Consider the following 57,671-nt stretch of genomic DNA (forward strand, 5'->3'; position numbering starts at 1 on the left):
CTTGTGCGGCCCGATCTCGCGGCGAACAATGCGGCGCTGCTCGATTACGTATCGCGCGGCGGGACGCTCATGGTGAATTACCAAAAGACCGAGGAATGGAAGCCCTATTTTGCGCCGTATCCAATCACGCTGTCGCGGAACCGCGTGACGCGCGAAGATGCGCCGGTCGCACTGCTCGTCCCCGATCACCCGGTATTCACGACGCCAAACCCGATTCAACCCGAGGACTGGGACGGTTGGATTCAGGAGCGCGGGTTGTACTTCCCAAGCGAATGGGACGAGGCATATACGCCGCTCATTGAGTGCAACGATCCTGGTGAATCGAACCCGCCGGGTTCGCTTCTCGTCGCCAAAAACGGCGAGGGGAATTATGTGTACACCGCGCTGGTGCTCTACCGCCAGATTCGCGAACTTCATCCGGGTGCGCTGCGGCTCTTTTCAAACCTGCTCGCGCTCGGAACATCGCGCTAGGCGTACGCGGGCGCGTTGCCGCGTTTCCACTTGATGTTGCAGCCGATGCTTGGGCGTTGTGGGCCGGGCATGGTGTTGCCGAGGAGCAGGGCATCGAGGGCCGTGCGCAGGTCTTTGCCGGTCACCGGTATGTTGTTGCCGGGGCGGCTGTCGTCGAGCTGGCCGCGGTAGACCAGCTTCATGTGGTCATCGAATAAGAAGAGATCCGGCGTGCACGCGGCCGAGTACGCCTTCGCAACTTCCTGCGACTCGTCGTAGAGATAGGGAAACTCGTATCCGCGCGACATCGCTTCCTGCTTCATTTTTTCCGGACTGTCGTCGGGGTGCGTGGTGATGTCGTTTGCGCTGATTGCCACGATCCCGATTCCCTTGTCCTGATAGTATCGTCCGATTTTTGCGAGTTCGGGCGCGATGTGCTTGACGTATGGGCAGTGATTGCAGATGAACATCACCAGCAACCCGTGCTTTTCTTTGAAGTCCGACAACGACACGACCTTGCCGGAGACGGTATCGGGCAACGAAAACGCCGGCGCCTTCGTGCCCAGCGGAATCATTTGGGATGGTGTGAGTGCCATGGCTGCGTAAACCTCATTGTGTCGTCGAATGTTTGCACCGTTGAACGTGAGACAATCCTAGACTGCGCCACGCGGGGACACAAAATGCAACCACGCCCGGGCGGAGGGGACGCCGCCGCGGGCGTGGCGCCGCGGAAAGGAGCCGGGAGGCCCGCTACTCTGAGCGGGTCCGGTCGCGTTGGGTGTGTGCTTTGGCTTCGCCGGATTTCGCGTAGTAGAGGTATTCGTTCACGCGTTCCAGCCACGTGGTAGTCAACCGGAGTTCGATCGAATCGCGCAGGCTTTGATCGGGAACGAAATCGAGCAAGTACGCCGCTTCCTCGTCGAACGGGCGGAACCAGTCGAGGCTCGTGGTGGTACCCTTTTCCGCGTTGCGAATCGAGGGGGCTGCGCGGCCAGAGCGCATCATGGCCTTTGCGGCGGCGCGTTTCAGCGATGCCGGGTCCGTGCCGTACTCGTACAACTCGACTGGGCCATAGATGCCCGTGCCGACGTCGACTTCGTGGAAATACAGATCGGTGCCGGATTCGTAATCGAGGAGCGCGTCGAGCCAATCGAAATTGAGACCCTGTTCGTAGTCGTTCGCGCCGAACACACGGCCTTCCGAATAGCCGTCGTGATAGCCGTCGGACCAACCGCCATTCAGGAATTCGAGGTGCTCGTCAAAATCGAGGAAGTCGAGGTAATCGCTCCAGAACGCGTTGTCGTATCCTTCGCTGAACCCTACGATGAACGCATAGTGGTAGTCGGCGAAGTAGCCGTCGTTGTACGCGTACCACACGCCGTCCCAGTAGCCGGCATCGTACGAGAGTTCATCGATATATGGGATATCGCTTGTATCGTAATAGAACGGAGTGACATCGATGGTGTCCCATCCGTCGAAATAGCCGTCCCAGTAAAAGTCATCGCGCAGGAACCCTGCGGCATACCCGATATCGTAGTCTGTGTCGCCCGTCGGTCCGCCGGGCGGACAACCGGTAGCCAGCAGGATCAGCAGCGCCAGCGCGGCGGCGAGTGCCAGTTTGTATGCGCGCATGATGAGGTTCCTCCAGAGGCGGGACTGCGTTTGCCTCTACGAAATAGACGACGCGGAAGGGCGCGTATTCGATTTGTCGTAGTGGTTCATACCATTTGTGCGTGATAGCGCATCCCGTGCCGTTGGGGAAATCTCAAATCTCAGATTTGAAATCTCAAATGGAAGAGGACAGCAGGAATGAGGAGTCGGGAGTCGGGGAGGCAATCGAGCCAGACGAGATGGATCGGGAGGAAAAGTTCCGCTGCGTCTCGAGCAGGGTACGGCGCTTATCGATACTCCGCTGTACGTCGGCCACGCGCAATTTCAAATGGAATGAACCAGTAGTGCGTTACGGGAAGAATCTGGGGCGCGAATGTTTACGTTCGCGCCCCAGGTAAGTTTTTCTTTAGAGCGGTTCAAGGTCGGCTACACCGCGTGCTCGTGCTCGTGCTCGTCATCGTACTCGATCTTTTCGCGTATCGAGTGCGAGTACGATGACGACTCACGAGCAGGAGCACGAAATAGACAGTGTGCTCAAGCTTGAATTGCACTAACGGCTGCGACCGCGTCCGCCGCCATCCCCGCCGCCGCCGGAGCGGCTTTCGAACCGCGATCCGCCGCCGTCGCCTATGGACGGGCGTTCGATCTGGCGTGGCGCTTCGAATCGCGGTTGCGGAGGCGCTTCAAAGCGTTGCTGCGGCGCCTCGAATCGCTGTTGGGGCGCCTCGAAGCGTTGCGGGATATTGACCTGTGGCGCCTCGAATCGCTGTTGGGGCGCCTCGAAGCGTTGCGGGATATTGACCTGTGGCGCCTCGAATCGCTGTTGCGGCGCTTCGAACCGCTGCGGAGTATTCACCTGCGGCGCTTCGTACCGCGCGCGCGCATTGTCGTTCACGATGCGTGGCGACTGCATCTGTACGGGCGCCTGCGTTTGCGGCGTGTACGTCTGCACGTTCTCGCGTATGCGATTCGCGCGCGACGTATCCTGAATGATGCGGCTCTGCGGCACGTGCGTCGACGGTTCGGGCGTGTACGTCTGCACCGGCGCGTTGTACGCCGCGCGTGAACGCTGCGGCAATTGCGGAATCGTGCCTAGCGACTGCGAACGCTCGTTGCGCCCGTCTCCACCGGAGATACGCGGCAGCTTCGGTTCAGGCAGCCGCGCCGTGCTCGGGACTTGCGTCCGGCCCGCGCCGTCCGGCGCGTTTACGCGAACGCGCGTGTTGTCCAAGGTCCGGCTCGTTGCCGACTCGGAACGCCCGCGGCCGGTTATGTCCGTGAGCGCGCTGTTGCCGGATGCCGCTCCTTCCGTACGGCGGGCTTCGCGATCCATGATCCGCTCGGTAGGCCGCTGGCGCGGCGTGTCCGTGATCGACGGCGCAGCATCGTCGCCTTTGCGGTCCGCGATGCGATCTATTGGGCGCTGGCGCGGGATGTCAGTCGTCGCCGTCGAAGTGTCGCCTTTGCGGTTCAGGCCGCCGGGAACGCGCACTCCTTCACGCGCCGCCGCGTCAAGAGGCGTATCCGTGCTCAGACTGCGCGCGACCGCGGCACGGTCGCCCTGTCCGCGAATCGTCTCGACAGGGCCGTCTGTTCGAACGCTGCGCGCGGACGACATGCGCGACGTCGATCCCGGCAGTTTGCTGTGCTGCGCCTCGGACGCGCTGCGCTCGAGCGACGCCACGCGGGAACGGCGCGCTTCGATAACCTGCGGCTTGCTGTCGTCGGTTCCTCGCAGCGATTCGAGCCTGCTCTGTGCGCGGCGGATGGTGGAGCCGGTGTCCAGCGCCGACGCGTCACGGTTCAGCGACGCGCTGCGCACTTGCGCGGAACGCGCGGTGCTGACTTGCGATGTGCGAATGGAACGCAGACCGCCGACGCTGCGCGACGCGAATTCCGCGCGGCCCAATTCGGAGTTCAGCGCGCGCGCGCGCTGCGATGCCGCTACCGTGAAGGCGCCGCCGCTCTCGATGCCGCGGATCACGCGGCGCGGGCTATAGTCGCGGAACAGCGCGGTCGAACCGTAGCTCGGGTACTTGAAGTTCGGATACGAGCGCACGAAGTTGTCGGAATAGATATTCCAGATATAGATGTCGTTCGCATTCACGTTCACGAACAGGTTGCTGTACGCCGGGTAGACCGAGCACGGACCGTAGTACAGGTCGGGAGCGCGGCAGTACGAACTGTAGGAGATGCTGAACGGAATCCCGCCAACGACAAAGGTCGCGCCGTAGCTGCACGGTTGGTTGTAGTAGTTGATCGGGCACCACACGAAGTTGCCGCCGTAATAGGCGGTTGCGCACCATGCCGGCGACCAGACCGGATCATACCCCCACAGCCAGCCATACGCGGGGTAGTAGTTCCAGCGGCCGTAGTGCGAGGTGACATAGCAGAAGGGGTACGAACCCGTCCACGAATAGCCGTATGCCGGGCCGTAGCTCCAATACCCGTCACGGTACGGAATGTAGTCTTGGACGATTGTCGGCCGCCAGTACTGGCGGTTGTCGACGTACACCCATTCGCCATAGGATGCGAGGTCGCTGTATCCGATCGGCGCATCGTCAACGCGGACGCTTGTGGGCAGCGCGGTGTCACCGAGCGCAAGCAAACGCGCGCGCTCGCGGTTCCACGCGTCGAAGGAGTCTTCAACGGTCTTGTCGAATGGAACAGGATTCGACGGGAGCAAACCCGGATCGATGTAGACGCGCTGGCCGTTTGTCGCTTCGATGGGTGCGCCACCCTCGGTCACAATCGTCGCCCGGCCCCAACGGACAGAAACCGTGGTCGACCCTTCGCCGACGACATCGACACGCGCCTGTGTATCGCGATCGATGTTGATCGTCGCGGCCGGCGTCCGCAATTTCACGTCGCCGGTGCTGCGGCTGACGCGTTGAACATAGAAGGACCCGGTCCACGCGTTAATGGATGCGCTGGGCGGCAGAGTCTGAAGTTCGGCCTTCGACCGGTCCGCCATGCGCAGGAACGATCCGCCGGACATTTCGACCTCGAGCGTGCCTTCCTGGTCGATCCATAGCGTATCGCCGGGGAGGATAATGGTGTTGATGGTGGCGTAGCTCCAGTCGGCGTCGTCCGTGCCGCGCACGAGAGCGCCGCCGGATTCGTGGCTGATGCGGGCGTGGAGCAGGTTTTCCGCCTGCGCCGTCATGCCCAGCGTTGCCGCCAAGGCGGCCAGCCACGCCACGGGCGCCGTGAAGAAAGTACGAGTGATGGGTGACATGGTTACGCACCTCCATTGGCGCGGAGCGCCGGATCGCATAACCCGGCTGCTACGCTCATCGAAACGGACGAAGATGCCTGCGCGGCATTCATTTTAGATTGACAGTCCTTGAATTGTAACCGGGCAGTTGTTAGGCTCGATTCCCGAGGGGAGTTTTAGCAGATTCGGCACAATGCGCCGGTTCTGGCCCTGTCACCAACAGTTAGCACGCAAACCCGGCAGCTATGGCAGAAGATTTCGAGCCTGGATACCTCCTCGGGGGGCGGTTCCACCTGGTGCGTAACTTGGGCCGGGGGGCCGTGGGCAACGTCTGGTTGGCAGCCGACATCCAACTCCACGACGAACCCATTGCCTGCAAGGTCCTTCACAAGGTGTTTGCGGACGACCGCCGCGCCATTTCCGACCTGAAGCGCGAGGTCCTTCTCACCCGCAAACTGCGGCACCCCAACATCGTCGCGGTACACTCGTTTTGGGACATGGACGGGTACCGCTTCATCACCATGGAGTACGTCGGCGGAAACAACATGTCGACGCTGCTGTCCGAACGGGACACGCCGTACACGGTGCCGGAGGTGCTGCCGTGGATCGAGCAGTTGTGCGGCGCGCTCGATCATGCGCACAAGCAGGGTATTCTTCACCGCGACGTGAAGCCCGCGAACATTCTCATGGCGACGGACGGCGAGGTGCGGCTCGCAGACTTCGGAATCGCGCGCACGGCGCGGGAGGCGAGCGCGCGTATGTCCGGGCATCTGACCAGCGGCACCCTGCTGTTTATGAGTCCGGAACAACTGGTTGGCGAACCCCTCGACCATCGAAGCGATCTGTACAGTCTTGCCGCGACTATCTACGAGTGGCTGAGCGGCGCGCCCCCGTTCAACAAGGGCGCAATCGCCATGCAAATACAGAAGCGTTTGCCGTCGCCTATTCCGTATTGTCACGAGGCCGTCAACCGTGTGCTGCTCAAGGCGCTCAGCAAACAGCGTGAAGACCGTCACAACTCCTGCGGCGCGTTTTGCAGGGAATTGTTGGAAGTCGAGCGCGCCATCGAAGGCGTGCGCCAGCCCGTTACGTTTCCCGCGGAGGCCAGCCCGAAACTGCGCGCGAGCGTGGACCATGACAGCGAAACCGAGGCGCTGATGCTGCCGCCGGACGCGGGGGACACCAAGCAACTTGGCGTGCTGCTCGTCGAGGCGGGCGTTATCACCAAACCGCAATTGGATTCGGCGCTCACGCACCACGCAACGACGCGGGAATTGCTCGGGGCCACCTTGATGCGGCTGGGCTACGCCGAGGAAGGCGACATCGTCGAGGCGCTGGAGAAGCAGCTTCGCATGCAGTCTATTTCGCTCGACGACAGCAACATCGACCGCGACGTTGCCGAGGCGCTCCCACGCGAATTTGCGGAGGCGCACAAATGCCTGGCCGTCAAGAAGGACGCCGGGCGTATCCTGCTCGCGATGGCCAATCCGCTGGACTTTACGGCCATCAACGAGGTCGAGAAGGCGATGGGGGTCCCGATTGAGCCGCGCGTCGCGCTCGAGTCGTCGCTGAACTACGCGATTGCCCGGGTTTACGGCAATTGACCGTGCTGTTGGCGGGAACGCCCCCGCGTCGGTTGGGCCCTTTTCTCGCGCGCCTCGCCCAACATTGTTTACCGATTACGATTACGATTACGATTACGCGCACGAGCACGAGGAAAACTGCGGGGTGCGCGCCGGTGCTTGAAGGCGGAATGGAGTAGGGGAAGCCGCGCGGACTGCGCGCGTGAGGGAGATCGACCAGCATGAACGCGACCGTACGTGTGCAACTGTCCGTAATGATGTTCATCGAATTCTTCGTGTGGGGCGTCTGGTTCGTCACGATGGGCACCTACCTCGGCGAACTGAAGTTCAGCGGTCAGGCCATCGGCAGCGCATACAGCACAACGAACTGGGGGGCAATTGTCGCGCCGTTTATTGTGGGCATGATTGCGGATAAGTTCTTCTCCGCGGAGCGCGTCCTCGGAGTCCTCCATCTCGCCGGCGCGGGTATCATGTGGTACCTCTCCACGGTGAAAGACCCAACGGTGTTTTTCTTTGTCGCGCTTGCTTATGCTTTGTGTTACATGCCTACAATCTCGCTGGTCAATGCGATCTCGTTCGAGCAGATGAAAGACCCGTCGAAAGAGTTTCCGTCGGTGCGTGTGTTGGGTACGCTCGGTTGGATTGTGGCGGGACTTCTCGTTGGCTGGATGGGAGTCGAGAACACGGCGATTCCGCTCCAGATGGCCGCAGGCTCTTCGCTGCTCATGGGACTGTACAGCTTTTCGCTGCCCCATACGCCGCCCAAGTCACGCGGTAAGAAGGTAACCGTGAGCGACGTGCTCGGACTCGAAGCGCTGGGACTGATGAAAGAGCGCTCCTTTGCAGTGTTCGTCGTCTGTTCGCTGCTCATTTGCATTCCCCTCGCGTTCTACTACAACTTCACGAACATGTTTCTCAACGCGCATGAAGTCTCGAACGCAGCCGGCAAACAGACCATGGGGCAGATGTCCGAAGTCTTCTTCATGCTGGTAATGCCCTTCTTCTTCATTCGATTGGGCGTGAAGAAGATGCTGCTGATCGGCATGGTGGCGTGGGCAATACGCTACTTCTTTTTCGCCTACGGCAACCCGACCTCGGGAATGTGGATGTGGTACGTCGGCATTATCCTCCACGGCATTTGCTACGACTTCTTTTTCGTCACCGGCCAGCTCTACGTCGACAAGAAGGCGCCGGACACCGTGCGCGCAAGCGCGCAGGGTTTCATCGGTGTTGTCACGTACGGCGCGGGCATGGTCATTGGTTCGAACATCAGCGGCCGCATAGTGGACATCTATAAGCTGACGGAGCCGGTGGGCAAAGTCGAGCACAACTGGGAAGGCATCTGGCTAGTTCCCGGCATCATGGCTGTCGTAATTACGATTCTGTTTGCATTGGTGTTTCGCGACAACGGTCCGCAGAAAGCCGAAGACGCCGCGGCGTGACCTGCGTACACCCGCCGCATTATGTCGTTCGATGCACGATCATGTGACCGATTTTCCGTGTCGTGATGTCCGGATTGGGACAGGTCAATTGAGTCCGATTGGCCGCTGAGCCTTTGCCGGAAAGACGCGCGTCATGCAACTCACCCATTCTATCCATGGCGGCCAACGCGCACCGCTCGTCGTGTTTCTCCACGGGTTCCTTGGTTCGCGCGCTGACTGGCGCGAGGCGACGGAAACTCTTCGAGGGGCGTATCGATGTCTCGCGGTCGACTTGCCGGGGCATGGCGGGTCCGTCGGCGGTGGCGACGATGACTACACAATGCAGGCCGCCGCGACTGCGGTGATCGATTTGATCGATACATGCGATGCCGCATCGTTTTCCCTCGTTGGTTATTCGATGGGCGGGCGTTTGGCGCTGTATCTTGCGTCGATCTATGCGATGCGAATCGATGCGATGGTTATCGAGTCGGCCTCGCCGGGACTGCGTTCGCAGGCCGAGCGCGGCGAGCGGCGCGCCGCGGACGAGCGTTGGGCGGCTATGCTCGAAGACCGGGGAATGGCCGCCTTTCTCGATGCGTGGTACGAGCAACCGTTATTTGCATCGTTGGCGGCGAGGCCGGAGTTGCTGGCGCACATTAAGGCCGGCCGCATGCGTAACGACCCGCGCGAATTGGCGCGCGCGCTGCACGGCATGAGCGTTGGCAATCAACCGCCGATGTGGGACGAGTGGCAAGGCAACCATATCCCTTCGCTTGTCGTGGCGGGCGAGTCGGACTCCAAGTACTGCGCCGTTGCGCGGGAGATGGTAGGGGCGTGCGGTGCAGCGAAAATCGCGATTGTCTCCGGAGCGGGACACAACGTGCACGAAGAAGCGCCGGACGAATATAATGACCTTATCTACGCGTTTCTGAAGGCCGCTCTGAAGTAGGACCAAGGTCTGGGGTCCAGGGGTCAGGGCTCAGCGGAATAGACAAACCGATGCACTGTTGAATCCTGACCCCTAGACCCTGAACACATCTGCAAGAAGGAATGAAATGTCTCAGAAAATCGACTGGCGCGAGGCCGGCACCTACACGGATATCAAATATCACAAGGCCGAGGGCATCGCGAAAATCACTATCAACCGGCCGCGGGTGCGCAATGCGTTTCGTCCGCTGACAGTCGACGAGATGATGCACGCGCTGCACGACGCGCGCTTCGACGAGGAGATCGGGGTCGTCATCCTGACCGGCGAAGGCGAGAAGGCGTTTTGCAGCGGCGGCGACCAGAAGATTCGCGGCGACGCGGGGTACAAAGACGACGAGAAGAACACGATGCGACTGAACGTGCTGGATTTCCAGCGGCAGATTCGCACGTGTCCGAAACCGGTGATCGCGATGGTCGCGGGCTACGCGATTGGCGGCGGACATATTCTGCATCTTGTGTGCGATTTGACGATTGCGGCGGACAATGCCGTGTTTGGGCAGACCGGACCGAAGGTGGGGTCGTTTGACGGCGGGTTCGGCGCAAGTTATATGGCGCGCATCGTGGGCCAGAAGAAGGCGCGCGAGATTTGGTACCTGTGCCGGCAATACAACGCGCAACAGGCGCTCGATATGGGACTCGTGAACACTGTCGTGCCGTACGCGCGGCTCGAAGAAGAAACGGTGCAGTGGTGCCGGGAGATATTGGCGAATTCGCCGATCGCGATTCGTTGCTTGAAGGCCGCGCTCAATGCGGACTGCGATGGGCAAACCGGATTGCAGGAACTCGCGGGCAACGCGACGATGCTTTTTTACATGACCGAAGAAGGGCAGGAAGGCCGCAACGCATACAACGAAAAGCGCAAACCGGACTTCAAGAAGTTCAAGCGGTTTCCCTAGCCGCGAAAGAACGCAACGAGTACAAGGAATTGATGACCACGGGGACACGGGGAGCACGGGGAATCCAAATCTTGAACCGACATAAGCCGCCTCGCCGATGAGTTCAATGCTAAATACTTGGCTAATGGCCGCGCGGCCGAAGACCTTGCCGGCGGCGGTGGCGCCGGTGGTCATTGGAACGGCGATCGCGTACCACGATCTCGGGCGTGTGCATTGGCCGTCGTTTGCGTGCGCTTTGATCGGCGCGATACTCATTCAGATCGGGACCAACTTCGCCAACGACTACTTCGATTTCGTCAAGGGCACCGACACCGCCGAACGCATCGGCCCGACGCGCGCGACGCAGGCGGGCCTGGTCACGCCCGGTACCATGCGCGTCGCCTATATGGCGGCGTTCGCGTTCGCGTTGATCCCTGGCGCATACATCATCTATCGCGGCGGGTGGCCATATCTCGCGGTAGGAGTTGTGTCGATTCTATGCGGAATTCTCTATACGGGTGGACCATTTCCGCTCGGCTATTTGGGACTCGGTGATGTCTTCGTCTTGATCTTCTTTGGTCCGGTGGCCGTATGCGGCACGTATTACCTTCACGCACTGGAACTATCGATGCCGGTTTTTGTAGCGAGCGTAGCGCCGGGACTCATCTCCACGGCACTGTTGACCGTCAATAACCTGCGGGACATCGAACAAGACCGTTTGGGGGGCAAGAGGACACTGGCGGTGAGGTTTGGCAGGAGGTTTGCCCGGTGGGAGTACTCGGCCTGCGTTGCGGTCGCCTGCTTTTTCATCCCGGCATACTTTGCGCTTATCACGCGTGACTATTGGTTCCTGCTGGTCTGCGTTGCGTGCGCGGTCGTCGCGCGCGGTCCGCTGGCAGCCGTGCAGGCCTCGACCGACGGGCCCACGCTCAACAACGCGCTCGCAGCGACGGGCAAATTGCTCCTTGTTTTCAGCGCCGCATTCTCGCTCTGTTGGGTGCTATGAAGCTAGCGGGCGCAAACTTTTATCGGTACTCGCTGCCATGCGCGCACCCGCTCGAGCTGCGCGGAGCGACAATTGACCGCAGAACCGGAATCGTCGTCGCGATTCATGGCGATGGAGCGGCCGTGGGCTACGGCGAAATCGCGCCACTGCCGCAGTTTAGCGTCGAAACACTTGACGAAGCGCTGGCGTCGGCGCGCCGCTGCATCCAGTTTCTGGAGCGACGGGCTGGTGCTTCGCCAGCGACGCGCGCGGCGCTGCGGGACCGCGAGCCGTTTCCGCCGTCTGTTCGATTTGGGATTGAATGCGCGCTATGGAATCTTGCCGCGCAGTCGAATGCGAAGTCGCCCGCGGATCTGTTAGCGGAGTCTCCAGCAACGCGGGTGCCAGTCAACGCGTTGATCACGACGTCCGGGGCTGCCGCCGCGGACGCCGCCGAGTCCGCGGCGCACAACGGTTATACAGCAATCAAATTAAAGGTCGGCCGCGTGGCGATAGAATCGGACCTCGAATCGGTTCGCGGGATACGCCGCGCGATTGGTGAAGGCGTCGAAATTCGGCTCGATGCCAACCGTAGCTGGAGTTTCGATGACGCGCTGGAGTTTGCGCGGCGAGTTGCAGACTGCGAAATCGCGTACATCGAGGAGCCGATCGACGAGCCGCACCGGTTGGACGAATTTGCGGCGCGGTCGCCGATACCCATTGCGGTCGACGAGACCTTGCAGGACGCGGGTTGGGCCCGCTTGCACGAATGGCGGCAGGCCGAGTTTCTCGATCCGTTCGCGCACGTCCCCGCGGACGCAGACCCGCTCTTGCGCGCAATCCTCGCGGCGCGCGCGTGGGTGGTAAAGCCGACGCTCGTGGGCATGCCGCTCACCTATCTAGCGCACCTGCTCACGAAGCAGCGCCGGATTGACGCCGATCTGGTCATCAGTTCATCATTTGAGTCCGGTCTAGGTCTGGTTGCGCTCGCGAACCTTGCCGCGTGCGCGGGCGACGGGGCGTTGCCCGCGGGCTTGGACACGGCGGCGTGGTTCGGCGGCGATGTGCTGGACGCGCCGTTGCCGATTGTGAGCGGCGCGATTGACCTTGCCGGGGCCAATGCGATCGCGGCCCGGTTTTCGCCGGACGGTTTGGAGGAAGTAGCGAATGATTGAATCGTCGTGGCCGTTGACGAAGGCGGCCCTGCGCTACGGCGATCTCCCCGCGATCATCGGCGATCAAAAATCCTATTCGTACCGCCAATACGACGAACTCGCGCGCCATCTCTCGGCTGCCCTGGGTACGGCGGGCATCGGCCGCGGCGATCGCATCGGCATCCTTGCGCTCCCGAGCACGCGCATTCCGGCGTTGCTCATGGGCTGTTTTCAGCGTGGCGTCATTGCGTGCCTCTTGAACACCCGCATCCCGCGCCACGGTCTCGCGGAACAACTGCACCGCATCAGCGGCATGGCGCTGTTGGTGGACGAGTTTTTCTCGATGGTGCGGCTCGGCCACATGCCGACGCTGCGCATTGAAGACCTGAAGAAAGTCGATCTCGCGGGCGAGGGCGTTCCGAGCGCGTTCCGGTTGGACCAGGCGGCGACGATTCTTTTTACGTCCGGCAGTTCGGACGAACCGAAGGCTGCACTGCACACGCTCGCAAACCATTGTTACAACGCCGTCGCGTCGAACCTAAACATCGCGGTGTCGCCCGGCGACCGCTGGCTGTTATCGCTTCCGCTGTACCACGTCTCGGGATTGAGCATCCTTTTTCGTTGCATCTTCGGCGGGGCGGCGGTGGTTGTGCCCGAGAGCGGCGAATCGCTCGAATACAACATCAACCACTTCAAGGTTACGCACGTCTCGCTCGTGGCGACGCAACTGTTCCGCCTGCTGCAAAGCAAGAACGGACTCGCCGCGTTGTTGCGATTGAAGGCAATCCTCCTCGGTGGAAGCGCAATCTCCGCGTCGCTGCTTCGACAGGCGCACGAATTGGGTTTGCCCGTCCACACAACCTATGGGCTTACGGAAATGGCGTCACAGGTGACGACGACGCCGCCGGGGGCGTCGCTCGAAACGCTGCTTACGTCGGGCGCGCCGCTACGGCCCGATTCGGTCATGATTGGCGAAGACGGCGAGATTCTCGTGCGCGGCAGCACGTTGTTCCGCGGATACATCGATCCGGGCGGCATCTCGCTGCCCGTGAACGCCAAGGGCTGGTTCGCTACCGGCGACCTCGGCCGATTCGACGAACACGGAAACCTCAACGTAATCGGCCGCAAAGACAACATGATCATTTCCGGCGGCGAGAACGTTCAACCGGAAGAGATCGAGAAATGCCTGTGCAAGTTGCCCGGCGTTTTGCAGTGCGTCGTCGTTCCGGTTGAAGATGCGGAGTTCGGCGCGCGGCTTGTGGCATTTGTGAAGAAGGACGAGAAGTACCACGTGCTGCAGTCCGCCATGCAGATGCATCTCGCGCGGCAACTGCCAAAGTACAAAATCCCGTTCACGTTCCTGAACTGGCCGGACGAAGCGGACACGAACATGAAGGTGAACCGCAGTCTGCTGTCCGGCATTGCGAAGAAGACGACGGGAACGAATCCGTAGCGGCGCTCGCGCACGCATTTACCCTGGGGAGCTTGCATGAGAACCTATCTGCTGGTGGCGTTCGCCGTTTGCGCGATGGCGGATCCGCTCCCCGCGCCGTTCGAGTCGCTCGGTAAACCCGTGTTGAAAGCGGGCGTCATGGGCGTACTCGTTGGCCCGGGCCCGACGGACGGATCGGAGCGCATTTACGTCAATTTTCGCCAGGACGGCGGCAAGCTGTTTCTCGTCGCGATCGATCCCGATACCGGCGCGTCCGAACAGTTCAAATCCCCGGTGGGCACGGGCGCCTGGGGGTTCATCGTCGGGCCGGACAACAAGATTTACCTCGGCACGCACGAAGGTCCCGATGCGTCGGATAACGGACAGTTGCTTGTATTCGACCCGAGACAACCTGACAAGCAGATCGAGATTGTAGGCAGGCCCTCGGAAACGGAAACCTACCTTTGGCAGTTCTGTATCGGTCCCGACGAGAAGCTATACGGCTGCACGTATCCGAACGCCAAGCTCGTATCGTACGACCCGAAGTCCGGCGCGATGGAAGACCTCGGCCGCATGGACGACGAGATGATGTACTCGCGCAGCGTCGCCGCGGGTCCGGACGGAAAGATTTACGTCGCCATCGGCTACGGCAAGGCAAACCTGGTTGTCTACGATCCGAAGACGCGCGGGCACAAGTCAATTCTGCCTGACGCGTACCGTGGCGACCCGGCGCAAATTCAGACGTCCGTCTCGAAAGGCGCTGACGGAAACGTGTACGTTTCCGCGACGAAAATGGAAGTGGTTAACGGCGATCCCGAAAACGGCGAGATTAAGCGCGCCGTTTCCGTAACACTCAAGGTGCAGCCGGATGGAACGCTGACCGAAGAGCCGAACGTCCCGGCGATGGCGGCCAATCTGACGCTGAAGGATGGCCGCGTCGTTTCCAACGTCACGCTGAACGGCGCCTACGACCTGACATTGCCCGACGGCAGCGTCGCGCATAAGACGTTTAAGTACGCAGGCGACGGCGCGGGGTTGTTCCAAGTTGCGAATGGCCCGCCCGGACGAATCTACGGCGGAACATTCATGCCACTCGAGATGTTTTGGTACGAACCTGCGACGGGCGCGCTCGAAAACCCCGGCAACCCAACGGACGTCGGCGGCGAGATTTATTCGTTCCTCGACCACCACGGCGTTCTGTACTTGTGCGCGTATCCCGGCTCGTTCTTGTCGAAGTACGATCCAACGAAACCGTGGAACTACGGACCGGAAGCGGCGAACAATCCGCGGGCGTTTGGCAGACTCGGGCCCGGGCATCTGCGCCCGCGCGCGATGGTGCACGGCCCGAACGACTGGATTTACATCGGAAGCTTTCCGGAATACGGCCGGCTCGGTGGCGCGCTCGGCGTGTGGGACCCGGTGCAAGATAAGTTGGTCGAGAATTACCATCCGCTCATCGCGGACCAGTCCATCGCGGCGCTTGCCTACGATGCAACGAGCGGGATGCTCTTCGGCGGCACGAGTATTCACGGCGGCGGCGGAACGACGCCCACGCAAACTGAAGCGAAATTCTTCGTCTTCGATCCACAGCAGAAGAAGCTCGTTGGGGAAATGGTCCCCTATGAAAAATCCGAGTACATTCGCGCAATCGCGATTGTCGGTCGTCGCGTCTACGGAATCGCAAACGGCGACGATCTCTTCGCATACGACATCGACAAAAATGAGATCGTGCACAAGTCGAGCCTTGGTGTTGGGTCAGTGCTCGACGTGTCGCTTGGGCTTTGGAAAGATGGACTGCTCTACGGCGTCGCGAACAGGGAAATCTTCCGCCTCGATCCCGAAACGTTCGCCACAACTGTCCTGGCCGAATATCCCAATTCCATCCGCTGCGGATTCGCCATCGACGATCGTGGAATCTACTTCGGCGACAAGGCGGAGTTGATTCGCTATAACTGGAAGTAAGTCGGCGGGGTGCGGCAAGCCCATTCCGCACCCCGCGCAACTGCTATTTGGTCCGGAACTCCGCCGCGGAGAGAGTCTGATTGCCCGTCTCCTCAATCGCCAACACTTCATATGCGTAGGGTTTGCCGCTTTCGAAGAACGCGGCAGGCACACTGACACTGGTCGCCGTTCCAGGCATGAAGATGTTGAACTCCGGCTGAGCAAAGGCATTGGGAAACCGCGGCTTCTTGTCCAACTCCACGATCACCTGGTATCCGGCGATCGTGATCGCTTGGCCGCCTTTGATGGCAGATGTGACCGGTTCCCATTCGATAACCACGGCGTCGGGATTCACATTCTCGTCCCCGTCTTCGGGGCTGACGAGCACTGGCCCCGCGGGAATCGTGTGCGAAAAGTCCGCCGTCAGCAAGCTCTTCGCGCCGTTCACGTGGCCGGCCTCGAATGTGTACGTGCCCTCCGGAAGCCGCGCCAGCACGTCTTCGATCGGGACATCCGCGTTCGGCGGCTCGTTCGTCTCGAAGAACAGTTCCGTAAGCCCGAAATTGAAGAGACTGCCTTTCGGCGTGACGGTAACAATCGTCTGATTATCGGGCCCCGTAATCGTCAGCCGGTTCCAGGGTTCGCCATCGCCGAAACCTTGGAAACCTGTGTCCTCGTCGGTCGCGTTGTGCTCAATTAAGAGCTTCGCCGCCGTTAACGCGGGCGGCCCATTGCCTTTCACAGCCTTTGCGGCGCAGCCTTGTCCGGTCTCGAACTCACCGGAGGAAAGTGTCTGGTTTCCCGACTCCTCAATCGCCAGCACCTCGAACTTATAGCAGGCATCGTCCTCCAAGAACTCCGATGGGACGTTGACCTCGGTGACTGACGCAGGCACGTGGATGCTCATCCACGGCCGGTAAAACCCTTGCGGAAACTCGGGCTCCGCGTCCTCTTCCACAATCACTTGATAACCGACAATGGTAGCCGCTCCGCCATGAATATCCTCGGAGACAGCCTCCCAGGAAATGAAGACATTGGCCGGATCGAGTCCTTTTTCGACTTTGCCAGGCGTCAGGATTTCCGGCCCCATCGGGATTGCGTGCGTCAACAAAGCCGTTCCCATGCTCGCGGGAGCACCCACGGTGTGCGCGGCGAATCGGTAGTCTCCTTCGGGCATCCGCGCAAGGACGTCATCGATCGGCACATCGGCATTCGCCGGTTCGTTGGTTTCGAAAAACAGCTCCGTCAGCCCGAAATCGCGCAATCCGCCGCCGGCACACACCCGTAGAATCTGGCGAAAATGCGGACCGCAAATCGAGAGGTTATTCCACGGCTCTCCGTCCGCGAAGGCCTGGAATCCGGTGTCTTCATCCGTCGCATTATGTTCAATCAGCAGTTTGGCCTCTTTCAGTACCCCGCGCGGCGGGTGGGGACAACCTGCCAGCGCGGCGATCACGCAGAACGCTGCGGTCACCAAGAAGGGCCGAAACAGTTTCCTTCGCTTCGCGATGTTCATGTCTGCTTCCTTTCAGGTCAACCCGGGAGAAACGGTCAGGATTGACCCCGTTACACGTCAGGCGCGGAGCATCGTCTTGGGAACCGTAATGTTTATTCCGAAAACGCCGTCCTCGCCCAGTTCCACCTCGGCTGTGCCTCCGAGGGTGATCGCGATCTTTTGGACCAGCGACAGGCCGAGTCCGTAGTGCGCGCCCGTCATGCTGCGCGAAGTATCTCCCTGCCAGAACCGGCCGAATACATTCTTGGCCTGCTCCCGCGAAATACCGCACCCGGAATTGCGCACGCGCAACACCGCGCGCGCGCCGTTACTCCGTGCCGCTATGTCCACCCAGCCGCCATCGTTGGTGTACGAGAGCGCATTGTCGAACACGTTTCGCGCGACAATGCGCAACAGGGCCGTGTCGGACTCGAGTTGGAGGTCTTTCTCAACGTGCCAATGCACATTGATGGACCGCGCGGCAAAATCGGATCGCATCGGCGCGAACGTGGACTCGAGGAGCGTGTCGAGCGTCGTCTCTTCCGGGACGACCTCGAACTCGCCCGAATCGAGCCGCGCCAACGTAAGCAGGTTCTCCACCATTGCCTGCATGTCGTCCGCAACGTCGAGGCAGTCTCTCAGCGTGGACTCGTACTCTGGCGCGGTGCGTTCGCGCGATAGCGCGACTTCGAGCGTCGATCGAATGCCGGCCAATGGCGTGCGCAATTCGTGCGCAACGTCCGCACTGAAGCCGCGCTCGCGATCGAACGCCTGCTTCAGGCATGCGAGCATCTCATTCAGCCGGTCCACGACAGGCCTTAATTCGGCAGGACATCCCCGAATAGCGATGACAGTTGATAGGTCGTCGGGCTTGACCGTGCCTATCGCCGACGCGAGCGCATCGAGCGGCGTTATCGCGCGGTTGATTACGGCGTGGAGGAGCGCCGCGGCTATGGCGATTGTGCCGGCGCCGAACGCCAGCAGAATCAACTCCAGGCGCCCGAGCGTGGCCATGACCGGTGCAATATCGCGGGCCAGAATCAGCTCGATCCGGTCGCGCCGCGCGGTGGCCATTGCGATTTCCGATTCGGAGTTGTCTTCCTCGTCAATGGCGGGCGCGAAGTAGAGGTATGCGGCGCGTCCGTTCCGCCCGCCGGGCAGGTCGATCCAGCCGATCACCGGCCCCTCGTTTTCATCCGGCCCGTACGTAAGACTGGTTTCTTTGAGGGAAGGAGACCGATATACGACTACGTCTCCGTCCGTGAATATTTGCAGGTACGCGCCGCCGTCGTCTCGCTGAAACTCGTCCATGTCGAAGTCCTCGTTGTCGAAGACAACAAGTCCCGATTTGATTTCAACGCCGGACGACAACACTTCCGCTTGCTCGACGAGCGCATCGTCAAACTGATCGAGCAGGCTCTTGCGCACCATAATAAACAGGAATGTGCCCGACGCGACCAGAAGGGCGACCATCGCGCCGATCGCGCCGATAAGGAGTTGCTTGCGGATCGACTGCATCCCTACGGCTCCCGAAGCACGTAACCGAGACCGCGGCGCGTATGAATGAGCCGCGGCAACCCATCGCGTTCGAGTTTCTTTCGCAAATTGCCGATGAACACTTCGATTACGTTGCTGTTCGGCTCGGCATCGAAGGTATAGATGCGGTCCCAAATCATGGAACGCGTGACGACGCTTTCGGCCTTCAGCGCGAGGATTTCGAGGATGGAGTATTCGTGCGCGGTCAGATCGATTGGGTGTCCCGCGCGCGATACGGTCTTCGCGGTCCGATCGATCTGCAAGTCGCCGATGCGTATTGTTGACGATTTGGCGTTGTACTTCCGCCGCACGAGCGCGTGAATGCGCGCGAGCAACTCTTCGAACGCAAACGGCTTCACGAGATAGTCGTCCGCGCCCAGGTTCAGTCCCGTTACGCGATCCTCGAGAGTGTCTTTCGCCGTCAGAACAAGGATGTGAACTGCGTTGCCGCTCTCTCGGAGCCGTTTGAGCAAGGTCAAACCATCCATTTTAGGCAGCATAAGGTCGAGGAGGATCGCGTCATAGTCGCCCGCTTCGGCATACGCGAGGCCCTCGTCGCCGTCCTTGGTGGCATCGACGGCGAACCCGGCCTCGCGTAGTCCTTGGGTCACGGACTTGCGCAGCGGTCCGTAGTCCTCGATCAGTAAGACTCTCATGCCGCGGTTGACTCCCGGTAGGGGGTGCGAGCAAATACTACAGGGTTATCGTTCCGAATTTCGTGAGCAGGAGGTCTTCGTCCTGAATCAACCCGATTCCCGGCGCATACAGCTTGAACTCTTCCTCGTCCCCTTCCAGCGGATTCGATTCCTGCACTTTTAGACAGTGCTCAAACGTGCCTGCGGGCGTTTCCAGCGTTTCGTCCAACGCGACAATCTCTGCGCGGTCCATCGCCGCTTTCGGGTCCCACTCCTGGTAGTAGCGCGATCCAACGAGTACGAGGCCCGGCATGGCAAGGCCCGGCTTGCAGTCCGCGCTGTCCGCGCGCCACGAGTCATTCGCGATTCCGGGTTGGCCGTTCTTGTATTTCGTCGTTTGTTCGCCGAAATAGAAAATGCCGCGATTCTCGTTGCAGAACGCGAAATAGTTGCGCGAGACTTCTTTCAGTTCGCCGTTCTCCGATTCGCGTTCTTCGACAACGCGTGTCTCGATACCACCGACCTTTTCCGTTTCGTTCAGCACCGTAATGACGAGCTGTTCTGTCTCATCGCCGTCTTTGTGTTCCAAGGTGAGTTGGTATCCCGGTTCGAGGATGAAATACGCGTTTCGCCCGGTGGTTGCGAACGTGCACTTCTCCAGGCCAAACGTGTTCGTAAACTCAACCCGGTGTTGCCGCGCTTTCGCGGCCAATTTGCCGCGTGCGGCGCCCTCGTCCTTCTTGCCGAGGAGCTTTCCGTCGGTACCGATGTGAATTTCGGTTTCCCTCCCATCGGCCACTACATCGAATTCATAGAAGGTCTGGCCATTCCGCGACATCTCGGCGATGTCCTCGATTTTCCCGTTTCCTGCCTCTTTCAGGATGGCCTGGCGCACGACCTCCGGCAGCGAGTCCAGCGAAACTTTCTTTTCGCCGGGCTCCGCTTCGTCCCCGCGTTTGTCGTCCGCCGCGAACACCGCAAGTACCGATGCGCAAACCAGGACCAACCCCGCAACACAGGCGGTCCAAAACGACGATGTACGAATCATGGTGAGACTCCTTTCAAGTGCCCGGCGCGCCCGTCGTGCCCGGCCGACGAAAGAAACGATAGCAATCCTAGATGAAGGGAAGATGAACGGGGGTGGAGAGCGCGCCCTCAAGACCCCACGGCTCGATGAGTACACCGCACAAACACGCTTTCTCGTGATTCGCACAAACGCCGGCGTATGTCAACCAAACAGGGGTCGTTTCGCAGCATGGGGACATCACGCGGCGTGTGCAACACGATGGGCAAATAGGTAGAAGTACATAATGCCGTCATGCCCGGCCTCCACGGGCATTCAGTGAATTGTGTACGGTGGTCTGTATGTCCGACCCAGTAGTCTGTTCGCATCGTCGTCCGTGAAGCGTTCGGTCTTGGGATCGAAGCGCAGCGTCTTGCCCGTGCGATACGCGATATTCGCAAGGTGGAACATCGCAGCGCCAAGATGGCCCTCTTCGATGTCGGCGTTCAGGTCCTCGTGCTTGCGGCTGCGGACTGCGTTGATGAAGTTCTCGAAGTGGGGGAGGTCGCCCATTGGATTCTTGGGATCGGAGTTCGACGGGCCCGGCGTGCGTTTCGCGCCCATGAACGTGTGGTAACTGCTGTAGTCGGGAATGATCATGAAGCCATCGCTGCCGAAAAAAGTCACGCCGACGACGCTTTCGCCGTCGACGAAAGGATACTCGTCGCCCATGCCGGCCTCGGTCGTTGTGTACCACTGCCGGACCTCGAACTGGGCGAAAGTCTTGCGCCCGTCAAACGTCCACGATGCGCTCTGCATGTTTGGCGTCTCGCGGTATTCGTCGTGGACCAGTGCGCCGCCCATCGACTGCACCATCGACGCGTGTGAATCGAGCTTGAGGCCCCAGCGCATCACGTCAATCTGATGTACGCCCTGGTTCCCGATCTGTCCGTCGCCGAAATCCCAAAAGTTGTTCCATTGGTAGTACCAGATGTCGGCGTAGGGGCGGTCTGCGGCCGGACCGAGCCACAGGTCCCAGTCAAGACTTTCCGGGACCGGTATATCCTTCGGGTGCCCCATGGTGTCGCGCAGCTTGAAGGCGATGCCCCGCGCCATGTACACCTCGCCGATGACGCCCTCGTGGAGTTTACGGATTCCCTCGGCAATGTTCGCGCTGCTGCGGCATTGTGTGCCGACTTGAACAATGCGTTTGTGTTTACGCGCGGTCTCGACCATTCTGCGGCCTTCTTCGATGGTATGGGCCGCGGGTTTCTCGATGTAGACGTCCTTGCCCGCTTCGCATGCCCAGATGGTCGCGAGAGCGTGCCAGTGGTTCGGTATGGCGAACGTGACGACGTCGATGTCCTTATCGGCGAAGATGTCCCGCATGTCGATGCACGTCCGCAACTTCTTGCCGAACTGTTTTTCGAATTGCCCGGCGCGTTCGTTCACCGTATTCTCGTAACAGTCGCAGATAGCCACCAACTCTACGTTGGCCTTGCCCAGCCGGTTGAGACTGGACATGTGGTCCACGCCGCGCCCCCTGACACCCACGACTGCTGCGCGAATCCGGTCGTTTGCGCTCGCGCGCGACGCCGCGATAAACGGTCCCGCCAGCGCGGCGGCGGCCGTACACGTCGAATACTTCAAGAATGCCCTGCGGTCACTGTGTCCCATGATACCCCCCAAACGGGGCACGGAATCTTCTCGAGGGAAGCGTTGACGCACTCGTCGTGCCCCATTGCATTATTTCATAGGAGCGTTTGCGAGTTCGATGCCGGCCGCGCCGGATCGCGATTGGGCCGGCTCCTGTCATGCATGTCCCGGGCGGGTACGAGTCGGCGCATACTCAGCGCTATTTGTTGCGCTCGTGGGGGACGGGTTGGACTTGGCCCTTGACGTGGTCGCGCGTGTCACGCTCATGACGGTATTTGCCGCGCGCTTGCTGGATGCAGCCGATGACGTACAGCGACGTGATGAATAACGCCGCGGCTGCGAGACACAGATTTGCGGTAAGCCAGACCCGGCTCGGCTTGCGTTTCTTAGTAGTCATTGAGCAGTGAATTGACAGGCGATCGGGCGCCTCCGCCGGGAAAGCGAGTTCAGCGATTCGCGGCGGTCGAGACACGTAACCAAAACTGGTGCCGGGGAAGGGACTTGAACCCCCACTCCCTTGCGGGAACCGGATTTTGAGTCCGGCGCGTCTGCCAATTTCGCCACCCCGGCACGGATTGCATGATTATAAGATTCGACGGGCGAACTTTGCAAAGGCTTCGCGGGACTCGGAGTAGTGACGCCGTCTGATATCGCGTCGCAGCGAGATCCGGCTGAATGTGCCCGCGCCGCGATTCGCCTATTTCACTTCGATTTGGAACGGCGCGCAGGGAAGCCCGGCGGCGTTGCGGAGATTGCAGTCCGGGTTGTCCGCCCAAGCGTAGCGCACGTAGCGCGGTTCGGCCACGTGCGCGCACGTTAGAACGACGAGGTTGTTTTCGATCCGCGCGTCGGCCCAGTGGAAGATGTTGTCGATTCCCGCCACTGCAAAACCGCGCGGGGGCGCGCCATCCGATGTGCTTAGGCCGCCGTCGGTGTGATCGAACCGGACGTGCACAACGCTTCCGGTTACGGACGCATCCCGAATCGACGGGCCGTTCGCCGCGACGTTTTGCGCGTAGACCTGTTTCAGCGCAAGCAGCGCGAGGCGTTTCCCAACGTCCTGTTTGTTGCGCGGATGAATGTTTTCGGCGTCGCCGATGTCGATGGTCACGGCCATGCCGGTGTTCGGCGCATGCGACGCATGGGCCTGCGCGTCGCGCAGTTCGGCGAACGGCGACTGCGCATTCGCATCGGAAGTTTGCGCCCCGTAACTCGCGAGTTGCACGAACAGAAACGGCAGATCGCCCTGGCGAAACGCCGCGCGCCAATCGTTGATCAGCGCCGGAAACAACGTGCGGTATTGACGTGCGCGGCTCGCGTTGCTTTCGCCCTGGTACCACAGGACGCCGCGCAGGCCGTACGGCACGAGCGGCGCGATCATACCGTTGAACAATACGCTTGGAAGGCGGTGGTTCGTCTCGACGTAGACGGGCGGCACGGGCTTCGCCGGAGCGGTGGCGAGGTCCATGCCCGGTTTGAATCTCCAGTCTCCCGCAAGGGAGACGGAATCGGACGCAGGCGCCCCTTCGAGGTCGAGGTGCAGATCGGTTGCAGCGCCGACGAACCCTCCAACATTGCCCATGTCGTACACGCGGACCGCGATCACGTTCCGGCCCGCGCGCACGAGATGGGCCGGCACCGCATACTCGTGGCGATTACCGGCGCCTTCGCCTTGTCCGATTACTTCGCCGTTGAACCACGTCCGGTCGGAATCGTTGAGGCCTGTGAGGTGCAAACGGAGCGGGTGCTTCGCCCAAGATTCGGGTAGCTCGATCTCCTTGCGGTACCACGCGAAGCCGTCGAGGTTCGGAAATCCTTGGTCCTCCCAGACGCCCGGAGTAGTAAGGGTGGACCAGTCGCGCGCATCGAATTCCGGATCGGCCCAAATTGCCTTGCCGTCGGCGTACCCGAGATCGAGCGAATCCAAATCGGCAAACCACTGCCCGGACTTCTGCTCGAATTCCTGTCCACTGGCTGCCGACGCCGCAATGAGCTTGGGCATGAGATCGATCACCGGCCCCCAATCGGCCAGCGCGCGAAGCGCGGATTTGCTCGTCCACGCCTCGGCGGGCGAAGCGCCGCGCGACGCATTGATGAGACCAATTGGTACATTAAGTTCGCGCTGCGTGTCGCGTCCAAAGAAATAGCCGACGGCCGAAAACGCTTTCACAGTCTCCGGCGTGCATACCTGCCACGCTGCGCCGGGGCAATCGTCCTGCGGTGCGAATTTCGTTGTGCGCGGCACGTCGAACAACCGAATCGTGGGATAGTTGGCCGCGGCGAGTTCCTGTTCCACGTTGAGCACCGCGCGCGGCCCCGGCTGCATGGACATCGCCATATTCGATTGGCCGGAGCATAGCCACACTTCGCCCACGAGTACGTCCCGAATGACTTTGCGCGTGCGGCCCGCGCGTACCTCGAGTGCGTAGGGGCCGCCCGCGTCGAGCGACTCGAGGTAGAGCTGCCAGCGGCCCGCCTCGTTCGCCATTGCTTTTGAGCGTCTGCCTTCCATGCTGACGCGCACGCGCGTGCCCGGCGCGGCCTTGCCCCAGATCGCCACGGGCTTGCCCTGCTGCAAGACCATGCCATCGGAGAACAGGGCGGGAAGCGCAAGTGTTGAATCGGGCCGTTGGCCAAGCGTGTGGCAGCCGGAAATCGCGACAGCAATCACTGAAAGGACGAATCGTCGCATGGCGCACCTCGTAGGGAATCGTTGGGTACGACGCCGTTCTACTCGGAAACCGTTTGGGGATCAAGCGAATCGCTTGGGCCGGAATGTGGGGTAGTCAGTATCCGTAATCGGAGGATTCGTAGGATCGGTATGCAAGAAGCACCGCTGCCGCCGCGAGTACACTAGACGCCAGAGCGCACACGAAGAACCGTTGCCACGCCGCGCGTTGACGCAGCCATTGCATCCGTTGTGCCACCGACGCCGAACTGGCAGCCAGCACAAGGCACAATGGAACCAGCGGCGCTTCGGAGTAGATGTGGCCAAGCAGCCAGATGAACGTGGAGGCGGGCCATGCCACGGCTATGGCGCCGGCGACAGGGAAGCGTCGTGGATTGAGCCACGTTAGAGCAGCGATTCCGCCAAAGGCCGACACCACTGCGCCCGCAAGTTGCGCGAGTTTCGCGCTGCCTCCCAACACCATCACGATGCTGCCGCCGGTGAGCGCTATCAGCAGGATAGCTGCCGGCAACGCAGAATTGTCGCGGCGGGCCGAACTGTCGTGCAATTCCCACATAACAACGATGAGCGCGGCGATGGCGGCGACCCAAGCGACGCTTGAATACCACGGCCACGAATTACGGATGGGCGGGAGTAACAAGAAGGCCACAAACGCCACTGTGACTGCCCCGCGCAATACGATGCGGGAGGAGCGTTGGCCGAACAGCATTGTTTCAATACACGCAATCACGGGAAGTAAAACTGCGATATAACCAATCCAATCGGTGGTCTGTCGCGGTTGCAGCGTGGCCGCACCGAGAATCAACACGACGCCCACAGCCACACCGATACCCGTCGCCAATGCTATGACACCATGCGCCAATCCGGGCCGCGTTCCACACTTGGCGCCCGCGGTCAGCGCAAAGGCGCATAGCGCGGCGGCCACCGCGGGCGCAACGGCGCCGAGAATGGGCGTTAATGGGCCCATGCTGCCCTACGTCCGGGTTTCACATTCGCCGAGTTCGGTCCGATCGCGTACAATGCCCTCTCCACAATAGGGGCCGCGAACTATGCCAAGCATGTTTGACGCAGACACCCGTAACAATCTTCTTCGGCGCATTCGGAATCTAACGCCGGACGCGCCGCGCGCGTGGGGCCGCATGACCGCGCCGGAAATGATCGCGCATCTGACTGACCAGATGCACCACACGCTCGGCGATGCGACCGCCGCGCCCATTCGCGATTTCCGGCGTTGGCCGGGGATTAAGTATCTGGCGATTCACGTTGTCCCTTGGCCGAAAGGCCGCGTCATCGGTCCGCCGGAAGCGTTTGTGACGAAACCGGCGGACTGGCACAACGACGTCGAGATGCTCATTGCTTTGGTCGAGCGATTTGGGGCGCTCGACCCCAACGGCAAGTGGGCCGACCATGCGATTTTCGGCGCGATGACCGGGCGCGACTGGGGCGTGTTCTGCCACAAGCATTTCGATCACCACCTGCGCCAGTTCGGACAGTAGGGGCGCGCTACTTCTTTATGCCTTCGATCGCGATGGTCAGGGTGACTTCCGTGCCGATGCCGTCCGGCATGTAGTTCATACCGAAATCCGCGCGGTTGATCACGAGCGTTGCGTCCCAGCCCGCGCGTTGTTCACCCTTCATGCCCTTGCCGGAGCCGACGAACTCGGCGCTCGCAGTAACCGATTTCGTTACGCCGTGGATCGTGAGATCGCCGGTAACGTCGTATTTGCCGTCGTCCTTTTTCTTGAACGACGTGCTCTTGAACGTCATTGTCGGAAACTCGACAGTATTGAAAAAGTCCGGCCCTTTGAGGTGCTTGTCGCGGCCTGCATTTGCGGTGTCGATACTGTCGGTCTTCACTTCGATCTCGATGGAATTCTTTGAAGAGTCGGCAGAATCGATCGTGAACTTTCCGGAGCTCTCGTTGAATCGCCCGTAGGTGTAGCTCACGCCAAGGTGCTTGACGCGAAACAGGTAGTTCGAGTGGACGGCATCGATCTCGTACGTGTCGGCCGCAAACGCGGACACGGCGCCGAACAAGAATGCGAAAACCAGGATGGCCGAAAGCATTGAGCGAAACATAGAAGTCTCCTTCCTTGGGTTTAATCGAGATGCACCAGGTATGCGGGATAGGAAATGCCCGCGCAATACGGTTTTATTCCCATTCGGCCCCGTTCTATCACGCCATTGCGGCGCGCCCGAATAGGGGGGATAATGCGGCCATGACGCGGCTAACGGTAATCGTATTCTCGGGGTTCGCCATGGCCTTCGCGGCGGCGGCGGGCGATGCTCCCATCCAAATCGAGTGGCGCGAAAACATACTTACCGTTTCGGGGGCGCACATTCCGGGAGGGAAGGTCGAGACGCTTTACCTGGAGGCGTTTTGCCGGAAGGGATCAACCAACCGGAAGTGGGAGGAGACCGTCATCCCGCACACGACGCGGCTCGCCGCGGTAAGCGCGGACAAGACGCGAATCGAATTGGAGAGCAGCGTTGAAGGAGGGGTGACGGTTACGCACGATATCCGCGCAAAGGACGATTGCGTGACGTTCGACCTCGAAATCACGAACACGACGGACAACCCCGTTGACATCGATTGGGCGCAGCCCTGTATGCGCGTGGGCGATTTTACCGGGCGCGGACGAGTCGACTACATCGACAAGTGCTTCATCTTCACCGAGCGCGGCGCGACGATGCTCGACAAGACGCGTCGCACCGAGGACGCAATCTACAAGGGCGGGCAGGTCTATGTTCCGCGCGGTATCAATCGCGACGACGTGAACCCGCGGCCGCTCTCGCCCGATGTGCCGGTCAACAATTTGATCGGCTGCGTGTCCGCCGACGGAAACTGGCTGTTGGCCACGGCGTGGGACCAGACGCAGGAGCTGTTTCAGGGCATTATTACCTGTATTCACGCAGATTTTCGGATCAGCGGGCTGGGGCCGCGCGAGGTGAAGCGAATTCGAGGAGTACTGTATGTGGTGCCGAACGATCTCGATGCGCTGGTAAAGCGGTACGAAACGGACTTCCCGAATCGATAGCCCCCGCGTCGCGCGGTTAGCGGCGAATCAACTCCGCGGTAAGTGGACGCGCGCCGCCGACGCCGCCATAGCTGCCGCCGTGGCCGATCGGCGGACTGCCTATCCAACGCGGATCGATTGGCTCGTCCGCGCGTTGGTACCGCGTGTCGCATGAGAGGCGCACACGGCCCGACGGCGAACAGTTGTCGAGCGAGCCGTGCAGCATGAACATCGTGACGATGAGGATGTCGCCTGCGCGGAAATTGGTCGAAAGCAGCCTGCAATCGCGTTCGTCCGCCAGCGCAACGGGATCCATCGTGACGTGGCCGGGGCGGCTCTTGTCCTTGTCGACGTCCATTCCGCGATAGTCCGCGATGAGATCGTCCCAACGGTGCGATCCCTCGACCAACAACATCGGCCCGTCTTCCAGCGGCGCGTCGCCGAGCGCGGTCCACACGGTGTACAGACGATCAGTGCCCTTGTTCATGTACACGTGATCGAAGTGGAATGCCGACGCGCGGCCCGGCGCCATCGCACGCAGCCACAGGAAGTCGAACGGGCGCACGGGCCCGTCGAGAATGCGGCCCATGATATCGAGCATCGGGCCTGCGTGCGTGACGCGCCGAATCGCGGGGCCTTCGCATACGGACCGCCAGAACACGCCCAGGTCGGGATACATCTCCTCGCGCCGGCTCGTGCCCGTCGGCATGCCGTCAATTGCGGGCGTAAGGATTTCGCCGACTTCGACCAACCGTGAAAACACCTCTTCGCGCGCTGCCAGCACTTCGTCCTTGTGGAGCACGTCGCGCAGAAGGAGGTAACCGTCGGCGTCGAGCGCGGCGCGCAACGACGCGCCGTCGTTCACGAGGTTCGTACGCTCGGTTAACATGCCGAAGCGATGCTCCGGAATCTCGTGGCCAAGGGACGTATAGGTTTTCGTCTGCATGGAGGGCCGCCCGCAACGAGCATAGATCGCGAAGCGCGGCAAAATAAAGGACAATGGGACAGCAGGCGCCAACGCCGCTAACCGCATGGATAAGGCGATGCGAGTCGCTTACGGCTTCCGCAGGGGGCGGATTTCGACTTCGCTAATGACCGTTCCGGGCGCCGTCCGAAGCACGTCGCGAATGGCCGCGCCGACTTCCGCCGGCGTTAGTTTCCACGAGTGGTCTTCCGTGGGATCGTGGCGGTGGGACTCGGAGTCCACCGACCCGGGATAGACCGTAGTCACTTTGATTCCGAACTCACGGAGTTCGTGGAATAACGATTGCGAAAACCCCGTCACGGCGAATTTTGTCGCGGCGTATCCGCTGCCTCCAGGCAATGGAACTTTGCCGGAGATGGACGAAATATTCACGATGTGGCCGTGGCCCTGCGTTTTGAAGTAGGGGAGGACCGCGCGCGTCGCGTGGAACACGCCGTTGATGTTGGTGTCCACCATTTCGCGCCATTCGTCAGGTGCGATGTCAAACACGTTCTTGCGTACGACGAGGCCTGCGTTGTTCACCAGCGCATCGACCCCTCCCAGGCCTTCCACGATCGCGGCGATCGCAAGCGTCGTGCTATCCGGGTCGCGCAAATCGCAGGCCGCCGTGAAACAGGCGCCGCCTTGTTCTTCGATGCTTTGGCGGACGTCCTCGAGCAGGTCACGCGAGCGCGCGATGAGTCCGACTTCAAACCCATCCATCGCGAGGAACGACGCGATGCCTTTGCCGATCCCCTTGCTCGCGCCGGTGACGATGACCTTCATTCGGCTACGAAGGGCCCGCGCCTATTGCCGCGTCGGGGGACTCCCGGCCGTTGCCCAGCGCCTGCGCGACCGCGCTCAGGAACGGCTCGCGCTCGATCGGCTTGGTGAAGGTGTGCAACGCGCCGAATTCGCGCGCGCACTCGAGATTGAACTCGGTGTTGAACGCGTGCACGCTGCCGGACATCGCGATGAACCGGGCCTGAGGATAGTCGCGCCACACTTCGAGCATGGTCTCCATGCCGTTCATTCCCGGCATCACCATATCGGTGATGATGAGGTCCGCCGGCCGCTCGGAGTATTTGTGCAACGCTTCGCGGCCGTCGCCCGCTTCGTCCACGTCATACCCGGCATGTTCGAGGATGGCGCGAACGGACGCGCGGAAGGATTCATTGTCATCGATCAGTAGAATTCGCCCCCGCGGGCGCGCGCGTTCCGCGGTTGCCTGTACGTCTGCATCTATCACGTTTACCCCCCTCGGAACTCCCCACCGGCTGGCGCCGTTCCATCGCCCAATTCGGGAAGGTCTTTTACAGAACCCGACAGCGTGGCGTGAATGGCGTCCAGTACGATTCGCGCCATTGCAATCGCGTCCGCTGCTTCCTCCTTTGATACCGATCCGAGTTGCGTGTAATCGTCCTCCAATCGCTTCTCGAACAGTGCATGCAAACTCTTCGAAACCTGCTTTTCGATCCGGCCCGTCTTAACAAACGCCACATCGAACAGCGTAATGGCCCTCGCGTGACTGCGCGCGGCCAATGTTTCAACTTCAAGAAGCGCGCTAACGGCGTAGAGCGATGCGTAGTACGCGCGATTGACGACGGAACGGCCGCTTCCCCCTCCCTCCAGAACGAGACACGCATCGTAAAACGTCTCGCGCGCCCGCGACCAATGCAATGCCGCGAGCTCGCGTTTGTCCCCATCCGTCAAATGACGACGCCTTCCATCTCGATTGAGCGCACGAATCCGGATTGGGACAAGAGCGGCCCCTCGAGTCGCTCACGGGTAAGAACCACGGGCGCAAGGAGCACCTCGAATTCGAGGCTGATTTCCCATGCTACATCGGATATAACTTGCCGGACATCGCGGTCCACGCGCTCCACGATGACGAGAACGTCGAAGTCCGAGTCCGAGCGCGCATCGCCCCGGGCGCGCGAGCCGAACAGAAGAACGCTTGACACGGGTACGCAAGCGTCCTTTAGTCGCCTCTTAAACTCGGCGACTATTTGGCGATCGGCGGTATTCATACGTGGATATTGTACGGCCCGCGCCCCATTCGCGCAAGGGCCTCTATACTTGGCTACTTTTGTGCAAGCCAGTTGTAGATTGGCCGCGAATCCAATCTCACCAATTCGAACAATGCTGCGACCATGCGCACGCCTGCCTCGTCGAATTGGTTGGGGTTGACAAACTCCCAGACGATACGGTGATCCGGGGTGACCTCGAATGCGCGGCCGTTGTCCGTTTCCGTAATGAGGGTATTGCCGTTCTCCAGCCGCTGGACCGAGCCGCACCATTCCGAGTAGAACGGCGCGCCTACGTCACCGGGGTGCGACCAGACAGTCGACTGGGTGTTGGGTTCGATTTCGAGAACACGCGATTGTTCGCCCGCGCCACGATTGTCGAATACGATCAGGTTTCCATTTGGCAGGAGGGTGGGCTCGTGCTGCGCCTTCGTGATGCCGGTCAAGGCCCACGGCAAGGTCTGCCGCTCGATGTCCACCACGGCAATCGTGTTCAATTCCAGAATCGAAATCAGCAGGTTGCCTCGGGCGAAGGCGGGGTTCGCGTTCGCGTGCGCGCCATCGAGCCAGTTCAACGTGTTGGCGTGAAGCACGTCGCCACGCGCGGGGAGCCACTGCGCAAGCGATGCGTACGGCGACGCATTAAGACAATCCAGCAATGATACGTGTTTGATCTCCACGCCATCGGGGTCGAGTAGCGCAATACCGTTGTCGAGGATGTCGCCTCGTTCTTCGCTTGTCAGCACCAACACATTGCCCTCCGGTGTCAGTTCCACGTCGTGATGACACCCACGCGTGTACGACCAGAGGACATGCGAATCTTTGCCCAACTTCACGAGCGCCATTCCCTCGAAAACGACAAGCAGACTTCCGTCGGGAAGGAGGCGCGCGCGGCGCCACGATTCGCGTGCCGCGTCGCGCACATGCGCAGGCGGCGTATATCCGGGTATCGCGACATTCAAAGGACAGCGCCACGTATGCAGCGTCACGCCATCCATATCCATGAGCACCGCTTCCGGCGCATGGCCGGACGTGTATAGATTCAGACCGTTAGACGCCGCGGAGGAATCGTGAATCGTTACGCCGTGCTGGGACGTGGCGGGTTGCGTGCCCGCTGCATACCCCATTGCGTTAAGCGTGGATGCAGTCTCTGCGTCGATGTTCCGTGTTCTGTCCTGCAACGGGAACGCGTCGCCTTTGAACGGGCGGGCGCTCACAGGCTGCCCCGGCGCAATGCGCGCACGAAGCGCGTCGCGCAGTTCGAGCGGGAGCCATTCGTTGCGGTGCGCAAGATAACCGAGCCCAAACGCGATCGCCAAAATAACGACGAACAGCGCGACGTACGCCACGCGATTCATGGCTAACCGATGTCCCCGGGGGCGTGAATGTGACACGCGGCGGAGTGGCCCGCGTCGCGCTCGTGCAGCGCCTGCAAGCGTTTCTTGCACGATGCCTGCGCATCGGGACAGCGCGGGTGAAAATGGCAACCGCTCGGCGGGCGGATGGGGCTCGGCACGTCGCCGGTCAAGATTTGACGTTCGTGTTTCGCGTCAGGGTCCGGCGCCGGCGCCGCGGAAAGCAGCGCCTTCGTGTACGGATGTACAGGGCGCTCAAAGATGTCGGTGACGGAGCCGAACTCAACGATACGCCCGAGATACATCACTGCGACTTTGTCGGAGATGTGGCGAATGACGCTGAGGTCGTGGCCGATAAACAAGTAGGTCAGGCCGAGTTTATTCTGAAGCTCCTCCATCAGGTTCAGAATCTGCGCCTGAATCGAAACGTCCAACGCGGAGACTGGTTCGTCGGCGACGATGAGATCGGGCTCGACCGCGAGGGCGCGGGCAATCCCGATGCGCTGGCGCTGGCCGCCGCTGAATTCGTGTGGATACCGGTCCGCACTTTCCGGCGGCAGGCCAACGAGATCGAGCAGTTCCATGACGCGATCGCGGCGTTTGCCCCGAGGCGCGAGCTTGTGTGTCTTCAGGATTTCGGCAAGGACGGAGTAAACGGTCATGCGCGGGTTGAGCGATCCAAACGGGTCTTGAAAAACGATCTGCACGCGCCGCCGAAGCGCGCGCAGTTCGCGCCGGCCCAGCGACGACACTGAAATGCCGTCGAACAATACTTTGCCGGCCGTCGGTTCGATGAGCCGCAATATGGCGCGTCCGCAGGTCGTCTTGCCGCTTCCGCTTTCACCGACAAGGCTCAGCGTTTCGCCGCGCGCGATCTGAAACGATACGCCGTCCACCGCGCGGACCGCGCCGGCCACGCGCGAGAACACGCCCCTCCGTATCGGAAAGTGCACGACGAGATCGCGCACATCGAGCAAGGGGCCCGCGATAGCGTGTGCGCTCATACTGCGCGGTCCTCCGGCGGGATACCGAGCGCCCTGCCTTCGCGATGCGCCGTCGCCTCATCATGCAACCAACAGGCCGCCGTATGTGCCTGCGCAACGGCAATGGGCCCCGGCTCATCGCGGCTGCACGCGTCCATCGCGTACGGACAGCGCGGGTGAAAGCGGCACGCGGCAGGAAAGCGCGTCGCCGGCGGGACCGATCCCTTGATTGCATACAGGCGCTCACCCGGCTTGCTCATGCTCGGCAGCGATTTGAACAGGCCCACCGTATACGGATGGCTCGGCGCGCCGAAGATCGATCGCATGGGACCGTGCTCGACGATCTTGCCCGCGTACATGATCGCGACCTCGTCCGCCATCTCCGCGACAATGCCGAGGTTGTGCGTGATCATCAAAATCGACATGCCCATTTCGGATTGCAGTTTGCGCAGCAGATCGAGAATCTGCGCCTGAATCGTTACGTCAAGCGCGGTCGTCGGCTCGTCCGCAATCAAAAGTCGCGGGTCGCACGCAAGTGCCATGGCGATCATCACGCGCTGGCGCATGCCGCCTGACATTTGGTGCGGGTAGTCGTCCACACGCTCGTCCGGCGCGGGTATGCCGACGCGATACAGCAATTCGACGGCGAGTTCGCGCGCATCCTTCTTCGACATTGGACGGTGGACGCGAATCGCCGCGGCAATCTGGTTCCCCACACGAAACACGGGATTCAGCGCCGTCATCGGCTCCTGGAAGATCATGGAGATGCCGTTGCCGCGCACCTTGCGCATCTCCGACTCGGGCAAAGCGAGTAACTCAGTGCCGTGAAGCTTGATCGAGCCGCCAACAATTCGGCCGGGCGGACTCGGAATCAATCGCATGATCGACAGCGCGGTGACGCTCTTTCCGCAACCGCTCTCGCCGACGAGCGCCAATGTCTTTCCCGCGCCGATAGAAAACGAAACGCCGTCCACCGCGCGCGACAGACCGGCATCGGTGTAAAAGTGCGTTTGCAGGTCGCGCACCTCGAGTACCGGCTTTTGTTCGCGCACCGCCATCACTCGCGTAACCTCGGGTCCATCGCGTCGCGCAAGCCCGCGCCAACGAGATTAAACGCGGTTACCGTCACGAAGATTGCCAGTCCCGGATACACAACGAGCCACCATGCGCCACGCGGCAGGTACGACTTCGACTGCGACAGAATCTCTCCCCAGCTTGCTGTAGGCGGAGGCACGCCGAATCCAAGAAAGCTAAGCGCGGACTCAATGACGATGGCGCCGGCGACACCAAACGTGGCGCTTACAAGCACGGGCGACAGCGCGTTGGGCAAGAGGTGGCGAAAGATTATACGGCCGTCGCTGAGTCCACTTGCACGCGCGGCCAACGTGAACTCGACATTTCGCAGCTTGAGCATCTCGCCACGAACGAGCCGGGCTATTCCGGTCCATCCGGTGATGCCGAGCACAATCATTATGTTCCAGATGCTGGGCGGCAACAGGCTTACCAAGGTGATGATAAGCACAAAGACCGGAAACAACGTCACGATTTCGATTAGCCGCATGATGATTGTATCGGTTTTACCAAGGTAGAAGCCGGCCAACGCGCCAAGCACAACACCGATAACGACGGAAATGCCTTCCGCCACAAATCCGACGGACATGGAAATGCGCGTGCCCCACACGATACGGCTCAATACATCGCGGCCACGGTCGTCGGTCCCCAGCCAGTGTTGTGCCGATGGCGGTCTTAGCCTGTGCATGAGGTTCGATTGGTCAGGCGCGTGGGGTACGAGCGGCCACACGCCAACGTCTCCCGGCGCGGGCTTCCATGCGGAGAAGTCGAACCCGACCAATTCCTCATGAGTTCGCACGTTGGGGAACCAGAACGTTTTTCCGTCTTTCTTCATGTATATGGGAACGCCGCCCGCAATAAAGGGGGCGGCAACGGCAATTCCGCCGAGCAGAACGAGCAGTAGCAGTGCGGCGACCGACGCGCGCCGTCTGCGAAACTGACGAGCCACGAGTCTCGAATAGCTTTGCTTTTCGTGGCGCCGTGGCCTAGCTATCTCGATGGGGTTGGGCGCGGCGCTCATTCGAATTTGATCCTCGGATCGGTAAGCGCGTAGAGAATGTCGGAGAGTATCAGTCCCAGCAGCGTCAGGAATGCCGAAAACGTAAGAATTCCCATAACGGTTGGGTAGTCGCGACTCAGCACAGCCTCGAAGCTGAGACGACCCATGCCAGGAATCGAGAAGATGTTCTCAATGATTACGCTACCGCCAATCAATGCGGGCAGCAGCGTTGCCAGCAGAGTAATGATCGGAATGAGCGAATTCCGCATCGCGTACTTGAAAATGACAATCTTCTCCGAAAACCCGTACGCACGCGCGGTGCGTATATAGTCTTGACGAATTACGTCAATCATTCCGGAACGCGAGAACTGCGAGATCTCGGCAAGACTGCCGTAGGTGAGACAGAATACCGGCAGCACCAGGTGCCACATTCGGTCCGCCAGAAACTGCCCCCACGTCATCCTTTCGAATTCGAGACTGTTCAGGCCGTAGATCGGAAACCAACTGAACGGGTGCCCGCTGCCGAGGAAGTAGATGAGCAGCATGGCTACCCAGAAACTGGGCAGGCTGTATAACAGGAACAGAACAAACGTGGTGGCGGCGTCTCCCCATGTTCGCTGGTGAGTCGCGGAGTAAACGCCGATAGGTACCGAAAACAGATAGATGAGAAATATCGAAATGATATTAATTTGTAGCGTGACGGGGACCGCTTCCAGAATCTTGTCGCGCACGGGCCGGCGATCTTTGAATGATGTGCCGAAGTCGAGAGTGCACATTCGGCCGAGCCAGAGCGCGTATTGCTGCCACACCGGCTTGTCGAGGCCGTAAAGCTTTTTCGTTTGCTCGATAAGCTCGGGTGAAACAGTGCCCGCGCCCATCGTGCCCTGCAGCTTTTGCAGCCGCAGCATCACGGGATTGCCCGGCATCAACTGGAGCATGATGAACGTGATCAGGCTAATCCCGATAAATGACGGGACAATCAGCATCAGCCTGCGAATCAAGTAGGCCTTCATGCGGCGATCGCGTTACGCCCCCGGTTGTGCCTGTGCGGCCGGGCCGCCCGTACTGCCCCCAGTACCGTACTTCTGCAAATCATGTGGCACCCACCACTCGCGCGGATCGGCACCCTGGGCGTACACGTAGACATTACGAAAGCGTTTGTCCAAGGCCCCGAGCGTGTAAATATTGAACAGGAAGGTATAGGGCTGCTCGTCGGCGACGATTTGGTGGAACCGGTGGAACATGGGTATTCGTTTGCTCCGATCGAATTCCACACGAATATCCTCCATGAGTTGGTCCGCTTCCGCGTTCTTGAAGCCGGGATAGTTCGATCCTTGTTCGGCCTGAGACGAGTGCCATACCTGATACGGATCCGAATCGATGGGGATAGCCCATTGTAGCGTAATCGCATCGAAGGCGCGTTTGGTCAAACTGTCGATCAGGCTGCCCCACTCGCGCGGCAGGACCGTCATCGCGATGCCGGCCTTTTTCAGTTGTTCCTGATATACGGTCGCCAGCACTTCATACTCGTGACTGTTTGCTGGAATGACATAACCAAACTCGAACCTGGCGCCGTCTTTGTCCAAAACACCGTCGTTATTACTGTCCTTCCAGCCAGCATCCGACAGTAGCGTTTTTGCTCCCGCCGGATCGAAGGGAATCGGGGTGACAGATGCGTCATACTCCGGGCTTCCCGAGAATTCAGGTCCGGTCACGACGATGCCAAGTCCGTAGAATACCTCGCGCAGAATCGTCTCGCGGTCAAGCAGCATGGTGAGCGCGTGCCGGACCTTCTTATCCTGGAACAGCGGCCTGCGTTGGTTCCATGCGATATAGCTGTATCCCCCGACATAACCGGGCCGGGAAAGCGTCGTGAAGCGGTTGGCGCGTGCGGCGAATTCCGGAGTCTCCCCACGGGTATGCCACTGTTCGGGCGTCAGACCGATGGAATCGAGGTCACCGCGCATAAACACCTCGAGCGCGGAATCGTCATCGGTGATTACGCGCCAGACAAATTTCTCCAAGTGTGGAAGTCTGCTCGTGTCCCAATAATTCGGATTTCGACGCAATACGATCTGGTTGTTTGTTTCCCAAGTCTCAAACACGTACGGTCCCGAACCTACGGGTTTGCGGTTGAACTCGCCGGTATTGAAGTCGCCCTGTCCGTAGATATGCCTCGGAAATATCGGCAAGTCCCCGAATACGATGAGGTGTCGGAAATATGGCTTCGAACATCGAATCACTATCGTATGGTCATCCGGCACGTCCGCGGACTGAATGTCCTGGATGTAGTTCCGGAGGTCCGCGGTTTCATTTTTCGGGTTTAGAATGGCGTCGAGCGTGAACTTAACGTCATGGGCGGTAACCGGAGTGCCGTCCGAAAACGTCGCGCTCTTGTTCAAGTGGAACGTATAGGTCAAGTGGTCTTCTGAAATCTCCCAAGATTCCGCCAGCGAAGGTGCAGCCTGCAACGTGCGGTTATCCAGCCGAATAAGGGTCTCGAAAATATTGTAGTAGCAGATCCGCGCCGCGTACGCGTCCGCGGTGTCGAGAACCACATTCAGCACGGGCGGTTCGACGGCGAGCCGTGACACGACCCAATCACCGTCCGCGGGCTCGCCCTCGCCTTTTTCGCCGACCAAATCCGCAATGATTTTGGTTTGCTGTGTGGGCGCCGTGAGCGCGGACTGCACTTCCGCCACCGAATCGGGCTTGGTTGACGGCGTTTGGACGGTATCCGGCGCAAGCGGTGTTTCCGGCGCCGAAGAGGGAGGCCCGCTGCATGCCGCCACCAGCAAGACGAGATAGATGAGAACGAACGACGGCAGGATGATCCGCATGGTCACGCTCCATTCTAATAGCTGAAAATGCACCGCGTGCAGTGCCCGCATCGTAGCATATGAGAATCGCTTCGCGCACGACATCAGGCAATCGATTTTGGTATACTCCGGATGCGCCCGGTGTGATCGTGTGCCGCTCCGGGAGCCGGGGGATTATCGTGCGCATAGCCGTATGCGTCAGTGTATTGACGGGTATTTGTTTCTTGTCCGCGGGGTGCGGCGGACACGACTCCTCGCCTGATGCACCATTGTCGACACCTGTTATTTCCGCTAAGGTTGCGACTGCCGAGATAACCGCAGCGCCGACGGTGCGCGAAGCCGTTGGCACCGTTCGCTCGATAACGACAAGCGCGATCCAAAGCAAAGCCGTTGGGCATGTAACCGCTGTACACGTGAAGTCCGGGGACAACGTGGAGGCGGGGGCCGTCCTTGTCGAGATTGACTCGCGAGACGCGGACGCCCAACTGAAGGCCGCGGAGAGCGGGTTGGTGGCGGCCCAGCGCGCGCTTGACGAGGCGAACAAAGGGCTTTCGGCGGCCGAGTCGGCGGCGAAGGCGGCGGAGGCTCAAAACGATTTGGCGCGTGCGACGTTTGACCGCCAATCGAAACTGCTGGCGGAAAAGGCCATCAGTAAACAGATGTTCGATGAGGCCGAGGCCGCGGCGAAATCGGCGGAAGCCGAGGCCCGCATGCGCGCCGAGGAAGTTTCCGCCGTACTCGCCAAGCGCGAACAGACGACCGCGGCAGTCGAACAGGCGCGCGCGGCCCTCGATGCAGCAAAAGTTTCGCTGAGTTACACGAAGGTCGTCGCGCCGTATGCGGGGATCATCGCATCGAAATCTGTCGATGTCGGCGATTTGGCATCGCCGGGAATGACGCTGTTCACGCTCGAAGACCGAATGTCCTACCGCCTCGAAGCGAATGTGGACGAGACAACGGTCGCTGGAATCCATGCAAACGATCCGGTGGCAGTATTGATAGACGGAATCTCGGAAAGCGCCGTTGACGGAACCGTCACTGAAATCGTGCCCGCTGCCGATCCCGCCAGCCGGACATCGATAGTCAAGATCGCATTGCCCCCCAACGACGCGTTGCGCTCGGGCCAATTTGGCCGCGCGCGGTTCGCTTCCGGCGAAACGGCGTCGCTATCGGTGCCGCGGTCGGCCCTCGTCACGCGGGGACAGTTGGAAGGGGTGTACGCACTCGACGCGAATGACGTAGCCCACCTGCGCCTCGTCAAAACGGGCAAGACGCTGGCTGACCGCGTCGAAGTGTTGTCCGGGTTGAACGAAGGCGATCGCTTTGTTGCCGAAGTTACGCCGGAAGTGGCCGACGGCGTGCGCGTCACGGCGCAGTAGGCCCCCCGCATGGAGTCTGCACCATCCAGGAGGCGCGGCGTCGCGGGAGCGATAGCGCACGCGTTCATCGATTCCAAGCTCACCCCGCTCATCGTCGGCGCATCCCTCCTGCTCGGCCTCGGCGCAATCATCGTTCTGCCGCGCGAGGAGGAACCGCAGATCGTCGTGCCGATGATCGATATCTTCGTGCAAATGCCCGGTGCAAGCGCGAGGGAAGTCGAAGAGCGCGTCACGAAACCGATGGAAAAGCTGTTGTGGGAGATTCCCGGCGTCGAGTACATCTACTCGACATCGAGTCCGGGTTCATCGATGTGTATCGTGCGCTTTCTCGTCGGCGAAAATGAGGAAGACGCCATTGTCCGGCTAAACCAAAAGTTGTTCGCGAACTTCGATCTAATCCCTCCCGGCGCGAGCGAGCCGCTGGTTAAACCGCGATCGATCGATGATGTGCCGATTCTTGCGCTCACCCTCGCGAGCAAGACCTACGATCACTACACACTTCGGCGAATCGCGGCCCAACTGCACGACGCCATCAAGGAAGTGCCCGACGTATCCGAGGCCAAGATTATCGGTGGCCAGCGCAGGGAAGTGCGCGTTGTGCTCGATGCCGCGCGCATGGCCGCGCACAACGTCGCGCCTAACGCAATTCTGCAACGCCTCGGCGAGGCAAACACGCGTCTGGCCGCGGGCAGCTTTTCGTCCGCCAACTGCGAGTTTCTCGTCGAGACAGACGGATTCCTGCGAGACGACGAGGCCGTTGGCGGCGTGGTAATCGGCGTGTTTAGCGGCCGCCCCGTGTATCTCCGCGATGTCGCGACCATCGTCGATGGACCGGAAGAGACGAAAGACTACGTCTTCTATGGGACCGGGCCGTCAGAGGGGCACGAGCCGGTGCTCGGCGCTTTGGACGATGTGGCGGCAGACGGCGGGCCGACTCCGGCGGTCACCATCTCCGTCGCAAAACGCAAGAATACGAATGCCACGACCGTCGCGCACGCCGTTATCGATAAAGTGCGCGCTTTGGGCGGCAAGATAGTACCTGACGGCGTGCTCGTGTCCGTTTCGCGGAACTATGGCGAGACCGCGCGCGAAAAATCGAACGAACTGCTGTATCACATGGCGCTTGCCGTTGTGTCCGTGTCGATTCTAATCGCGTTGACGCTCGGTGTCCGCGAGTCCGGCACCGTGGCGATCGCGATTCCCGTGACGCTGGCGCTGACGTTGGTCATCTTCTATTTCTATGGATATACGATTAACCGGGTCACGTTGTTCGCGCTGATTTTTTCCATCGGTATTCTCGTGGACGACGCAATCGTCGTCGTGGAAAACATTGTGCGCCATTTCCACCTGCCCGAGAGCAACGGCCTCTCGGCGCAGGACGTCGCGGTGGAGGCCGTGGATGAAGTTGGCAATCCAACGCTACTGGCGACCGTGACGGTCATCGCGGCGATACTTCCGATGGCGTTTGTGCGTGGCCTGATGGGCCCCTACATGGAACCCATCCCGGTGGGCGCGTCCGCGGCGATGGTCTTTTCGGTCCTTGTCTCGTTCATCGTAACGCCGTGGGCCGCGGTGAGATTACTACGTCGAAACGGAATCGGTGGAGCGGAACACGAACACAAGGAAGGCGCGCTCGATCGCATCTACCGCCGAATCATGCGGCCGTTGCTGCTGAACCCGTTCCAGCGCCTCGTGTTTCTCGGCGGCGTGGTCATTCTCCTGCTTGCGGCGTGCGCGCTCGTCCCGTTACAACGCGTGCTCGTAAAGATGTTGCCTTTCGACAACAAAAGCGAGTTCCAGATCATTGTCGACATGCCGGAGGGCACAACGCTCGAAGAGACCGCCGCGGTCACGCGTGAAATCGCCGACTACGTGAAAAGCGCGCCCGAGGTTACCGACTATCAGATGTACATCGGCGCGGCCGCCCCGCATAACTTCAACGGACTCGTGCGCCACTACTTCCTGCGGCAGGGACCAAACGTCGCGGATATTCAGGTCAATCTCGCGTCAAAAGACGATCGCGACGCGCAGAGCCACGACATTGCGAAACGATTGCGCCCCGGTGTGCAGGAAATCGCGACGAAGCACAACGCGCGCGTGAAGGTGGCCGAAGTGCCGCCCGGTCCGCCCGTGCTGCAGACGCTAGTCGCCGAGATTTATGGGCCGGATTACGGCAAGCAGATCGATCTGGCCCGGCAAGTGCTCGAAGTTTTCGAGCAGACCGAGGGTGTTGTTGACGCGGATTGGTACGTCGAAGCCGATCAGACCAAGTATCGATTCGTGATTGACGACGAAAAGGCCGCGCTGAACGGCATCTCCGCCGCGCAAATCGCGGGTACGTTGCGCACCGCGCTAAGCGGAGTCGAAGGCGGTCTCGTACACATTCCCTCGGAAAAGGAAGATGCGCCCATCCGGCTCCAGCTCGACCGGGCGCAGCGCTCGAGCGTGGACGGGTTAAGCGCGATCAAAGTGCAGGGTGACACCGGAAACCTGGTATCCGTCGGCGAACTCGTCCGCATCGAGAAGACGTTGGAAGACAAGAGTATCTACCATAAGAACCTCATGCCCGCCGTCTACGTGACCGCGGATGTCGGCGGAACGGCCGAAAGCCCGGTCTATGTGATTCTCAATCTTATGGAAGCGGTGGACAAACTGCAGACGCCCGGCTTGACGATTCAACAGTATTCGACGGCCCAGCCCCCGTCAACGGAGGAGTTTGTCGTCAAATGGGACGGCGAGTGGTACATTACTTACGAGGTGTTCCGCGATCTCGGTCTTGCCTTTGCCGTGGTGCTCGTGCTGATCTTCATTCTCGTCGTCGGTTGGTTCCAATCGATGAAGACGCCCTTCGTCATCATGGCGGCGATTCCGTTTTCGCTCGTCGGCATCCTCCCCGCGCACTGGCTCATGGGCGCGTTCTTCACGGCGACTTCGATGATCGGCTTCATCGCCGGCGCGGGTATCGTTGTGCGCAACTCGATCATCCTCGTGGACTTCGTCGAACTCCGGCTGAAACAGGGCATGCCGCTCGCGGACGCCGTGGTCGACGCGGGCGCCGTGCGGTTTCGCCCCATGATGCTCACCGCGGCGGCGGTCGTCGTGGGCGCGTCGGTCATTCTGTTCGATCCGATTTTTCAGGGCCTCGCGATTTCACTCATGGCCGGCGAGATCGCGTCGCTGTTACTCTCCCGCATGGCAGTGCCGATCCTGTATTACATGTCGAGAAAGCACGAACACGCGTTCAAGCAGTAAACGCACCGGCCCGCATTCAATTGTCGAGGAGGGAGTAATTGCGCGTATGAAACGTTTCCGGAGTCTACGAGACCCGATCGTTGCCATACTTATCGTACTTCTTGCGTTCGCGGCGCTGGCGCAAGAAGGCGAAGAAGAGCGCAAGGCGTGGAACTATCTCGAAGACCAATTGACGGTAGCGGACGAATTCCAGACGGCGCACACAAAGTGGGCGAAGCCGTACGGGCAAGGGACCATTCGTGTGCAGTTCTTCACGACATGGTTTCAAGGAAGTACTGACGCGCGCGAGATCGTCGAATTGATGCAGCGGTTCGATATCGACGGCCAGGCCGCGTTTGCCGTCGGCGGAAATCTCATCGGCGACGGTGCGCCAGACTGGTACGGCGGCGATGCCGGGGCCGCAACGAAGCGCGTTTTGGCGTTCATCGATAGCGGCATCGACGCGTTCTTCGTGAACCAGGTCACGCTAGACCAAATCCCCGAGCATATTCGCGAGACGCTGCGCCGGCGCGTAGAGCAGGGAACTGGCCTGGTCATTGTCGGCGAGAAAGCCGCGCCGTTTGAGGGCGCTACGCCGATGGCATCCGCGCCGCGCGACCTTCCGGCGGGTTCCTATTATTCATTCGGTGAGGGACGCATCGCCGTCCTGCCCGCCAGAGGGAAGCTCGAGTATCGGCTTGGGTGGGAAACCGAGTTGGATTACCAGATGCAGGAGCAGGGCCGTGCGCTGTTGTGGGCGGCGCGGCGTGAGCCTAAATCGCGGATCGAGATTCGTGCGCCGCACGTTGACCGCGATGCACTACCCGCGGAAGCAATCTCGATTGGGCCATCCGGGCTGCCCGCCGGCTCAACGATTCGGGTTGTGCTACGGCGTTGGGACGGCGAGAGTATCGATGCCGGAACGTTTGACGGTCAATCATCGGCCATTCGTGTAAACATACCAAAGTTACGCGCCGGCGCCTACCACGTTGATTGTTTTGCAGAACTGGACGGGGCGATTCATTCGTGGGCCGCAGCGCCATTCGATGTAATGTCCGGGGACGAAGTCAACGAGGTCCAGCTCGCAAAGGACTGGGCGGAACCCGGCGAAGAAGGGGCCGGCTTGATTCGTCTTTCGCGCGATACGCCGGGGTCGTCTTTCGTCGAGCTCCGGCTTGTCGACACGCACGACCGGATACTTGTTCGCGAAAGATTGCGAGCACAGGGTAGTGACGTTGCGTTTCGAACAATCGTCCCCCGCTGGGCGCCGATGTTGCTGCGCGTCGAAGCGGTTTTGATGGAGGCCGATAACGAAATATCAAGCGCGTATACATATCTGCGCGTGACCGGCAGGAAGCGGAATCAATTCAACTTCGTGATGTGGAACGTGCCGTCCGGCGACCTGGCGCCATTCGGCGTGGAAAGCATGACGCGTTACGGCGTGACGGCGTTTCTTCAGCAAGGGCCGCCGCCGCTGTGCGTTGCGGCGAGCGGCGCCGCGTGGGTCCCCTACGCCGCGAGTTTTCGCGCCAGCAGCCATACGCTCACCGCCATGCTCGAACCCGACACCGGCCTGCTGAAGTCCGGCTGTGTCTACGACCAGAGCTCGATGTCCAGGACGATCGCGGATGTCGTCGATGGCGTGCGCGTCGCGCGCGGTCATGGCGTTCTCGCGTATTCCCTCGGCGACGAGAACGCCGTTCGCGCGTCATGCCTCGGCCCGGAGTGTTTGGAGGTGTACCGAAAGTATCTCAGCGAGATGTATGGCAACATTGACGAACTAAACGCGGAGTGGGGGACGGCTTACACGACGTTTAACGACATCGAACTGCTTTCCGAAGGTTCCCTTCCCGAGCCGTACGCGCCCGAGTGGTTCAAGGAATACTACTCCGACCGGCAGGCGCTCGAACGCAGTGATAACGAAGGCGCGAAAGACGCTGCGCTCGATCGGCAGATTGATTTCGGCGCCGTCAACGACGAGATGCGCGCGCTGCAACAGGGCAACTTCGCGCGCTGGTACGACCGCCAAGCGTTCCAGTGCGCGACCTACGTCGAATGGTGCAAACAATTCCAGGCGGCGTTCAAGAAAATTGATCCGCTGGCGCTGACCGGTTTCGAAGGCACGGACAGCTTCTCCCTGCGCAAACTCACCACACGCTCGCGCCAGGGCGGCGACCTGGACGCATTTGTGCGCGAGTTGGATTACTACGGTTCGTACGAAGGCCCGGGTAACGAAGTCATGCGATCGATCGCGCCCAAGGGTTTCCCGATGGGAAGTTGGATCGGATACACGCCGGACGGCGAAGAACTGCGCTTCAAATTCTGGAAACAGGTTGCAGACCGGATGAACACGATTCAGTGGTGGCGCTGGGACAATTTGCAGGGATACAACGGGTTTCTCGCTCCCAACCTCGCGCCGTTTCCCGCCACGCGCGACATGTTCGAGGACACGAAGGTGGTTCGCGACGGCCTCGGCGAGTTGATCATACAGAGCGACATGCACGACGACGGAATCGCAATGCTGTACTCGATGCCGTCCACGCACATCGCGCACTTCGACGGAAACGAGACGTACGGCCTCTACACGCGCGACCACGACCGCTGGCACACCTTGTTTCACGACGAGGGTCTGCAGTTCCGTTACGTCACGGACCGCATGCTGCGCGTGGGCGAATTCGACGCGGCGCGGTACAAAGTGCTGATTCTTCCGCTGGCGTTCGCAATGGGCGAGCGCGAAGCGTCGGCAATCCGAGAATTCGTGAACAACGGTGGAACGGTCATCGCCGATCTGCGTCCCGCGCTATACGACGCGCACTGCAAACCGCTCGACCAGGGATTGCTCAACGACGTCTTCGGCATCATGCAGACGGGAAACCGTGATGCGCGCACAATCGATCGCATGTCCGTCGAGGGCGAACTCAACGGGCATAAGCTCGGTATGCGTTGGGGCAACTGGCACGGCCGCGACATCTACCCGCAGATGTTCGTCGATCCGAATGTTGCCCTCGCGGGCGGAAAGGCCAAGGGTCAGGCAGCGTTCATCCACTTCTGGACCGGAAATCTCACGGCGCCTGTGTGCATCGTCAACGAATTCGGTAAGGGCCGCGGAATACTGTTGAATTTCTCCGTTCACGACGCGCCCTGCGCCGCATTGCTTCGCACGTTGCTCGCGGCGTCCGGTGTCACCCCCGCACTCCGGCTGTCCGCGCCGGATGAAGCCCGCGTGACGGGCGTGGAGATTTCGCGATGGAGCAGTGGCGCCGAAGAGTTCATTGTTGTGCTCGGACAAACGAATCGAGAAGTGACCATCGAGCGCGATCGACCGGCGCACGTATTCGACGTCAAGAGCCGGACCTATATCGGTCACACGTCGGCGTTCACGACATCCCTCCGCGCGAATCGCGGCTCCGTGTTTGCGTTCCTACAGGGTCCTCCAACGCTGCCGACTGTCAGCGTCGGGCAGGCCGCGAAGCGCGGTAAAGTTACGAGCGTTCGCGTTGCCGTGCCGGGCGCGAACGGCGCGCGCGCGATCGTGCTTACCCTTACCGCACCGGACGGGAACGTGGCAGACTGGATTCAATCGCCTGTTATCGTGCGCGACAAACCGGCTTCCATACCGTTGCCTTTCGCGCACAACGACCCGGCGGGAACGTGGCGTCTTCGCGCCATGGACCTGTACACGGGCGGCCTGAAGGATGTGCCGCTCGCCTTGCAGTAGCGGTCGCGAACACTGCGCATCGTTGGCGGAGACGCATCGGCGTGGTAGAATGTAGGCGAGAGTCTTCTCCGGCACAAAGGAGTTGGAACCATGCCAACCTTTGAATACCACGCCATTCGCGCGGAAGGCGACGAAGAAAAATCGTTTGTGGGCGGCGTTGTCGTCGCCAAGTCGCGGCACGAGGCCAAAGAAAAGCTGCGCGAATTGGGCCTCAAAGCAACCATGCTGAAGAAAGCCAGCGGCCTCATGGCGCTGCTGAAATGGTTCGAGGCGGACATTCGCTGAGGACCCGCGCGATGCGCGTAGTGTTGATTGCACCCCCGCGTGGAACGGGGGTGTCGTCATGATCGGGGGGAGTCCATGAAGATATTCGCAGCGCTATCGGTCCTTTCGCTCTTGTCTAGTTTTGCGGCGCTCAGCGGCGAATCGCCGAAATCGTTCGCGGTCGGCGAAGGCGGCCGCCTGTTCGAGAGTCCCGACGTCAAAAGAATTCTCGAGCGCCCCTACCGAATCGATGTGCCCATGGCCAGCACAGGCAAGTGCCTGTGGGCCGGCCACCCGACGGGTTGGGGGTTCCCGCGCTCTTCTGTGCATTGGTTTCTCACCACGCCGAATGGCCTCGGCTTCGATCTGCTCCTCACGGCCAACGACAAGCCCATCTTGCCCGCCGACAACATCGCGTATCCGTCGCACGTGCAGATGTCGTGCGGAATACCGATCAAGGTCGAAGGCGCGAAGTGGATCGCGTCGGACGACGTGTTGGTCACGCGGCTGACGCTAATCAACACGGGCGATGCCCCAATCGACGTCACAGCCAGCGCGATCCTGCCCGTGGAGACTGCCGAAGGTGAGAAGGACAAGTTCACCTGGAAGTTCGACCATGCGGGCCTGACCCTCAATGCGATCGGCAGCTTTCCCGGCTTCGCCCCGGCCCCGCGCGAACCGATCGCTAGCGTCGCGTACACGGTGGAAGGCGAAGACGGCGAGCCCAACCCCGGCAGCGGCGGCAAAGACGCCAAGGCGGCGGCGAACGGCGGAGCAGTGCTCGGATCCGGGTTCGGCGGAAACCCCGGCAACAACGCGTGGTTTACGTTCGATGTAAAAGAGCGCATGGAAAACGCCGCGGTGACCATTCGCTATGCGCGCGCAATGGAAGGCGCCGCCGACGTAGCGGTGCAACTGCCCGGCCAAAAAGGAATGATGCGCCGGCGTTTTGCGTCGACCGGCGGCTGGGGCGACGAACCGGACGACTTTGCGACACAGACGTTCAGGATTGGTCCGCTCGAAGCGGGCCCGGCGAAAATACAGATTCTCATAATTACGGCGGGCGGCAACATCAACGTCGACACGCTGTATCTGCACGACGCAGGCGCCCCCGCTCCCGGTGCCGCCCCCACCGGAACGATTGTCGCGCGTACGATCCGTCTCGAAGCAGGCAAGCAGGAACCGATAATGTGCATGCTCGCCGTGGACCCCCAGTCCAAAGCGGCGCAGACCGCGCTCGATCGCATCGCCGCGCTCGACAACCCGCTGCAAGATCACGAAGTTTCGTACAACGCGTGGAACCTCGCCAACGTCCCCGCGTTTTCGTCTCCGGACGAGGCGTTGTCCAAGCAGTACTGGCACCGCGCCACGAGTATCCTGCGCAAGAATCTGTTCAAAGTGGGCGAGGGGCGGCTCGCCGATTGGGGCGTCGCGGAAGGGCGTTGGACCGCCAGTTGGTACTCGAACATCATCTCGTACGGCGCAGGGCATCAGATTCGCGAGACGCGATGGCTGCGCGACCCCCAGTACGTCAATGGAATAATCTCCACATGGTGCGCGAACGCAAAGGAAAACGGTGTCTTTCCGAACTATATTCGTCCGAACGAAATCGGCGACGGCCAATACACCGATTGGATCACGTCAACCGTGTGGGACGCCTACTGTGTCCACCCCGACGCGAAGAGATTGAAGTTATGGGCGGACGCACTCAAGAAGAACGTCGATGGCTGGCTCGCGACGTATGACACCGACAACGATGGATTGCTCACGGTCGACAGCCATTGGTGGACGGGAATGGAGTGGCAGCCTTCGTTCTTCTATTTCAAGGATTTCGACAAGGACAAACAGGATCAGCACCTCGAACGCGTAGACCTTACCGCATACGTCCATGGCAACGCGCGCAACCTCGCGCGAATCCTTGATGCGGTGGGCGACAAGGAAGGCGCAAAGAAATACGAAGACATCGCCGCAAAGATTCGTGGCGCGGTCGAGCGCGTGATGTGGGACGGCGCTTCGAGTTTCTTCTATTCGGTCGAACCAGTCACCGGCGAGAAAGCGATGGTGAAAGAGGTCATCGGCGTGTATCCGTTCTATTTCTCGATGTTCGACGCGGACGCGGGTAAGCCCTATCTTGCAGCGTGGAATTCGATTCTCGATCCCGAAGAGTTTTGGACGGCGTGGCCGGTCGCGTCGGCAACGAAGAAATGCAGGGCGTACTCGCAGGACGTGAATTTCAACGGCAAACGCGTCGGCGGCTGCATGTGGAACGGCCCGACGTGGCCGCACGCGAACAGCATCGTCCTGTCGGCGATGGCGGCGGCGTTGCGCGAGTTTCCCGAAAGTCCGTTGTCAGCCGACAGAATGTACGAACTGTTCAAGTCGTTCACGATGGCCCAGTTCAAGGACAAGGATACGAACTATCCGTGGACCGGCGAATACTACAACGGCAATACCGCCGAGTGGCGCACGGACCAACGCGACTACAATCACTCGACGTACATCGACATCCTTATAGCGGACATTGCAGGCCTGCGCCCTCGCAACGACGACGTGTTAGAAGTACACCCGCTGATCAGCGCCCAAATGCCACCGTTCGTCATTGACGGAATTCGATACCGCGACCACGATATCAGCATGCTCTGGCTGCCGAACGAAAGCGGCGAAACACAGCCGGACAATCTCAAAGGTTTCCGCATCTATGTGGACGGCAAACTCGTGCACCACAATCTTGAAAATGCAGAGCGAATCAAGATCGGCCAAGAGATATAGGTCACATAGGACCTATTCGTCCTAATCGACCCAGGCCATCAGTAAATTATCTACAGTGCGGCCAACGCCGCCTTCGCCGCGCTTAGCGTTTGATCGATCTCGCTGCCGCCGTGCGCACTGCTCATGAACATCGCCTCGAACTGCGAAGGCGCGAGGTAGACGCCGCGCTCGAGCATGCCCCAGAAGAATTTCGCATACCGTTTCGTGTCACTCGCCGTCGCGTCCGCGTAGTTCTTCACGGGACCGTCATGGAAGAACATGCACGCCATCGTGCCCAACTGCGTCTGATACACGGGCACGCCCGATTCCCGCGCCAGCGTCCCAAGTTCCGCACAAAGTCGCGTCATTGTGTCGACAACGCCGTTGAACACGCCCGGCTCTTCGAGTACATCGAGCATTTCGATGCCCGCCGCCGTCGCGAGCGGATTGCCCGAAAGCGTTCCCGCCTGGTAAATCGGCCCAACGGGTGAAACGCGGTCCATGATTTCCTCCGGGCCGCCGTACGCGCCAACGGGCAACCCTCCGCCAATAACTTTGCCCAGCACCGTCAGGTCGGGCATCACACCGTAATGCGCCTGCGCCCCGCCCATCGCCACGCGGAAACCGGTCATCACCTCGTCGAAGATGAGCAACGAACCATACGCCGCGGTCAAATCGCGCAATGCGCGCAGGTACCCGTCCTCCGGCAGTACGACGCCCATATTCCCCGCGACCGGTTCGAGGATGATCGCTGCGATGTTCTCGCCGTGCGCCTCGAATAACGCACGCGCCGCGTCAAGATCGTTGAACGGCATCGTCAACGTACACGAGGCATACGGCGCGGGTACGCCCGGACTCGTCGGCACGCCAAGCGTCGTCAGGCCGCTGCCCGCCTTTACCAACAGACCGTCGGCGTGGCCGTGATAGCAGCCCTCGATTTTCACGATGAGATCGCGGCCCGTATACCCGCGCGCCAAACGAATCGCGCTCATCGTCGCTTCCGTGCCGCTATTCACGAGGCGCACCTTCTCGATCGACGGGACGATCTCGACGATCCGTTCCGCGAGCCGGATTTCCGCTTCCGTCGGAATCCCGAAACTCGATCCCTTCTCGAGCGCCTTGCGCACCGCTTCGACGATGCGCGGGTGCGCGTGCCCGAGGATGAGCGGCCCCCACGACAGCACGTAATCAATCAACTCGTTGCCGTCAACGTCCCTGATGCGCGCGCCCCTGCCGGACGCCACAAAGAACGGATCGCCGCCCACACCCTTGAACGCGCGCACGGGGCTGTTCACGCCGCCCACGAGCACGCGGTTCGCTTCATTCCACAGTTGTTTCGACTTGTCCGACGTCATGTCTCCCCCAACGGCCAACGCAGCCGCACTACTTCGCGCGCCACGGCCTGCTATTGAATTCTAACGCGAAGCGTAATCGGTTTGCCCGCGCGCAACACCTGCGCTGCGAAACTTTTCTCTCCCTGCAATCGGTCCGCAATCTCGAACACGGCCAGTTCGCTGGAGACCGGCATGCCGTTCACGCTCATCACGATGTCGTCGTTGCGCAATCCCACCATTCGGCTCACCGCGATATCGCCAAAGCGGGGCGATCGAATTCCGATGACCGCGCCGGCATCGTCGCGGGCCATCTCCAACTCCGCCGCGACAAAAAGCTCGAAGGGATCGTACTTCTCCAATTCACGTTGGAGCGCGCTCTCGTCAATCTCCACCACGCCGGATTTCGGTGCAACCGCTCGTTGGACCGGCAGTTGCTGCGGTCGCGGACTTTGCACCGGCGGACTCGGCTGCGGCGCGCTGGAAACGGGCAAAATCTCCAGCGCGATGATGCGTTGAAAACCATTGCTTTTGACAACAAAGGTCACGTCGTCGCCCGGGCGTTTGCCGCGAACAATTGCGTGCGCTGCCGCGACCGTGTGAATGGGCTCGCCGTCAATTCGGACCAATTCGTCGCCGTCTGCGAAGCGTATCTGCCCCAGCAGCGCAGTCGCGTCGGCGTCCGACACGCGCACGCGCACGAATGTGCGGCCGTCCACCGGTTGCGCCAGCGCGAGCGACGCATCAAATGCCGCGACGAGCCGCGGAAGCGCCTCCCCGCGAAGCGGCAACACCGTCACGCCGCCGGCCGCGTGCGACGCGGAAACCATAAACGCCGCGCAAACCGCCACGCGGAAAATTACACGCAAAAAACGGCTAACCATCGTTCGCCCGGGCCCAACTCTCAAGCCAAACCGCGATCATAACACACCCGGCTACAGCTTCTTTTCTTCAACCGGCGAACTGTCGACGGTCCATGCGCCGGACAGCGCGGGCACATGCATCCACAACTCCTCGTCAGGCTTGGCAAGTGCCGACAAGCTCTTCACGCGGATCCATTCCCCCGCAATTTCGCGAACTTCAACCGGCCCCATTGGGCTGATGAGGCGCGCGCCCGCATCGAAAATAGGCGGCAGCGCAACGGACTGCGCTTGCGCGCTTGCGCGGGGTATGTATTCGGCCGAGATCGCGCCGGCAATAAATGCGAGTGCGATGGCCACGGTTGTCAGAATAAGCCTGTACTGATTCATCACATGTCCCTCTTGGTTCGTTGATTTGCCTCAATCGAGAGAATAACGGACGGGATTCGGCACGCGTTGACCGGGACCCTCTCGCCATGCGCTCAAGGGCTAAACCCTTTCGGGTTGCGCCGCCGGCGGTTCACTGCGTTCCCGCAGCCGTTCCAATTCCTCGTTCAACCGGTCAGCCACCGGCTTCATCAGTCCGCGCGCGGTGATCGCCTCGCGGAGAAGGCTGCGAATGAAAAGACTGCCGATCTGCGTGGTGGAAACCGGTGTCGAGCTGCTGAGGTCTTCGAGCGTAAATGGCGCAACATCGAGATGGAGGCTCGATCCCGGAATGAAATTTGCCGATAAATCGAGTTTCGCGGCTTCGCTGCGAAACGATCTAATCACGTACTCGCGCTTCGCGAGTAGCGGTTCGGAGGTCGATGCGCTCGTCGTATTGAACCGGTTCGCGTTTTCGTCCAATTTGCCGAGGTTTGTGCCGCGACCGGCCTCGTATCGGACGTAGAACGCGGCGTCTTTCATCACTACTTCCCGCACCGTCGGCTGGGCAGACAACAGCGTCGTGGGATCGACGCGCACCAGCACCTCGCCCAACGCAATGGCCGGCCCTTCCTTAAATGGCGGCGGATTGTGAATTGTGAGTCCTTGCACCATCAGCGCCCGATCGCGCGGCAGAAACACGACGTGCTCGATAGTCACGTTGGTCTGGTAGATGTACCCGAGCATGCGCTCGAACGCCGCGTCCGCGAACGCACCCGCCTGCGTGCTGAACAAGATCGCGCCCAGCGCCATGACGATGAGCACAAGCCCGACGGACGTCACAAGAAATCGGAATACGGTTTTCATACTCGATGTCTTACGCCAACCACTGAGGACAGCCAACTAATCGAAGATATGCGCCAGCCGCCGGATGTCCGTAAACAACTCGTAATAACCCAGTTTCGCGATGTACTTCGCCTCTTCCGGCGTGGGCATGCGCGGGCCGGTTTGGCCGAGCGGAATGCCCGGCCACTCGAAGAAGTACTTGCTGTCGTGCCCGTCCAACACAAGCTTTACCGCGGGAACATCCGCGCCGACAACCGGCAACGCCGCGCCAAGGTCTTGCCTCGGGAAAATCATCACGGTCGTCCGCGTGAATCGTTTCAAGGCCTGCACCGGTTCTTCCTTCACCGTACCATAAGGCCGCATCTGCATGGGGCGAATTCTCCCGCCCGCCGGCGTTTCGAGGTAAACGTCGATGCCCCGTAACCGAATCGCGTCGTACGCGACGCTCATGTCCGCGAACTGCGTTTCCAGTTGACACTCAATGACGATGTACGCGTCCGTCACCTTCTTCGCATCGTCGTCGATCCCCGGCTCCGGCATCGGCATAGCCGGACCGATCTCGCGCTTCATTCCGGCGATGGCGCTGTCGATCCAGATCGCGCGGCACCCGCCGCTGAACAGATCCGGGTAACGCCCTTCCGCCGTCTGCACCGTGGACACATTCCACGCGGGGACAAACAGTGTCTGTTGCGCGGTCGTGGGAGGCGGCGTGGGCTTCGCGGGGGTCTGGCAGCCGCAAACCGCGGCGAACAAAACCGCTATCGCGGCGCACGTGCGTAACGTCATGGTGTCGCCCCCTGTTGTTCTTCTGCCTTCTCTTCGGCGGCGGCCTCGTTTGGCTTCGTTTCCGCCTTTATCTCGGGTTTCGGGCCGGCCGACGGTGCCGGTTCGTCCGGCGGCAATGGCGTTTCGGTGATAATGCTCTTCGCGTTCTCGCCGCCGGTACCGTGGTTGCGCAACACCATCTCGCCATCGAGCGATCGCATCCGAACGATTCCCGTTGGATTGATCTTCTCGTTGATCCATACGCCAATGACCTGGTCGCCCTGCGTCACCTCGTAGTGTTCCGCGCGGATCACCCCGTTCATCGTGGACACTTCATCAAGACCCAACGAACGCCGCTTCGACTCCGGCGTCGTGTTCGCGGGCGTCGTGCCGTCGATCGCGATCTCGCGCGCGGGATCCACGCCCGATTTCTCGATCACGCGGTGGATATTCTTCGGATCGTTCGCCGGGCCCGTCAGAAGCATCTTGTAGACCATCTTGAACCCAACTTCGGGTATGACCTCGAACTCGACCCAATAGCCCTGCTTGCGATTGATCTTCTCCTCGCCGACAATGGCCTGTCGAATGACATACTTTTTTCCGCCGCGGGCGTCGGTTAAGTTGTACCAGGCCCATTGCCCGGCCTTGGGGTTTACGAGCTTTCCCGCGAGCAAGTCGCCTACCAAACCTTGCCCGCGCGCGATGGGAATGAGAAATACGAGTGCCAACAACAATAGAATGTTGCGCCTCATGGCCATAGCTCCATATCTTGTATATCCGAGGACGCAGCCATCCTAGCACACGCCGGGGGAATTGGGAAAGATATGCCTCGACTCGCCACAAGTTTGCTCGCCGCCGCGGCCCTGATCGGGGCGGCGCTTGCCGATGTGCCGATTACAGTCGGAGACGGCGGCGCCATCCTGCGAGACGGCAAGCCGTACCGTGCGTTCGGCGTGAATTACTACAACGCATTCATGCGCCATCTGCGCGACCCCGCCAACACGAGCTTCCGTGACGGCTTCGGCGAACTCGGCTCGCTCAGGATTCCGTTCGCCCGCTTCGCCGCATGCGGCTTCTTCCCTGACGACATGAAGCTCTATGTGGATAACAAAGAGGAATACTTCGCGCGGCTCGATGCGGTTGTGAAATGCGCCGAGGAGAATAACGTCGGGCTCGTGCCGAGTCTGTTCTGGTACAACGCATGCCTCCCCGATCTCGTGGGCGAACCGCGCAACCAGTGGGGCAATCCCGAAAGCAAGACCATTGCGTTCATGCGCGAGTACACGCGCGATGTCGTGTCGCGCTATGTCGCGTCGCCCGCAATTTGGATGTGGGAATTCGGCAACGAATACGACCTCGCCGTCGACCTGCCGAACGCCGCGGACCACCGGCCCGGCGTGAATTTGAAACGCGGCACGCCGCTGGCGCGCAGCGAAGCCGATGACCTGCGCTTCGACATGGCGACGACCGCCTTTCGCGAATTCGCCAAGGCCGTGCGCGAAATCGATCCGCACCGGCCCATCACGACGGGAAACAGTTTGCCGCGCGCGTCGTCGTACAACCAACGCGCCGAGTCGAAATGGATACCGGATACCCGCGAGCAGTTCACCAGCCAGTTGATTGACTTCAACCCCGATCCGTGCAATGTACTCTCCGTCCACATTTATCCGCCAGACCACGAAAAGCGGTTCGACCAGCGGTCAACCTCGTTTGACGAACTTCTCGCCCTCGCCATGGACGCCTCGCGCAACTCCGGCAAGCCGCTGTTCATCGGCGAATGGGGCGCGCGCGACGATCAGGAAGGCCCGCCACGGGACGCCGCCCGGCGCGACAACTTCGAAATGATCACCGCGATCGACCGCAACAACGTGCCGCTGGCAGCGTTGTGGGTGTACGACCTGCCGGACCAGGAGTCCTTCGCGAACGTGACCTCGACCAACGGTCGAAAGTACTTGCTCAAGGCGATTGAATTGGCCAATCACCGCATCGCTGCGAACGTGGACGGGTCGCGCCGCGTCGATATCGCCGGCGGCAATTGGCTTGGATCCCTCCTGGATTTCGTCTACAACAAGGGCCGCTCGGGCAATGGATTCAATCCCTTGCAGCACACGAGATTTCGCGGCGAAAACCTCTATCGCGACGACGGTACCGGCCTCTACTTCGAGCATATCTTCAACGGCACGGCGAAGGACGCCGCGATTTCGATGTTCACGCCGAACAACGACGAGCATTCCGTCGTTCGGATCGACGCCGCCACCGCGGTGATGAAGCATCCCGCGGACGCGTCGGCCTGGGGCGTCGAGAGCGAAATGCGGTACACGTTGAACGGTGGCGCCGTGGACATGGAATTCCGCGCGACGCCCACACGCGATCAATTCCCGCTGGGATATTGCGCCTTCATGTGGGCGAGTTACATGAATCATACGCGCGACCGGCGTATTTACTTCTACGGTTTGAACGGCGACACCAAAGGTTGGCTGTCGTTTGGGGATGACACCTCCGCGACTCCCGAAGGGTTCGAGACGGGCACCATCGCCTGCAAAGGCGTTCCCGATCTCCCTTACGAAGAAGGCGCAAAGACGTTGAACGTGCTCGAGAACCCAACGAAGAAATTTATCCTTCCGTTCTACTACGGCCTCGTTGACGGCGATGGCGACATGACAACGTCGGATGACACCATGGCCTACGTCATGATGTTCGACCAACGCGAGACCATGCGCTTCGCGCTCTGGAATTTCATCAAGAACGCATCGGGCAAACAGGATACGCATTCCCCCGCGTGGGACTGGCAGTTCGTCATCCGCAACCCCGAAGTGGGCAAGACCTACGGATACAAAGCGCGCGTGCTGTACATTCCGTTCACGTCGCGCGAGGATATAAGAGCAGAGTACGAGCGCTGGGCAGGTGGGCCGGGTGCCGGGTAATGAGACGCACGGGGGGGACGAAAGTCATGGGACCAATGGAGTTTCTACGGACAAGGCATTCCGAATCCAGAGCGCCACTCACGCAGTTGGCGGCAATCGCGCTACTGGCCATTTTTCCGTGTTTCGCCGCGAATGACGTATCGATCGCGGCAGACGGCATGTTGATAGTGAACGGCGATCGCACGTTCGTGCTGGGCCTTTACGAAAACCCGAAAGACGACGCGATCCTCGACGAAGCCACCAAGGCCGGCATCAATCTCATTCAATCGACGCCGGACACCGAACAGCTCGATCGGCTTCACAATCGCGGCGTATACGCCTGGATCAATGTCGGTTCGTCGATCGACTTGAGCGCTGACACCGATACGCGAAAGGCATCGTTGAAAAAGCTTGCGGACGATTTCGCCGCGCATCCGTCGTTGCTTGTATGGGAAGTGCCGGATGAAGCGCTGTGGAACGTATGGTACGGCGCCGAACTCTGGCGAAACCGCGACGAGCCTAAGCAGCAAGAGGAACTCATTGCCGCGCTCGAGGACAAAGCAAAAGCGGAGAAGCTGCGCGCGATGCGCGTGGACGTACGCAAGCATCGCGCCATGGCAGAGTACAAACAGGCCGAGGATATCGCCGATGCCATCTGGCGCGAACTCGGCAAGGAACCGCCCAATCCCGAACTCAACACATCCAACGCGCCGGAACGCGCGGCAACAATGGCCGCGGGCATGCTCGATGGGTACACCCATCTGAAATCCATCTGCCCTACGCACCCGGTCTGGATGAACCACGCGCCGCGCAACTCTGTCGCGCAACGCGCCGCGTTCAACAAAGCGGCCGACGCCGTCGGGTGCGACATCTATCCCGTCCCGCCGCACATCGGCGGCCACTCCGATCTCGCCGACCGCGGTCTCACGAGCGTTGGCGCGTTCACGCGCCTGATGCAGGACGCCGCGCCCGGAAAGCCGGTCTGGATGGTCTTGCAGGCGTTTAGCTGGGCCGAACTCGCGGAAAAGAAAAACGATCCCGATCTCGATCAGCAACGTCATCCGACGTACCACGAAACGCGCTTCATGGCCTACGACGCGATTGTCAACGGCGCGCGCGCCATTCTTTACTGGGGTTCCGCGTACACGGACCGCTCGAAACCGTTTTGGGGCGAACTGCTGAAAGTGGTCCGCGAACTCGCCGATCTTCAACCCGTACTCTCGGCGCCGGACGCTGATGTGGAATTGCAGATATCGCTCGATGAAACGTGGGGCTCGCTCGATCAGGGCATTCGGGTCTTGCCGAAGGAAACGAACGACGGCACGTGGCTGATCGTTGTCAACGAATGGCACGA

The 57,671-nt window shown here is 60.7% G+C and carries 47 protein-coding genes and 1 tRNA gene (2 of these 48 running past the window's edge); 18 read left to right on the plus strand and 30 right to left on the minus strand.

Annotation, left to right across the window (positions count from 1 at the left end; translation table 11 throughout):
- Nucleotides 1–471 carry the end of a PIG-L family deacetylase gene (locus HUU46_15170; protein ID NUM54987.1) on the plus strand. 1,827 nt of this gene lie to the left of the window's left edge, so the window shows 471 of its 2,298 coding nt (coding positions 1,828–2,298); its start codon lies beyond the left edge, outside the window; the stop codon is at nt 469–471.
- Here HUU46_15170 and HUU46_15175 read toward each other — a convergent pair.
- The 3 genes from HUU46_15175 to HUU46_15185 form a co-directional block, all read right to left on the minus strand.
- Complete coding sequence (locus tag HUU46_15175) at nt 468–1,046, minus strand: thioredoxin family protein (GenBank protein ID NUM54988.1); 579 nt, start codon at nt 1,044–1,046, stop codon at nt 468–470. The genes HUU46_15170 and HUU46_15175 overlap by 4 nt on opposite strands.
- A 154-nt stretch (nt 1,047–1,200) precedes the next feature.
- On the minus strand, nt 1,201–2,082 hold the full coding sequence (locus tag HUU46_15180) for a hypothetical protein (protein NUM54989.1): 882 nt from the start codon (nt 2,080–2,082) through the stop codon (nt 1,201–1,203).
- Nucleotides 2,083–2,611: 529 nt separating this feature from the next.
- Nucleotides 2,612–5,299 (minus strand): FecR domain-containing protein, encoded by a 2,688-nt coding sequence (locus tag HUU46_15185; protein NUM54990.1) that lies wholly within the window; start codon nt 5,297–5,299, stop codon nt 2,612–2,614.
- A 275-nt stretch (nt 5,300–5,574) separates the two neighbouring features.
- On the opposite strand from HUU46_15185, the gene HUU46_15190 reads away from it, so the two are divergent.
- The 8 genes from HUU46_15190 (at nt 5,575) to HUU46_15225 (ending at nt 15,677) form a co-directional block, all read left to right on the plus strand.
- Entirely contained in the window at nt 5,575–6,882 is a 1,308-nt protein-coding gene (locus tag HUU46_15190; GenBank protein ID NUM54991.1) for a protein kinase, read from the plus strand.
- Nucleotides 6,883–7,082: 200 nt separating this feature from the next.
- Nucleotides 7,083–8,303 (plus strand): nucleoside permease, encoded by a 1,221-nt coding sequence (locus tag HUU46_15195; protein NUM54992.1) that lies wholly within the window; start codon nt 7,083–7,085, stop codon nt 8,301–8,303.
- Nucleotides 8,304–8,436: 133 nt separating this feature from the next.
- Nucleotides 8,437–9,231, plus strand: coding sequence for a 2-succinyl-6-hydroxy-2,4-cyclohexadiene-1-carboxylate synthase (gene menH, locus HUU46_15200; GenBank protein ID NUM54993.1), 795 nt, complete (start codon nt 8,437–8,439; stop codon nt 9,229–9,231).
- 106 nt (nt 9,232–9,337) lie between these two features.
- Nucleotides 9,338–10,165 (plus strand): 1,4-dihydroxy-2-naphthoyl-CoA synthase, encoded by an 828-nt coding sequence (menB, locus tag HUU46_15205; protein NUM54994.1) that lies wholly within the window; start codon nt 9,338–9,340, stop codon nt 10,163–10,165.
- Nucleotides 10,166–10,262: 97 nt separating this feature from the next.
- Nucleotides 10,263–11,150 carry a 1,4-dihydroxy-2-naphthoate polyprenyltransferase gene (locus HUU46_15210; GenBank protein NUM54995.1) on the plus strand — a complete coding sequence of 296 codons (888 nt, stop codon included), beginning with the start codon at nt 10,263–10,265 and terminating at the stop codon, nt 11,148–11,150.
- Nucleotides 11,147–12,304: an o-succinylbenzoate synthase gene (gene menC / locus HUU46_15215; protein ID NUM54996.1), complete on the plus strand. Its 1,158-nt coding sequence runs from the start codon at nt 11,147–11,149 to the stop codon at nt 12,302–12,304. The genes HUU46_15210 and menC overlap by 4 nt, the downstream gene beginning before the upstream one ends.
- Complete coding sequence (gene menE / locus HUU46_15220; GenBank protein ID NUM54997.1) at nt 12,297–13,736, plus strand: o-succinylbenzoate--CoA ligase; 1,440 nt, start codon at nt 12,297–12,299, stop codon at nt 13,734–13,736. Before menC ends, menE begins: the two co-directional genes overlap by 8 nt.
- A 36-nt stretch (nt 13,737–13,772) precedes the next feature.
- Nucleotides 13,773–15,677: a PQQ-like beta-propeller repeat protein gene (locus HUU46_15225; protein ID NUM54998.1), complete on the plus strand. Its 1,905-nt coding sequence runs from the start codon at nt 13,773–13,775 to the stop codon at nt 15,675–15,677.
- A 43-nt stretch (nt 15,678–15,720) separates the two neighbouring features.
- Here HUU46_15225 and HUU46_15230 read toward each other — a convergent pair whose 3' ends face one another.
- The 9 genes from HUU46_15230 to HUU46_15270 form a co-directional block, all read right to left on the minus strand.
- Nucleotides 15,721–17,172, minus strand: a complete 1,452-nt coding sequence (locus HUU46_15230; GenBank protein ID NUM54999.1) for a hypothetical protein — start codon at nt 17,170–17,172, stop codon at nt 15,721–15,723.
- Nucleotides 17,173–17,229: 57 nt separating this feature from the next.
- Nucleotides 17,230–18,669, minus strand: coding sequence for a hypothetical protein (locus tag HUU46_15235; protein ID NUM55000.1), 1,440 nt, complete (start codon nt 18,667–18,669; stop codon nt 17,230–17,232).
- A 2-nt stretch (nt 18,670–18,671) separates the two neighbouring features.
- On the minus strand, nt 18,672–19,343 hold the full coding sequence (locus HUU46_15240) for a response regulator transcription factor (protein NUM55001.1): 672 nt from the start codon (nt 19,341–19,343) through the stop codon (nt 18,672–18,674).
- A 37-nt stretch (nt 19,344–19,380) separates the two neighbouring features.
- Nucleotides 19,381–20,370 (minus strand): hypothetical protein, encoded by a 990-nt coding sequence (locus HUU46_15245; GenBank protein NUM55002.1) that lies wholly within the window; start codon nt 20,368–20,370, stop codon nt 19,381–19,383.
- 291 nt (nt 20,371–20,661) lie between these two features.
- Complete coding sequence (locus HUU46_15250) at nt 20,662–22,002, minus strand: Gfo/Idh/MocA family oxidoreductase (protein NUM55003.1); 1,341 nt, start codon at nt 22,000–22,002, stop codon at nt 20,662–20,664.
- A 178-nt stretch (nt 22,003–22,180) separates the two neighbouring features.
- Nucleotides 22,181–22,378 carry a hypothetical protein gene (locus HUU46_15255; protein ID NUM55004.1) on the minus strand — a complete coding sequence of 66 codons (198 nt, stop codon included), beginning with the start codon at nt 22,376–22,378 and terminating at the stop codon, nt 22,181–22,183.
- Between the two features lie 86 nt (nt 22,379–22,464).
- Nucleotides 22,465–22,551 (minus strand) — tRNA-Leu (locus tag HUU46_15260).
- A 127-nt stretch (nt 22,552–22,678) separates the two neighbouring features.
- The gene (locus tag HUU46_15265) at nt 22,679–24,673 is read right to left on the minus strand and encodes a 9-O-acetylesterase (protein ID NUM55005.1); all 1,995 of its coding nucleotides are present in this window, start codon (nt 24,671–24,673) and stop codon (nt 22,679–22,681) included.
- A gap of 94 nt (nt 24,674–24,767) precedes the next feature.
- Nucleotides 24,768–25,637 (minus strand): hypothetical protein, encoded by an 870-nt coding sequence (locus tag HUU46_15270; GenBank protein NUM55006.1) that lies wholly within the window; start codon nt 25,635–25,637, stop codon nt 24,768–24,770.
- Between the two features lie 82 nt (nt 25,638–25,719).
- Between HUU46_15270 and HUU46_15275 the strand changes: the two genes are divergently transcribed.
- Nucleotides 25,720–26,166, plus strand: coding sequence for a DUF1569 domain-containing protein (locus HUU46_15275; protein NUM55007.1), 447 nt, complete (start codon nt 25,720–25,722; stop codon nt 26,164–26,166).
- A gap of 7 nt (nt 26,167–26,173) precedes the next feature.
- Here HUU46_15275 and HUU46_15280 read toward each other — a convergent pair whose 3' ends face one another.
- Nucleotides 26,174–26,749: a YceI family protein gene (locus HUU46_15280; protein NUM55008.1), complete on the minus strand. Its 576-nt coding sequence runs from the start codon at nt 26,747–26,749 to the stop codon at nt 26,174–26,176.
- Nucleotides 26,750–26,889: 140 nt separating this feature from the next.
- Between HUU46_15280 and HUU46_15285 the strand changes: the two genes are divergently transcribed.
- Entirely contained in the window at nt 26,890–27,708 is an 819-nt protein-coding gene (locus HUU46_15285; GenBank protein NUM55009.1) for a hypothetical protein, read from the plus strand.
- A 16-nt stretch (nt 27,709–27,724) separates the two neighbouring features.
- On the opposite strand, the gene HUU46_15290 is transcribed toward HUU46_15285, so the two are convergent.
- From HUU46_15290 to HUU46_15340, 11 genes are all read right to left on the minus strand, one after another.
- Nucleotides 27,725–28,633 carry a phytanoyl-CoA dioxygenase family protein gene (locus HUU46_15290; GenBank protein ID NUM55010.1) on the minus strand — a complete coding sequence of 303 codons (909 nt, stop codon included), beginning with the start codon at nt 28,631–28,633 and terminating at the stop codon, nt 27,725–27,727.
- Nucleotides 28,634–28,741: 108 nt separating this feature from the next.
- Nucleotides 28,742–29,437 (minus strand): SDR family NAD(P)-dependent oxidoreductase, encoded by a 696-nt coding sequence (locus HUU46_15295; GenBank protein ID NUM55011.1) that lies wholly within the window; start codon nt 29,435–29,437, stop codon nt 28,742–28,744.
- A gap of 4 nt (nt 29,438–29,441) precedes the next feature.
- Nucleotides 29,442–29,900, minus strand: coding sequence for a response regulator (locus HUU46_15300; GenBank protein ID NUM55012.1), 459 nt, complete (start codon nt 29,898–29,900; stop codon nt 29,442–29,444).
- Nucleotides 29,901–29,902: 2 nt separating this feature from the next.
- Nucleotides 29,903–30,364 (minus strand): HEPN domain-containing protein, encoded by a 462-nt coding sequence (locus HUU46_15305; GenBank protein ID NUM55013.1) that lies wholly within the window; start codon nt 30,362–30,364, stop codon nt 29,903–29,905.
- Nucleotides 30,361–30,615, minus strand: a complete 255-nt coding sequence (locus HUU46_15310; GenBank protein ID NUM55014.1) for a nucleotidyltransferase domain-containing protein — start codon at nt 30,613–30,615, stop codon at nt 30,361–30,363. The genes HUU46_15305 and HUU46_15310 overlap by 4 nt, the downstream gene beginning before the upstream one ends.
- A gap of 119 nt (nt 30,616–30,734) precedes the next feature.
- Nucleotides 30,735–32,036 (minus strand): aryl-sulfate sulfotransferase, encoded by a 1,302-nt coding sequence (locus tag HUU46_15315; protein ID NUM55015.1) that lies wholly within the window; start codon nt 32,034–32,036, stop codon nt 30,735–30,737.
- 2 nt (nt 32,037–32,038) lie between these two features.
- Entirely contained in the window at nt 32,039–33,037 is a 999-nt protein-coding gene (locus HUU46_15320; protein NUM55016.1) for a dipeptide ABC transporter ATP-binding protein, read from the minus strand.
- Nucleotides 33,034–34,074: an ABC transporter ATP-binding protein gene (locus tag HUU46_15325; protein ID NUM55017.1), complete on the minus strand. Its 1,041-nt coding sequence runs from the start codon at nt 34,072–34,074 to the stop codon at nt 33,034–33,036. Before HUU46_15325 ends, HUU46_15320 begins: the two co-directional genes overlap by 4 nt.
- Nucleotides 34,074–35,108, minus strand: coding sequence for an ABC transporter permease (locus tag HUU46_15330; GenBank protein NUM55018.1), 1,035 nt, complete (start codon nt 35,106–35,108; stop codon nt 34,074–34,076). The genes HUU46_15325 and HUU46_15330 overlap by 1 nt, the downstream gene beginning before the upstream one ends.
- Complete coding sequence (locus HUU46_15335) at nt 35,105–36,100, minus strand: ABC transporter permease (GenBank protein NUM55019.1); 996 nt, start codon at nt 36,098–36,100, stop codon at nt 35,105–35,107. Before HUU46_15335 ends, HUU46_15330 begins: the two co-directional genes overlap by 4 nt.
- A 12-nt stretch (nt 36,101–36,112) precedes the next feature.
- Nucleotides 36,113–37,927: a hypothetical protein gene (locus HUU46_15340; GenBank protein ID NUM55020.1), complete on the minus strand. Its 1,815-nt coding sequence runs from the start codon at nt 37,925–37,927 to the stop codon at nt 36,113–36,115.
- Between the two features lie 158 nt (nt 37,928–38,085).
- On the opposite strand from HUU46_15340, the gene HUU46_15345 reads away from it, so the two are divergent.
- The 5 genes from HUU46_15345 (at nt 38,086) to HUU46_15365 (ending at nt 49,267) form a co-directional block, all read left to right on the plus strand.
- Nucleotides 38,086–39,285 carry an efflux RND transporter periplasmic adaptor subunit gene (locus tag HUU46_15345; GenBank protein ID NUM55021.1) on the plus strand — a complete coding sequence of 400 codons (1,200 nt, stop codon included), beginning with the start codon at nt 38,086–38,088 and terminating at the stop codon, nt 39,283–39,285.
- A gap of 9 nt (nt 39,286–39,294) precedes the next feature.
- Nucleotides 39,295–42,537 (plus strand): efflux RND transporter permease subunit, encoded by a 3,243-nt coding sequence (locus tag HUU46_15350; GenBank protein NUM55022.1) that lies wholly within the window; start codon nt 39,295–39,297, stop codon nt 42,535–42,537.
- A 46-nt stretch (nt 42,538–42,583) separates the two neighbouring features.
- On the plus strand, nt 42,584–46,234 hold the full coding sequence (locus HUU46_15355) for a beta-galactosidase (GenBank protein ID NUM55023.1): 3,651 nt from the start codon (nt 42,584–42,586) through the stop codon (nt 46,232–46,234).
- Nucleotides 46,235–46,324: 90 nt separating this feature from the next.
- Entirely contained in the window at nt 46,325–46,519 is a 195-nt protein-coding gene (locus tag HUU46_15360) for a hypothetical protein (protein NUM55024.1), read from the plus strand.
- A 75-nt stretch (nt 46,520–46,594) separates the two neighbouring features.
- On the plus strand, nt 46,595–49,267 hold the full coding sequence (locus HUU46_15365) for a hypothetical protein (protein NUM55025.1): 2,673 nt from the start codon (nt 46,595–46,597) through the stop codon (nt 49,265–49,267).
- A 50-nt stretch (nt 49,268–49,317) separates the two neighbouring features.
- Here HUU46_15365 and hemL read toward each other — a convergent pair whose 3' ends face one another.
- From hemL to HUU46_15395, 6 genes are all read right to left on the minus strand, one after another.
- Nucleotides 49,318–50,601 carry a glutamate-1-semialdehyde 2,1-aminomutase gene (hemL, locus tag HUU46_15370; GenBank protein NUM55026.1) on the minus strand — a complete coding sequence of 428 codons (1,284 nt, stop codon included), beginning with the start codon at nt 50,599–50,601 and terminating at the stop codon, nt 49,318–49,320.
- Between the two features lie 50 nt (nt 50,602–50,651).
- Entirely contained in the window at nt 50,652–51,446 is a 795-nt protein-coding gene (locus tag HUU46_15375) for a hypothetical protein (GenBank protein NUM55027.1), read from the minus strand.
- A 66-nt stretch (nt 51,447–51,512) separates the two neighbouring features.
- Nucleotides 51,513–51,827, minus strand: a complete 315-nt coding sequence (locus HUU46_15380) for a hypothetical protein (GenBank protein NUM55028.1) — start codon at nt 51,825–51,827, stop codon at nt 51,513–51,515.
- Between the two features lie 99 nt (nt 51,828–51,926).
- The gene (locus HUU46_15385) at nt 51,927–52,670 is read right to left on the minus strand and encodes a hypothetical protein (protein NUM55029.1); all 744 of its coding nucleotides are present in this window, start codon (nt 52,668–52,670) and stop codon (nt 51,927–51,929) included.
- Between the two features lie 36 nt (nt 52,671–52,706).
- Nucleotides 52,707–53,435 (minus strand): hypothetical protein, encoded by a 729-nt coding sequence (locus HUU46_15390; protein NUM55030.1) that lies wholly within the window; start codon nt 53,433–53,435, stop codon nt 52,707–52,709.
- Complete coding sequence (locus HUU46_15395; GenBank protein ID NUM55031.1) at nt 53,432–54,166, minus strand: hypothetical protein; 735 nt, start codon at nt 54,164–54,166, stop codon at nt 53,432–53,434. The genes HUU46_15390 and HUU46_15395 overlap by 4 nt, the downstream gene beginning before the upstream one ends.
- 72 nt (nt 54,167–54,238) lie before the next feature.
- Between HUU46_15395 and HUU46_15400 the strand changes: the two genes are divergently transcribed.
- Nucleotides 54,239–56,338, plus strand: a complete 2,100-nt coding sequence (locus HUU46_15400; protein NUM55032.1) for a cellulase family glycosylhydrolase — start codon at nt 54,239–54,241, stop codon at nt 56,336–56,338.
- Between the two features lie 26 nt (nt 56,339–56,364).
- On the plus strand, nt 56,365–57,671 hold the 5' portion of the coding sequence (locus tag HUU46_15405; GenBank protein ID NUM55033.1) for a hypothetical protein. Its footprint extends 151 nt past the window's final position; the window shows 1,307 of its 1,458 coding nt (coding positions 1–1,307); its start codon is at nt 56,365–56,367; its stop codon lies beyond the right edge, outside the window.

The sequence above is a fragment of the Candidatus Hydrogenedentota bacterium genome (assembly GCA_013359265.1).
GTDB lineage: Bacteria > Hydrogenedentota > Hydrogenedentia > Hydrogenedentales > SLHB01 > JABWCD01.

Coding starts and splice junctions, on each gene's coding strand:
- HUU46_15175 (NUM54988.1), bottom strand. CDS start 1,046: ATGGCACTCACACCATCCCAAATGATTCCGCTGGGCACGAAGGCGCCG.
- menB (NUM54994.1), top strand. CDS start 9,338: ATGTCTCAGAAAATCGACTGGCGCGAGGCCGGCACCTACACGGATATC.
- HUU46_15185 (NUM54990.1), bottom strand. CDS start 5,299: ATGTCACCCATCACTCGTACTTTCTTCACGGCGCCCGTGGCGTGGCTG.
- HUU46_15225 (NUM54998.1), top strand. CDS start 13,773: ATGAGAACCTATCTGCTGGTGGCGTTCGCCGTTTGCGCGATGGCGGAT.
- HUU46_15255 (NUM55004.1), bottom strand. CDS start 22,378: ATGACTACTAAGAAACGCAAGCCGAGCCGGGTCTGGCTTACCGCAAAT.
- HUU46_15180 (NUM54989.1), bottom strand. CDS start 2,082: ATGCGCGCATACAAACTGGCACTCGCCGCCGCGCTGGCGCTGCTGATC.
- HUU46_15385 (NUM55029.1), bottom strand. CDS start 52,670: ATGAAAACCGTATTCCGATTTCTTGTGACGTCCGTCGGGCTTGTGCTC.
- HUU46_15275 (NUM55007.1), top strand. CDS start 25,720: ATGCCAAGCATGTTTGACGCAGACACCCGTAACAATCTTCTTCGGCGC.
- HUU46_15270 (NUM55006.1), bottom strand. CDS start 25,637: ATGGGCCCATTAACGCCCATTCTCGGCGCCGTTGCGCCCGCGGTGGCC.
- HUU46_15355 (NUM55023.1), top strand. CDS start 42,584: ATGAAACGTTTCCGGAGTCTACGAGACCCGATCGTTGCCATACTTATC.
- HUU46_15365 (NUM55025.1), top strand. CDS start 46,595: ATGAAGATATTCGCAGCGCTATCGGTCCTTTCGCTCTTGTCTAGTTTT.
- HUU46_15395 (NUM55031.1), bottom strand. CDS start 54,166: ATGAGGCGCAACATTCTATTGTTGTTGGCACTCGTATTTCTCATTCCC.
- HUU46_15360 (NUM55024.1), top strand. CDS start 46,325: ATGCCAACCTTTGAATACCACGCCATTCGCGCGGAAGGCGACGAAGAA.
- HUU46_15230 (NUM54999.1), bottom strand. CDS start 17,172: ATGAACATCGCGAAGCGAAGGAAACTGTTTCGGCCCTTCTTGGTGACC.
- menH (NUM54993.1), top strand. CDS start 8,437: ATGCAACTCACCCATTCTATCCATGGCGGCCAACGCGCACCGCTCGTC.
- HUU46_15285 (NUM55009.1), top strand. CDS start 26,890: ATGACGCGGCTAACGGTAATCGTATTCTCGGGGTTCGCCATGGCCTTC.
- HUU46_15250 (NUM55003.1), bottom strand. CDS start 22,002: ATGGGACACAGTGACCGCAGGGCATTCTTGAAGTATTCGACGTGTACG.
- HUU46_15400 (NUM55032.1), top strand. CDS start 54,239: ATGCCTCGACTCGCCACAAGTTTGCTCGCCGCCGCGGCCCTGATCGGG.
- HUU46_15295 (NUM55011.1), bottom strand. CDS start 29,437: ATGAAGGTCATCGTCACCGGCGCGAGCAAGGGGATCGGCAAAGGCATC.
- HUU46_15280 (NUM55008.1), bottom strand. CDS start 26,749: ATGTTTCGCTCAATGCTTTCGGCCATCCTGGTTTTCGCATTCTTGTTC.
- HUU46_15315 (NUM55015.1), bottom strand. CDS start 32,036: ATGAATCGCGTGGCGTACGTCGCGCTGTTCGTCGTTATTTTGGCGATC.
- hemL (NUM55026.1), bottom strand. CDS start 50,601: ATGACGTCGGACAAGTCGAAACAACTGTGGAATGAAGCGAACCGCGTG.
- HUU46_15290 (NUM55010.1), bottom strand. CDS start 28,633: ATGCAGACGAAAACCTATACGTCCCTTGGCCACGAGATTCCGGAGCAT.
- menE (NUM54997.1), top strand. CDS start 12,297: ATGATTGAATCGTCGTGGCCGTTGACGAAGGCGGCCCTGCGCTACGGC.
- HUU46_15390 (NUM55030.1), bottom strand. CDS start 53,435: ATGACGTTACGCACGTGCGCCGCGATAGCGGTTTTGTTCGCCGCGGTT.
- HUU46_15265 (NUM55005.1), bottom strand. CDS start 24,673: ATGCGACGATTCGTCCTTTCAGTGATTGCTGTCGCGATTTCCGGCTGC.
- HUU46_15330 (NUM55018.1), bottom strand. CDS start 35,108: ATGAGCGCCGCGCCCAACCCCATCGAGATAGCTAGGCCACGGCGCCAC.
- HUU46_15350 (NUM55022.1), top strand. CDS start 39,295: ATGGAGTCTGCACCATCCAGGAGGCGCGGCGTCGCGGGAGCGATAGCG.
- HUU46_15245 (NUM55002.1), bottom strand. CDS start 20,370: ATGATTCGTACATCGTCGTTTTGGACCGCCTGTGTTGCGGGGTTGGTC.
- HUU46_15240 (NUM55001.1), bottom strand. CDS start 19,343: ATGAGAGTCTTACTGATCGAGGACTACGGACCGCTGCGCAAGTCCGTG.
- HUU46_15335 (NUM55019.1), bottom strand. CDS start 36,100: ATGAAGGCCTACTTGATTCGCAGGCTGATGCTGATTGTCCCGTCATTT.
- HUU46_15195 (NUM54992.1), top strand. CDS start 7,083: ATGAACGCGACCGTACGTGTGCAACTGTCCGTAATGATGTTCATCGAA.
- HUU46_15325 (NUM55017.1), bottom strand. CDS start 34,074: ATGGCGGTGCGCGAACAAAAGCCGGTACTCGAGGTGCGCGACCTGCAA.
- HUU46_15320 (NUM55016.1), bottom strand. CDS start 33,037: ATGAGCGCACACGCTATCGCGGGCCCCTTGCTCGATGTGCGCGATCTC.
- HUU46_15380 (NUM55028.1), bottom strand. CDS start 51,827: ATGAATCAGTACAGGCTTATTCTGACAACCGTGGCCATCGCACTCGCA.
- HUU46_15210 (NUM54995.1), top strand. CDS start 10,263: ATGAGTTCAATGCTAAATACTTGGCTAATGGCCGCGCGGCCGAAGACC.
- HUU46_15235 (NUM55000.1), bottom strand. CDS start 18,669: ATGCAGTCGATCCGCAAGCAACTCCTTATCGGCGCGATCGGCGCGATG.
- HUU46_15340 (NUM55020.1), bottom strand. CDS start 37,927: ATGCGGATCATCCTGCCGTCGTTCGTTCTCATCTATCTCGTCTTGCTG.
- menC (NUM54996.1), top strand. CDS start 11,147: ATGAAGCTAGCGGGCGCAAACTTTTATCGGTACTCGCTGCCATGCGCG.